We start from the raw sequence: 55581 nt of genomic DNA, 5'->3' as shown, positions 1-55581 counted from the left end.
GGATGATCCACTCGCGACCGCAGGGCGACGCGCGGCACCACCCCACGCGAGCAGCATGAACACATGCCGAAGACGAAGTCCCTTCCGAACGTCCCCCGTTGGGCCCGCCACGCCGCGACGGCCGTCGCCTGGACCAACGCCCCCTCCGGGCTGTGGCGCCTCGCCATCGCGGCGGGCATACCCGTCGGGCTGGCGCGGTCGGAGTACGAGCAGATGCACGCGCCCGGCTGGGGGTCGCTCTACCTCGTCGCGCTGAGCCTGGTCTCCGAGGCTCTCGCGCTGCTCGCGCTGGGGCTGGTGCGGGAGTGGGGCGAGGTCTGGCCGCGCTGGGTCCCAGTGCTGCGCGGCCGGCCCGTCCCGGTCGTCCTGGCCACCGCCCTGGCGGGGTTCGGCGCGCTGGGCACGACGGTCTACGGCGTACTGTTCGTGGTGACGGCGGCCAACGCGGACCTGGAGGCCACGGTCTGGGGCTGGTGGCTGCTCAACGTCGTCTACGCGCCGCTCCTCCTCTGGGGCCCGCTGCTGGCCGCGGTCACCGTGCACTACTACCGGCGCCGGACGGCCGGCCCGGCCCCCGTACCGGCGTGACGGCCGCTCCCGGCGGGGCTGTCGGAGGCACTGCGTAGGATCGCCGGGAAGCCGCCGTCCCACCGCACGGGGAACCGCGACACGACGGACCGACGGACGGGCGGACGGACAGGCGGGCGCACAGCCGACGAGACACGACGGGGGAACGGACGATGTGGACGCAGACGGCGACGGCCGCCGGGGTGCTGGCCCTGCTGACCGTGGTGCCGGGACCCGATATGGCCGTCGTCACCAAACGGGCCGTCGCCGCCGGCCGGGCGGAGGGCCTGCGCACCGCCGCCGGCATAACCGTCGGCCTGCTCGCCTGGGGCGTGTTCACGGTGGTGGGGCTGGCGGCGGTGCTCGCCGCGTCGGCGGAGGCGTACCTCGCCGTCAAGCTGCTCGGCGCCGGCTACCTGGCCTTCCTCGGCTTCCAGGCGCTCTGGCAGAGCCGGCGCGGAGCGCCCGCCCCCACGGCGGAGGCGGCACCGAGGAAGTCCCGGGGCGCGTTCGTCAGCGGCCTGATATCGAACCTGCTCAACCCGAAGATCGCCGTCTTCTACACCGGCGTCCTGCCCACCCTGGCCCCGGACGGCCTCTCCCCGACGGCCGGCATGAGCCTGCTGGTCCTGCTGCACGCGGTGCTGACCCTGTCCTGGCTGGGCACCTACGTGTATGTCGTCTCCCGCGCCCGGTCGGTCTTCGAACGGCCCCGGGTGCGGCGCGCGTTGGACCGCGTGACGGGCGTCGTCCTGCTCGGCTTCGGCCTCCGCATCGCGGCCGAGACCGGCTGACCGGGGCGGGGCGAGGCGGGGAGAAGGCGGCCTCATCCCCGACCGACGATCTCTCGGCGGAGAGCCTGGCCGATGCGCGCCTGGAGCCGGTGGGCTTCGGACTGCCGCGTGGGGTCCGTCCGTGGCCCGACGGGCGGTCGAGCTCCACTCCTGTCGTGGCGCCGTTGGGGTTGGGTGGACGGCTTTCGGGCGTGGATTCGGCCATCCTCGGCGAGAGGCAGGCGCGGGGCGGCTACCGGCCGATACGTTCACAACGCGTGTGCACTCGCGGGTGCGGCGCCCACCGAGAGGGTCCGCGTTGACCGAGCCGGCCATCACCGCCGAAGAACGGCTGTCCCGGCTGCGCGCGCGGATGCCGGGTGAGCGTGCCGATACCCGTGCCGGGCGTCGGATGCGCCTCAGCCGCGCGGGCAACACCCTCGTCGGCGCCGGACCGCACGCCGCGGCGCGGCAGGACGCCGGGCACGAACTCACGGACCTGGAGCGGGCGCTGCTTGAGATCAGGGCCGCTTGAGGTGACTGGGCGCGCGCAACGGGTGTCGCGTTGGAGTTGTCGGACGGCCGACGAAGCAGAAGGGCGCGGGCAACCCGGCGGCGGACCCGGTGTGAGGGGTCGGGGCCGTGTCAAGACTGGGCCGGGGTCCCGTCCCCTGCCTCAGGCATCGCCGCGCCGGCTCCGAGGGCGGCCGGGCCCCAAGGGCGTTCGAGGGTCTGGCGCAGGGTGGTGAGTGAGGGCGGGCCGAGGCGTCTGCCGAGTTCGTCCTCGAGCCGGGCGATCAGGGTGCGGGCGAGGTGGTGCACGCGCCGGCCTTCGGCGGTCATGACGATGATGCGGCGGCGGGCGGACGCGGGGTCGGGGGTTTGTTCGAGCAGGCCCATGCCGATGAGGGCGTGGACGGCCTGGTGGGCGCTTTGGCGTGCGACGTTCATCCAGCGGGCCAAGTCGGAGACGGTGGCGCCGTCGGGTGGCAGGTGAGAGAAGACGTTTTGCTGGCCGAGGGTGATGGGCCGCTCTCCGGCGTCCGCCATGGCGTCGGCGAGCGCGGTGTCGAACCAGTTCCTTGCGTCGGCGAGGAGCTGGGGGAGGTTGCGGTCGGAGCTCATGAGGAATCCTTGGGGGAGTCGCCGGCTGCGGGCTGAGAGCCGCCGAGGTGCCGGGTGGCGAGGGTGGTGCCGGCGGCCCAGGCCCGGAAGGCGGTGGGCTGGGTGCCGGTGCGGCGGCGGAAGAAAACGCTGAAGGCGGTGGCGCGGTGGAAGCCGACGCGTTCGCTGATGACGGCGGGGGACAGGTGCGTGTGGGCCGGGAGGCGTTCGGCCTCCAGCGGGACACGGTCGTCGTTGAAGCGTTTGGCTCCGCGGCCGGCGGCTGTCCGGGTCCGCGAACTGCCGACCGTCGCCACCGGGGCCCTGCGCTGTTCCGTCGACTTCAGCACCTTCGACCTCACTCCCGGCTGCCGGCTGTGGGTGCGTCCGGGGCGCACGCGAGAAGAAGCCGTATGCCTGAGCAGACTATGTGTCCCCGCTGCGCCCACCCCATGATCGCGCAGGTGTCCGCCCCTCCCGTCCCCGGGGCGTGAGGCGTCTCGCAGTGCGAGCAGTGCCTGTACTGCCGGCGCACCAGCGAACCGGTACGCCGCACGACGGGTGGCGCCTGTCCCGACACATCTCACGCAACCGGAGACTGCCCACCCCTTGTGTCAGGTAGCCTGACATCAAGCTCGTGAAGGAGACACAGCCATGACCGCCGAGTTCGCGACTCGCTACCGCACCCGCTCACACATTCCCGCTGAGCCGGGTGTCCCCTACTTCATCGAGAAGGGCATGGGCGACCGCGCCCACCTCTTCGGTGACCTGGTCACCATCTACGCGGGCGGTGAGCAGACGGAGAACACGTTCAACTTTTTCACCGTCGAGGGCCCCAAGGGCGACATCATCCCGGCCCACACCCACCCCGACACCCATGAGGTCTTCTACATCACCGACGGAGCCGTGCGGCTGTTCGTCGAGGACCTCAAGGGCAACCAGTACGAGAAGCTGCTGACGCCGGGCGACTTCGGCTTCGTCCCCAAGAACTGCCCGCACGCCTACCGCATCGAGCGTCACCACAGTCGCGTCGTCGGCGTCGCGGCCGGGCCGGGCGGGACGTTCGAGCGGTTCTTCGAGAACTTCGGCGCCCCCACCGACGACCTCACCCTGCCCCAGGCGCCCGTCGTGCCGGGCCGGGAGAAGTTCGCCACGGTGCCGCAGGAGTACGACGTGCGCTTCATGCCCGACCACCAGTGGCGCACCGGAAGGTGAAACGGGGCCACGGCCCCTTACCTTGCGTACAAGCCCTGCCCGCAAGGGATTTGGCAGTGGTGGTGCGGGGGGGGAGTCCCCCCGCACCAACGCCGGTCGCCGGGCAGGCCGGGGTCGCGATCGCGGCCGGACCACTCATGAAAGCCCTCGACCGGGCCCCGGGCATCGCCACACCGCCCCGCCACACCGGGCTGCGCGCCGACCTCGCCCCTCCCCGCTTCGGCGGTGCTCAGCCGGTCGGGGTCGGATGACCGCCCGTCCCGGTCGGCCTCTCAGCCCCGCCGTGCTCCGCTGCCGCCCTGGCGGCGGCAAGGCCGCGCTCCATGGCCTCGGCCAGACGCTCCAGCGCCTGGAGCACCTCCTCGCGGTGCTCGCCAAGCGCCTCCAACAGCCGCGCCTCGACCTCCAGTTGGCGGGGGAACAACGCGTCCATCGCGGCCTTGCCCGCTTCCGTGACGCTCACCAGAGTGGCGCGCCGGTCGGCGGGGTGGGACGTGCGCTCGACGAAGCCGCGCTTCTCCAGCTTCGCCAGCGCCTTGCTGACGCCCGCCCGGGACATCCCCCGGTGCTCGGCGATGCGGCGTGCGATGACCGGCTCGTCCAAGTGCCGCAGCGGCACCAGCAGGTCGACCTCGGGCGCGGTCAGTGGCGCCCCTTCGTACAGCGGCTCCACGACGCCGTCACGCAGCGCCATGATCCGCTTCAGGAGACCGACGACCTCCATGGGCGAGGTGTCGAGCCCCGAGCCGTGAGCGGCCCACCGGGCGCGGGCGGAGGATTCGGAAGGGAGCACAGGAACCACCTTTGTAAACCGGTGAACCACTAGTTATCGTTGTTCTCATGATATCGAGCTCCACCTCCACGACGGACAACCGGAAGCCGGTCGGCGCCGCCGGTCCGCCCGCCCCGTCCGCGCGCACCGGCGGGCTGCTGGTCGTGCTCGGCGCGCTGACGGCGGTCGCCCCGCTGGCCACCGACATGTACGTACCGGGCTTCCCGACGATGGGTTCCGCCCTGCACACCGGCAGTTCCGCGATTCAGCTGACCATGACGGCCTTCCTGGTGGGCCTCGTCGTCGGCCAGCTCCTCCTGGGCCCGCTCAGCGACAGCCTGGGACGACGCAGGCCGCTGCTGGCCGGCGCCACCGCGTTCGTCGTGTTCTCCCTGCTCTGCGCGGTCGCACCGAACGTGTACCTGCTGGTCGCCGCGCGCTTCCTGCAGGGCGTGGCAGGTGCGGTCGGCATGGTGCTCGCCCGGGCCGTGATCACCGACCGCTTCGCCGGGCCGGACATCCCCCGTTACTTCGCGGTGCTCTCCCAGATCCTCGGCGTGGCCCCGGTCGCCGCCCCCGTCCTCGGCGGAGCGATCCTGGCCGTCTCCACCTGGCGGGCTGTCTTCGGGGTGCTGGCCTTGATCGGTGTCCTGCTGCTGCTCGGAGTGCTCATCAAGGTCCCCGAGTCGCTGCCGCCGGAGCGCCGCCACAGCGGCGGGCTCTCCGGCACGTTCCGGGCCATGGGGCGCCTGATGGGCAACCGCCCCTTCATGGGCTACGTCCTCGTCCTGGGCACGGCCTCGGCGGCCCTGTTCGCCTACATCAGCGGATCCAGCTTCGTCTTCGAGCACGTCCACGGCGTCTCCGCCGGCACCTACTCGCTCATCTTCGCCCTCAACGCCGTCGGCATGCTGCTCGCCGGCACCGTCTTCGCCCGGCTCGCCCGGCGGGTCCGGCTGAACACGCTGCTCGCCGCCGGCGTCGCCACGGCGGCCGCCGGAGCGCTGGCCCAGGTGATCACCACACTCGCCATCGGCGAGTCCTTCGCCGGGACCTGGATCACCCTCTGCGTCGTCCTGTGCGGCATCGGCATGATCTTCCCGGCGGCCATGAGCCTCGGCCAGAACCTGGGCCGCGCCACCCCCGGGGCAGCCTCTGCCCTCCTCGGCGGCCTGCAATTCCTCTGCGGCGCCATCGCCTCCCCGCTCGTCGGCGTCTTCGGCGAGGACAGCTCCCTGCCGATGGCCGCCATCATGCTCGCCTCCCTCGCACTGGCCGTCCTGGCGCTGCTCCTCCTGGTCCGCCCCCGGCAGGCCCATGGCGAAGTGGCCGCACAAGCCCGCTGACGCGGCCGCAGACCCGACGGGAGTCCGGCCGCGCGGCCAAGGCGTGATACGCCGCTCACTCCGGGACGCCGGGCCCGGAGTGGGGTGACGCCCCGCGGCGAGGGGTGTGAGGTATCGCGTTGCCTGGAAGCCTGAGCGGCCTTTACCCTGTTTGAGTTCCGCTTGGTGCCCACTCCGGGGCCCGGCGCTGTGTTTCGAGGTGACGACTTATCTCCCAGGCCAAGTAGCCGTCCGCGGATCCCCCACGTTCTGATCATTCGAACGTGTCCGGGGGCGGACGTCGCGCTGGCCTGAGTTGCGTCACCCACCCCCGTATTTCCCTGTCATTTTCCGGGTGCAGCTCTGCCGTCTGCCCCGGGTTTCGTCTTTTCCGGCCCCGGTGCGGCTGACGGCATGGCTCCCCGACTCCGTGAATCAGGAGCCCCCACAGTGCCTTCCCCCGCGCTCGACAACGAGCCGCAGCACACCACCGAGCCTCCACGCCACCCCACACCCGGACTGTCGAGGATGGGCCTGGCCGCCTGGATCGCCCTCCTGGTGCTGCTGGGCGCGGAGCTGATGGACATGATCGACCAGTCGGTCGTCCTGACCGCCCTGCCCGCCATCCAGGAGTCGACCGGCGCCGGACCGGACGCGGTGCAGTGGCTGACCACCGGCTACTCCCTGCCCGTCGCCGTCGGGCTGATCACCGGCGGACGCCTCGGCGACCTCTACGGCCGGCGAAAGATCCTCCTCATCGGCACCGTCGTGTTCACCACGGCCTCGCTGCTGTGCGGCCTCGCTGCCGGGCCGGGCGTGCTGATCGGCGCCCGCGCCCTCCAGGGCGTGGGCGTGGCCATCATGATCCCGCAGATCCTGGCCACCCTCCACGTCACCTTCGACGGGCAGGACCGCGGCAAGGTGTTCGGCCTGTACGGGGCCGTCATGTCGCTCGCCAACGTCCTGGGCCCCGTGATGGGCGGCCTCCTCACCGAGGCCGACCTGTTCGGACTGTCCTGGCGGCCGATCTTCCTGGTCAACGTGCCCGTCGGCCTCGCCGTGCTCCTCCTGGGACGCCGGTTTATCCCCGAGTCGACCGTGAAGAAGGCCGCGCGGCCGGACCTGACCGGCATGCTGCTGTCCGCCCTGGCCATCGTCCTGATCGTCTTCCCGCTCACCGAGGGGCACCTCCATCACTGGCCGCTGTGGTGCTTCGCCCTGCTCGCCGCCGGCCTCCTCGCCCTCGGCGCCTTCCTGCGCCAGCAGCGGCGCAAGCAGAACAACGCACCCCTGGTAGCACTGCCCCTCTTCCGGGGCAGGCAGTTCTCCGGCGGCATGGCCGCGCAACTGATGCACGGCCTGCTGTGCGGGCTGTTCTTCATGACCTGGACCCTCTACCTCCAGCGCGGGCTGGGCATGAGCCCCTTCCACGCGGCCCTGGCGTTCGTGCTGCTCTCCGTGGGCGAGCTGGCCGGTGCGACCGTCACGGCGAAGAGCGGCGGGCGCTTCGCCCGCCGGTTGCCGCAGGCCGGTGTCCTCATCACGCTCGCCGCGATGGCTGCCTACGGGCTCCAGATCGACGCGGGCCAAGGGAGCCTGGCCCTGCCGGCGATGACCGCTCCGGTGGTACTGATCGGGTTCGGTCTCGGCATGGTCAGCGGCCCGCTCGCCGACATGTCGCTGGCCAGGGTGCCGCACGAGGACGCCGGGTCCGCTTCGGGCCTGTTCAACACCGTCATGCATCTGGGCATCGCCCTCGGTACCGCGCTGACCGCGCTGGTGTTCTTCGCCACCACCGGCGGCTCGCCCGACGCCGCACTCAACCGCGACGCGTTCGTCACCGTGCTGTGGTGGGTCGGCGGCCTCCTCACGCTGATGTGGGCCCTGATGTTCTTCCTGCCCAAGCCCAAGCGCACGAGCGACCGGGCCGGCTGAGCCGGTCCCGAGGCGGCGGCACCTCCCGGTGCCGCCGCCTCGCCCCGTACCCACGAGGGCGCGGAGGGGAACGGGTGTGCCGTGTTCGCCAGGTGTGGGCTGACTGAGGCATACCCGCAGGTCACGGCGGTGTGGTTGCAGGGGCGCGACAGCGGTCCCGGCAGGTGGAGTCGCACGGCTGCCGACCGGGGCGGCAAGGACGGCGGCCCTCTTGGGGCCGTCGAGACCGGGGCGCGGGTGATCGCGTGAAACCCGTCCTGGGGCGCTGGGTGTTCAGTTCAACAGCCTCAGGCTGGGTCTTGCGGTGTGTCGGCGGCGGTGATGTGGACCTTGGTCGCACCGAGGATGCGTCCGTTGGCCTGGACCTCGATGCGGTGCGGGCCGGGGTGGATCGTGCGCACCGACAGGCTCGCGAACCGGTGCCGGCGTGAGAAGTGGACCGCTTCGCCCGCGGGGAGGTCCCGGACGGTCAGCTTGAACACCTTGCCCGCCTTGGGGCCGCGGACGCCTTGGTAGTGGACCAGGTAATCGATCGCCGCTTTCGCCGCCTCGGTGGCGTGCAGCGTGAAGGTGACGGTGGTCGCCTCCCCGATGGAGATGGTGGACGGTGAGCAGGCGAGGTCCGTGATGCCGATCGGGGCCTGGTGATCGAACCCGAGAACCGCGAGGGCTTCCGGGTGTCCTCGTTTGACGAGCGTCCGCAGACCGTGGCGCACGACGAAATCGCCCTGCGTACTGTTGCGGGCCCATCGCCGTGCGGTGTCGAGGGCGAGGTCGGGGTGGTCCTTGCTGATGTCGTTGAGGTGGTTCGCCACGGAACGGCGCACGTAGAGGGACTCGTCATCGAAGAGAGCCTCCAGGAGCGCCAGCGCGGGAGCGGGATCGGTGACGAACCGCGAGAGTTGCCGCGCCCAGGGCAGGCGCGGGCGCGTGCCCTCCGAGACGAGCCGCCGAACATGTTCGTCCGGGTCGGTGGTCCATGCCCTGAGCTGGTCCATCGTCACCTCGTAGTGGGCGTCGACGAACGGGCGGATCGCGAACTCGGCGGTGTGGCGGGGAGTGAGTGCGGCCAGCAGCGGCAGCGCGACATCGGGCCGGTCCAGCAGCGCCGAGGCGACGTAGGCGTTGACGGGCATGGAAGCCCACCCCGAGAGGCCCCCGCCGTCGAGGGCACCACGGATCACCTGGTCGGCCTCTTCGGGGGACGCCGGCATCGTCGCCGCGAGGGCACGGGCGATCTGGTCGATACGGGCCTTCAACTCCAGTTCACCGATACCGGTGCCCGCGAGCCGCTCGAACGCCGTCCGGTCGAACGAGGCCGACGCACCCGCGAAGTCACCCGCGAGACGCCCGATGAGCTCCGGCGACAGTTCATCCTTGAAATCCGCCATCTCAACGCCCGCCAACGGTCACGTCGAGACCCCCGGCCGCCCGCCCTGCACGGCCCTTGGCCGACGGAGGAACGGGCTCGGTGCTCTCCCTCTGTTCGTTCGGGAGTGGCGGGAATTCCGGCCTGGACGTCATGCCTTGAGTCTGCCACGGACCACTGACACACGGCCCGGGCCTCAACACTCTGAGCTGCGACGACACCCCGCCTCGAGCAGCTTCGGGGCATGGACGGCCCTGCATCGGACCTGGAAGACGAGGTCGTCGCCGTCGAGCCGCAGCAGGCGGTGGTGCGGCGCCCGAACCGGGCGAGCGGACGTTGTGTCTCCCCTCACCCCGACCCCTGTCTATACGGCTCCGTATATCCCGGCTAATCTGCTCGCTATACGGCACCGTATGGACCGAGGGGGCCACCCATGCGTCTTCCGAACACCGCCCACACCGCACACCCCTGGCGGATCCACGAGATCGCCGGCGACTTCCGGATCGACGACGTCTGGGCCCTGCCGACGCCCGGCGGACCCGACGACCTCGACCGCCTGGTCCGCCAACTCACGGAGGACGCGCGGCCGTACGAGTCCTCGCCCGTCGCCCGGGCCCTCTTCGCGGTGCGGTGGAAGCTCGGGGCGCTGCTGGGCTGGGACCGCTCCGGCGCCGGGACGGGCACCCGGGTGCCGACCCTGCTCGGCCGGCTGCCCGCCGGCCTCCGCGACGGCCCGAGGGGACCGGAAGCGCCCGGCGGCCCGTTCCGCTCCCTCTACCTGACCCACGACGAGTGGGCCTCCGAAATCGCCAACCGGACCGTGCACGCCGTGCGGCACATCGGCTGGGTGCCGGACGGCAAGGGAGGCTACCGCGGCCAACTGGCCGTCCTCGTGAAGCCGAACGGCCTGCTCGGCAGGGCCTACATGGCGGCGATCAAGCCGTTCCGGTACCTCGGCGTCTACCCGGCGATGCTCCGGGGCATCGGCCGCGCGTGGCGGGCGGAGACGGCCCGCGCGGGGTGCGCTCACGCGGACTGACGGGGAGGCGACGGGCACGGACGGCCGGTACGGGGGTCCGGCCGACCCACGGTCCCGCCCCCTCCCCCGCTCCCACCGAGCTTTGGCCACCAGGTCCGTATTGCGGATAATGGGCCGAACGTGGGGGGCGCACTCCGTTCGGTGTCGCGCGCGACGCCGCGCGCCGCCGCCCGGCCCGGCACCGTCCGGTGCGGGGGTGCCGGCGACGAAAGGCGACGAAAGCAGCACCGTGACGACGACCTCGCCCCAACCCGCCCTGCCCCGCGCCATCCCGTCCGACGCGCCCGACGCGTCCTGCACGCCCGACGCGTCCTGCACGTCCGCCGGCCGCTCCCGCTGGGCGCGCGTGGCCGGCTGGGCGACACCCGTCGTCGCGTTCGTCCTCGGCGTGTGGGGGAACACGCGGCCCTCCGCCTGGACCGACGAGATCGTCACCATCGACGTGGCGCGGCGGTCCTGGCCGGAACTGATCGACCTCCTCGGGCGGGTCGACGCGGTACACGGCCTGCACTACATCCTGATGTACCTGGTAGGGCAGGCGAACGGCAGCCTCAACGAGTTCACGGCGCGGGTGCCCTCCGCGCTGGCGGTGGCCGTGGCGGTGGCCGGTCTCGTGTGGCTGGGGCGGCTGCTGGGCGGTCCGCGGCTCGGGCTGGGCGCGGGACTGCTGCTCGCCGTCCTGCCGACCGCGTCGCGGTACGCGCAGGAGGCCCGCTCGTTCGCCTTCGTCATGGCGGTGGCGGTCCTGGCCACGGGCGCCCTGGTGAAAGCGCTGGCCGGACGGGACGGACCGGCCGGACGCCCCCGGAAGCGGTGGCTCGCCGGTTACGCCGTACTGGTCGCCCTGCTGGGCTGGTTCAACGTGCTGGGGCTGCTGCTGGTGCCCGCCCACGCGGTCACCGTGCTCCTCCTGCGCCCCGGCCGTCCCGCCGTCGTACGCCTGCTCGCGGCCCAGGCCGCGGGCGTCGCCGCCGTCGTCCCGCTGCTGGTCCTCGGCTCGGCACAGAGCTCCGCCGTGGGCGAGGCCGCGCCGGTCACGGCCGGGACCCCGGTCAACTACTTCACCTGGCTCCTCACCCCCGGCCAGGACACCCTGCCGACCGTGCTGCGGCTCCTGCTGACCCTCACCGCCCTCGCCGCGCTGGCCGTCCTCGTGGCGCGCCGGCGCACGGCCCCGTCGTCGGCCCTCGCCGTCGGCGTGCCCTGGCTGGCCGTCCCCCCGCTGCTGTTGATGGCCGTCTCCCTCGGCCACCCCCTCTTCGCCTACCGTTACCTGCTGTTCTGCCTGCCGGCCCTGGCCCTGTTGCTCGCGACGGCCGTCACCGTCGTCCCCCCGCGCCGGCGGCTGGTGCTGCCGCTCCTGGCGGCCGTGCCCCTCGCCGCGTCCCACGTCGCCATCCGCCAGGAGGACAGCCGCCAGTGGGACACCCGCGCCGTGATCAGGACCCTGCGCATCCACGACGCGCCCGGTGACGCCGTCCTCTTCAGCGGCGCCCGGTGCGGCCTGATCGCCACCGCGTTCAAAGAGGCGTTCACGAACCGCCCGGACCTGGGCCGGGCACGGACCGCCGCCGGGCTCGGCGCCCTGGACAACCTGCCCGCCGACCCGGCCCTGCTCCGCGACCGCCTGGACCGGACGTCCCGCGTCTGGCACGTCACCTGCACCCACCTCTCGCCGGGCGCCCGTGAGGCCGCCGCCCGTACCACCGAGGCCCAGGAACGGGTCCTCACCCACGCCGGCTTCTCCCCCGCCTTCCACCACAGCGCCCGCGGGGTGGACATCACCCTCGAACAGCGGGCCGGCGCGGGACCGTCGGTCCGGGCCGCCGGGGAGCGGCGGGATCCGGCGCGGGACGACGGCTGAGTCCCGCCCGGACCAGGGCCGGATCAGGGCCGGATCAGGGCCGGATCAGGACCGGATCAGCCTCGCGAAGCGGTCCACCGCGCGGTCGGCGCGGTCGCGGTCGCCGGTGACGGCGAGGTCGAGCAGGAGACCTCGGACGAACGCCATGACCACGGTGGGCGTGACCGTGTCGTCAGCGCCCTCGGTGACGTCGCGGAAAGTGGCGCCCAGGGTGCCGAACCAGTCGGTGACCACGGTGGCGAGGTCCGGATAGTTCTCCGGATGGGCCACCGCGTCGGCATGGACCTCGAAGAACAGCCGGACGAAAGGCACCCGTTCGGGAGCGCTGATCCAGGCCCAGAGCGCGCGCAGCCGCTCCTCCGGGGTGCCCGTCTCCGGCACCAGCTCCCCGGCGACGCGCGCCGCACCGCGACGGCGGGCCTCGGCGAGGATCGCGGAGACGAGCCGCTGCTTGCTGCCGAAGTCGTAGAGCAGCATGCGAGGGCTGGTGTCCAGGGCCGCCGCCAGCGGGCGCAGGCTCAGACCGGCCAGGCCGTGCTCCAGGACGTGGTCGGCCGCCCGGGCGAGGACGCGGTCCCGCCGGGCGGGGTCCGTGGGTCGTGCCACGCGGTATCACCGTGTTCCTTGGTCGTCGGGTGCGCACCAGTTTATGGTACGACTGTTTCACTAACCGGCGGGGGTGGAGGCCCTACGGAGATCCTTGTAGGGATCCCACAGGGGAACGACATCGGAATGCTTTGATCACGGCATCCACGGCAGTCCACCTCCCTTGACAGGGTGGGCGTATGAGCCGAATCCCGCACCGCTTCCGCGATGCGGGATCTTGCTTGCCTGTTCTCCTACCACAAAACTCGCGACTACAGAGGGGGTCAGCCAGTGAGCGCTGGTAATACCGACGCCGTACTGGTCACCGGACTGGGAGCCACGACGCCGCTGGGCGGGGACGCCGCGTCCACCTGGGCGGCGATGCTGGCCGGGGAGTCGGGGATCGGGCCGATCGAGGAGGAGTGGGCGGCCGCGCTGCCCGTCCGGATAGCGGGCCGGCTGAAGGTGGAGCCCACCGAGGTGCTGGACCGGGTGAAGGCCCGCCGGATGGACCGCTGCGAGCAGATCGCCTTGATCGCCGCCCGTGAGGCCTGGGCCGACGCGGGCCGGCCCGAGGTCGACCCCGAGCGGCTCGCCGTCGTCATCGGTACGGGAACGGGAGGCGCCCTGACCCTGCTGGGCCAGGACGACATCCTGGAGACCTCCGGTGTCCGGAAGGTCTCCCCGCACACCGTTCCCATGCTGATGGCCAACGGCCCCGCCGCCTGGGTCAGCATCGAACTGGGCGCCCGGGGCGGCGCCCACACCCCCGTCAGCGCCTGCGCCTCGGGGGCCGAGGCCATCGCCCAGGGCCTGGACCTGATCCGGCTGGGCCGCGCCGACGTGGTCGTGGCGGGCGGCACCGAGGCGTGCGTCTGCGCCCTGCCGATGGCCGGGTTCGCCCAGGCCAAGGCGCACTCGACGCGCAACGACGAGCCCGGGCGGGCGTCCCGGCCGTTCGACGTCGACCGCGACGGCTTCGTCATCGGCGAGGGGGCCGCCGTGGTCGTCCTGGAGCGCGCCGGCTTCGCGACGGCGCGGGCGGCCCGCGCCCACGCGGCGCTGGCCGGGGCCGCCGTCACCTCCGACGCGCACCACATCACCGCCGCCCACCAGGACGGACAGGTACGCGCCATGCGCCGGGCCCTCACCGACGCCGGGCTGTCCCCGCGCGACATCGCCCTCGTCCACGCCCACGCGACGTCCACCCAGCTCGGCGACCTCACCGAGGCCCGCTCGGTCACCGAGGCCCTCGGCACCCACCCCGCCGTGACGGCCACCAAGTCCATGACCGGTCACCTCTTCGGCGCGGCGGGCGCGCTCGGCGCGATCGCCACGATCCTCGCCCTCCGCGACGGCGTCGTCCCGCCCACCCGGAACCTTGAGGTCCAGGACCCGGAGATCCCCCTCGACGTCGTCGCCGACAAGCCGCGCCACGGCGCCCTGACGGCGGGCCTGGCGAACGCGTTCGGCTTCGGCGGGCACAACGCGTCGCTGGTCTTCACGCCGGCGCCGTGAGGCACACAGCCGGCTCGGGCCGGCCCGACTCCCGGCGGGGAGGCGGGCGTTCGCCTTCCGGGCCGTGCCGGGCCGGGCCCGGGCCGGTGCGGCCCGGCCCCCCCACCGGGACGTGGACTTCGCGCCGCGCTTGATGCGCCGGGCGCCCGCCCCCGCGCGGCGAGCGCGGTCCGTCACCGGTGGCGTGGACGTCCGGCCGGCGCCCCCGCTCAGGCGTCGGCCGTTTCCGCCCGCACCTCCTCGCCCGTCGTGTCCCGCAGGCCGCCGTCGAGCCGGAGCCAGCGGGTGACGCCGATGGACTCCAGGAAGCGGAGGTCGTGGGAGGCCACGATCAGCGCGCCCTCGTAGGACTCCAGGGCCGTCGTCAGCTGCCGGACGCTCGCCATGTCGAGGTTGTTCGTCGGTTCGTCGAGGAGGAGGAGCTGCGGGGCCGGCTCGGCGAGCATGAGGGCCGCCAGGGCGGCGCGGAAGCGTTCGCCGCCGGAGAGGGTGGCGGTCCGCTGCGCGGCCCGGGCGCCCCGGAACAGGAAGCGGGCCAGGCGGGCCCGGATCTCGTTCGGGGTCGCCTCGGGGGCGAACCGCGCCACGTTCTCGACGACGGTCAGCCCGTCGTCGAGGACGTCGAGCCGCTGGGGCAGGAACCGCAGCGGGACGTGGGCGGTCGCCTCGCCGGAGACGGCGTCGAGCTCGCCGGCGATCGTCCGCAGGAGCGTCGTCTTGCCGGAGCCGTTGCGGCCGACGAGCGCGATCCGCTCGGGCCCGCGCAGCTCCAACTCGCCGTCCACGCGCGCCCCATGGGGCAGCCGGAGTTCGCGCAGCGTCAGCACCGAGCGGCCCGGCGGTACGGCCGTATGCGGGAGGTCGACGCGGATCTCGTCGTCGTCGCGCACGGCCTCCGCCGCCTTGTCGAGCCGTTCCCGCGCCTCGGCGACCCGCTCCTCGTGCAGGATGCGGTGCTTGCCGGCGGAGACCTCGGCCTGCCGCTTGCGCGCCCCCATGACGATCTTCGGCTCGCGTTTGCTGTCCCACATCTTCTGGCCGTACCGCTTGCGGCGTGCCAGCACCACGTGTGCGTCGGCCAGTTCGCGCCGCTGCTTGCGCAGGTCGGACTCGGCCGCCCGGACCATGCGCTCGGCGGCCTCCTGTTCGGCGGCCACCGCCTCCTCGTACGCGGAGTAGCCGCCTCCGTACCAGGCGACCCCGCCCGCGCGGAGATCGGCGATCCGGTCGACGCGTTCGAGGAGTTCGCGGTCGTGGCTGACGACGATCAGGACGCCGGACCACGCCTCGACGGCCGCGTAGAGGCGGCGGCGCGCGTAGAGGTCGAGGTTGTTGGTGGGTTCGTCGAGGAGGAGGACGTCCGGCCGGCGCAGCAGCAGCGCGGCCAGGCGTAGCAGGACCGACTCGCCGCCCGACAGCTCGCCGGTGGTGCGGTCCAGGCCGACGTGGCCCAGCCCGAGGCCGGCGAGCGTCGCCGTGGCGCGCTCCTCGACGTCCCAGTCGTCGCCGACCGCGGCGAAGTGCTCCTCGCGGGCGTCGCCCGCCTCGATGGCGTGCAGGGCGGCGCGGGTGGCGGCGATACCGAGGACGTCCTCGACGCGGAGCGCGGTGTCCAGCGTGACGTTCTGCGGAAGGTGGCCGACCTCGCCGGTCACCCGGACGCTGCCGCCGGACGGCCGGATCTCCCCGGCGATCATCTTCAACAGGGTCGACTTTCCCGATCCGTTGACGCCGATGAGGCCGGTCCGGCCGGGCCCGAAGGAGACGTCGAGACCGTCGAAGACTGTGGTGCCGTCCGGCCATTCATGGGCGAGGGCCGAGCAGGCGACGGAGACGGACGACGAAGAAGAAGAGGAAGAAGAGGGATGTGACATACGGGCCTCGCAAGGTCGTGTGAGGTGGGCACGTGGGCGGCAGCGCACGAGAACACCGCGGGGCGACCTTGCGAAGCGGGAGAACCACGAAAGCACGACGAGGATCCCCGCACCGGCGGGAGGACGGCTGAAGCGTCGAGGTCGCACACGGAACGCGGGCAGCGGACGCGGGAACGGCGTGGCTGCGCGGCGCGCGGTGTCTCAGGACCTCAGACGAGCAACGTCCTTCTCCGATCGACGGCAACAGGGGCGGGATACACGGTAGGAAGCGCGGCGGAGGCGCGTCAACGCATTTTTCCCGCGGCCGCGTACCGCCGGAGACGTACGCCCCCGATCCCCCGCCCCGCCCCCGCCAGAGGCTCAGCCGCCGGTGGCCCGCGTCCGCTTCGCCGTCGAGGTCGTCACGGCGGCGGCGACCAGGGGTACACCGACTACCCCGCCCTGCCCGCCTGAACGGCTCCCCCATGCCCGTCGTCCCGGCTCCCGCCCCCACGCCCGTCGTCCCGGCAGAACCGGCGGTCCCGCCCGGACAGCCGCTCGCGGGGGCCCGCCGCGCGGAGGACGACGTCCAGGGCCCGGTCCGGGTCGGCCGCGTAACAGTTGCTGAACCAGGCCATGTTGGCCTCTACCACCGCCCACTCCGCGTCCGGCGCCCGCTCGGTGCGCAGCAGCCCGACGTCGACGACGACCGCGCTGGGCAGTGTGTCGCCGCAGGCGTCCAGGAGGCGGCGGGCGAAGGAGAGGACGGCGGCGCGGTGCCGGTGCCCGTCGAGCGGGGCGGACTCCAGGCGCCCGTGGACGGCGTACTGGCTGCCGGTGCGCACCTCGCCGTCCAGGACGAACAGCCGGAACTCGACGGCCCACTCCACCACGTCGGCGATCTGCACCGGCGTCCCGTCCGGCAGGTCCGCCGCGGCCGGCAGCCCGCCGCCGTCGGCGTGGACGGCGGCCCGGAAGCTCTTGTCGGACGGCGGTTTCACGAAGGCGGGCCGGTCCAGCCGGCGGGCGGCGCCCAGGGTGGTGAGGACCGTGTTCCGGCGGCGGAAGGCGAACGGCAGCCGGGGCAGCCAGTCGTCGGCCGGTTCCAGGAGGGCCACCCCGAGGCCGGCGCCGAACCGGGCGGCGTAGTGGGGGCCGCCGTAGTAGTGGCCGCCGGGGCCCGTGCCGTCGCCCGTCGGCCGGGCGGGCAGCGTCACGACGTCCATGCCCCGGCTCCGGGCGGCGCGCGCCAGCAGCTCGCGGGTCGACGTGTACTGCGGGGCGAGGCAGAGGGGCCCGTCGGTGCCTGACGGCATGTCAGAGCTCCCCGGCGTCGTTCGCCAGGAGCGCGATCTGCACCCGGTTGTTCAGGCCGAGCTTGGTGAGGATGCGGGAGACGTGCGTCTTGACCGTGGGGACGCTCAGGTAGAGGTGCGCGGCGATCTCCGCGTTGGACTGCCCGCGGCCGACCGCGACGGCCACCTCCCGCTCGCGCTCGCCGAGCAGCGCGAGCCGCCGCCGGGCCAGGGCCGCCCGGTCGCCGGGCCCGGTGCCGTCCGCCACCTGGGCGATGAGCTGCCGGACGACGGCCGGGGAGAGCACCGGCTCCCCCGCGGCCACCTTCCGTACGGCCTCCACGATCTGCGGCGGCGGGGTGTGCTTGAGGACGAAACCGGCGGCGCCGGCCCGCAGGGCGCGCAGGACGTGGTCGTCGGTGTTGAACGTGGTCAGGATGACGACCTCGGGCGGACGCGGGCGGCGGCGCAGCGCCTCGGTGGCCGCGAGCCCGTCGACCGTCGGCATCCGGATGTCCATCAGGACGACGTCCGGGGCGTGCGCGTCGACCAGCGGCTCCACCTCGGCGCCGTCCGCCGCCTCCGCCACGATCTCCAGGCCGGAGTCGCCGCCCAGCATCAGCCGCAGCCCCGACCGGACCAGCGGGTCGTCGTCGACCAGGAGGACGCGGACGGTCGCGGACTCGGTCGCGGAGTCAGACGCGGGCTCGGTCACCGGGGTTCCTCGGGCTTCTCGGGCTCCCTCGGGGGGTGGAGGGCGGCTGCGGGTGGGCGGGTGTCGGCTCGCTCACCTTATCCGCCGGCCGGGGCCGGCGCCGGGGGAGAACCGGGCCGCGGCGAGAGCCCTGGGCCGGGCCGCCGGCCCCCTCGGTCCGAGGCCCCTGCGGTCCCAGGCCGCAGCGGCGGGCGGGCTCACGGCACCCGCGCGCCGGCGCCCCCGCCACCCCCACGGCCCCCGACCGCCTCGCGCGGCGGGGACGACGGCGTGCGCCGCCCGTCCCAGGGCAGCCACGCGCGCAGCCGGAACTCCCCGTCCGTAGAGCCGTGTTCCAGTCGGCCGTCCGCCAGCCGGGCGCGTTCGGCGAGGCCGGTGAGGCCCTGCCCGGCGCCCGGGACACCGCCGCCCGGGACACCGCCGCGCGAGGCTCCGTCGCCCGGGTCACCGCCGTGCGAAGCACCCCCGCCCGGGAGGCCGGCGCGGAGGGTGCCGCCGCCCCGACGGACGCCTCCGGGGAGCACGCCCTCCGGCAGGGCGGCGGCCGGCACCGGCGCGGGCACCGCGTTGCGCACCTCCACCACCAGCCCGGTGCCGGGGCCGCCCTCGACGGTGACGGTGACGTCCGCGCCGGGCGCGTGCTTACGGGCGTTGGTGAGCCCCTCCTGGACGATCCGGTACGCGGTACGCCCGGTGACGTCGGCCGGCGGACCACCCACGGGCGCACCGGCGGCGGCCCGCATGGCGACCTCCACCCGCATCCCCGCCTCCCGCGACTCCTCCACGAGCCGCGGGATGTCGTCGAGCGTCGGCTGCGGCCGGTCCGGGGCGTCCCCGGCGGGCAGCCGCAGGATGCCGATGATCTCGCGCAGGTCCTCCAGGGCCTGGTACGCCGCGTCACGGATGATCCCGGAGGCCCGCCGGACGTCCTCGGCGGGCGCGTCCGGCCGGAACTCCAGCGCACCCGCGTGCACGCTGAGCAGCGAGAGGCGGTGCGCGAGCACGTCGTGCATCTCGCGCGCGATCTCCTCGCGCACCTGCCGCCGCGCCTCCTCCGCCGCCCGGTCGGCGCGCTCCCGCAGCCCGGCGACGAGCCGGCCGCGGGAGCGGACGTACAGGCCCCAGCCGAAGGCGCCCGCGACCAGGGCGAAGTAGGTGAACGCGGAGGCGGTCCCGGGCTCGTCGAGCGCCGGCCGGCCGAGCAGGAAGACGGGCAGCGGCAGCGCCGTGAACGCGGCCACCCACCCGGTGACGCGCGGCGGCCGGCGGGCCGCGACGGTGAACAGGGCGACCATGATCGGCCCGGCGGCGAAGTGCGAGAACGACCCGGTCACCACGAGCGCCACCGCGACCTGGACGGGCCACCGCCGCCGCAGGAACAGCGCCGCGCACGCGAGCCCGCCCGCCAACTGGTCGGCGAACAGTACCGCTTCGGACAGCCGGCGGCCGTCCAGCGCGTCCTCGGCGGTGGCCACCGAGAAGGCGGCGGCGAGCAGGAAGCACCCGAGGTCGGCGAGCCGGTCGCGGGTGGTGGGACGGAGGCGGGTCATGACCGGACGGTACGCGCCCGGGCGGCGGGCGTACCGTCCCGCCGACCGGCCCGATACCTTCGCCCGACAGCTTCGGCGCGTCCCGATACCTTCGGACGACACCGCACCCTCCGGACGCCTCCTCCGGTCGGCGCACCGCCTCCCGACGGCCGACGCCGCGCCCGCACGCCGCCTCCTACCTTCGCCGCATGAAGAGTGCGCTGAGTTTTCTGAGTTTCGTCCTGACGGCCGGCGGGATCACCGGTCTGCTGCACGAATGGCTGGGCTGGTTCCGGCTCTTCGGCTTCCTCCGGTATCTCGCCCCCGACGGTTACGCGGTCTACGCGAACACCGTCTTCGTGGTGCTGGGCATCGCCCTGGGTCTCCTCGGCGGTTCCCTGGGCCGCCGCGGCACCCCCTCCTGACCTCGGCCTCGCGGCACCCCCTCCCGACCGGCGGGGACGCGTACCCGCCGGTCAGGAGGGACGCCGCCGAAAAGTTATGGCGCTCCACCCCTCCCCCGTGGAGGATCTCGGCCATGCAGATCCGAGAGGCCACCGGGCACGACTGGCCCGCCATCTGGCCGTTCCTCCGCGAGATCACCGCCGCCGGCGAGACGTTCGTCTACCCGCTCGACCTCGACGAGGAGGCGGCCCGCGCCCTGTGGCTGCTCCCGGCCCCGAACCGTACGGTCGTCGCCGTCGACGGCGCCGGTACGGTCCTGGGCACCGCCGCCATGACGGTCAACCGGCCGGGCAACGGCGACCACATCGCCAGTGCCAGTTACATGGTGGACCCGGTGCACGCCGGCCGGGGCGTGGGCCGGGCCCTGTGCGAGTACACGCTGGAGTGGGCGCGGGCGGCGGGCTTCCGGGGGATGCAGTTCAACGCGGTCGTGGAGTGCAACGAGCCGGCCGTGCGGCTGTACCGGTCACTGGGCTTCGAGGTGGTGGGCACCGTGCCGGGCGCGTTCCGGCATCCGCGGGAGGGCTACGTCGGGCTGCATGTGATGTACCGGGAGCTGTGAGCGGGCGGCCCGGCGACGGCCGTCGCCGGGCGCCCCGCGCCCGTCACCCGCGCGCCGCGCACAACTCCTTCTCCACTTCCCTCACTTCTTGCTTCACGGCAGCCCCACCGCTCCCCCGCCGCCGCAGATCGGGGACGAGGGTGAGCAGGCCCAGGACGGCCAGACCGGCGCCGAGCCACACCGGCCCGCGCAGGCCGTAGCCGGACACGGTCAGTCCGCCGACCGAGGACCCGATGATGATGCCGAGGGTGATGAAGGAGGAGTGGATGGTGTTGACCAGGGGACGGGCGTTGGCGGTGCGGTGGACGCGGGTGATCATCGCCGGGTTCATGGTCACGCCGACCAGTCCGATGCCCATCATGCAGATCACCGCGGGTACGGCGAGGTGGGCGAGCAGGGCGAGGCCGGTGAGGAAGAGGGCGTTCAGCGTCAGACCGGTAAGCAGCACCGGGAGGGTGTGACGGTCGGCGAGCCGGGCGACGACGGAGTTGCCGAGCACGGTGGCGGCGCCGTAGGCGATCAGCAGCAGCGGCACGGTGCCGGTGCCGAAGCCCGTGACCTCGGTGAGCAGCGGGTTGAAATAGCTGAACGCGGCGAAGGTGGCCCCGATGATCAGGGTGCTGGTGGACAGGACCAGCCACAGCCGGGGGTTGCGGAAGGTCTCCAGCTCCTGCCGGAAGCTCTCGCCGCCCTGCGGCCGGCCGGGACGGGGGACGCCGACGGCGGTGCACAGCGCGGCGAGGGCGGTGAGCAGGCTGATCGCCCAGAACGCGGCCCGCCAGCCGAGGTGTTCGCCGACGAGGGTGGCGAGCGGCAGGCCCAGCAGCGTCCCGAGCATCAGCCCGTTCATGGCCGTGCCGAGCGCCCGGCCGCGCGCCTCGGGGCTCGCGAGCTGGGCCGCGAGGGAGACGCCGATGCCGAAGAACGCCTGGGAGGCGACGCCGGTGACGATCCGGGCGATCAGCATCACCGGGTAGTCGGTGGCGGTGGCGGCCAGCACGTTCCCGGCCAGGAAGACGGCGAACAGGACGTACAGGGCGCTTTTCTGGCACATCCTCATCAGCGCGACGGTGAGGAAGGGGCCGCCGAGGGCCATGGCGGCGGCGTAGGCCGTGATCAGGTACCCGACCTCGGGCACGGTGGCGTCCAGCCCCTCCGCGAGCTGCGGCATCAGCCCGGCGACCACGAACTCGCTGGTGACCATGGCGAAGATGCCCAGCGCGAGCACATAGACGGGCCGGGGAACGGTGGTGGCTCGGCTCATGCGGCAACACCTTTCCTAACCGATCGTTCCAATAACAGGGCGAAGGAAAACCCCCTGGGACACAGGGGGTTCCGGACGCCGGGGGCAGCGGGGCAGGTCCGGCGGAGGACGCTCAGCGGAGCACGCTCAGCGCCCCGTCGACCGCGTCCTCCAGCCGCCGGCGCCCGTCGGCGGTCTTGCCGACGACGCGCAGGCCCTGGAGGAAGGTGACGAAGAACCGGGCGAGGGCGCGCGGGTCGGCGCCCTCCGCCAGCTCGCCCTGGTGCCGGGCCCGGACGAGGGCGCCGGCGACGGCCGTCTCCAGTTCGTCCAGGGCCGACGCGACCCGCCGCTCGGCCTGCTCGTCGCCGGGCAGCACCTCGACGGCGGTGTTGGTGACCAGGCAGCCCTTGCGGTCCGGGTCGTCCATGCTCTCGGCGGCGTAGCGCAGCAGCAGTTCACGGACGGCGGGCAGAGCGGGACCCGGCCGGCCGAGCAGCTCCAGGGTGGCCTCGCCCTTGAGTTCGCAGTACCGGTCGAGGGCGCGCAGATAGAGGGCGTGCTTGCTGCCGAAGGTCGCGTAGAGGCTCCCCCGGTTGACGCCGAGGTGGTCCACCAGGTCCTGCATCGAGGTGGCTTCGTACCCCTTGCGCCAGAACAGGTCCAGCGCTGACCGCAGCGCGGCGTCGGGGTCGAACTCCTTGTTCCTGCCCATGGACGGGACGCTATACGAATTGAACCGAACGTTCAAGAATTGACGGCGACGGATCGCGGCTCCCCGAACCACCGGCGGAGCGCGGAGTCCAACCCCTCCGTGCCGCCCTCCGCGTCGGCCGCCCAGGCGACGACGCCGTCCGGCCGGACGAGCAGGCCGGCGAGCCCCGGCCGGTCCGGGCACGCGGCGGTGATCACCTCGACCCGGCCCCCGTATCCGCCGGCGGACGCCCGGAGTTCCGGGTCGTCGCGGAGGTCGACGAGCAGGGCGCGGCCGTGGTGCAGGTGGTCACCCAGCCTGCCGCCGTCCGCGAAGGCGAGGTCGGGGGCGCTGCGGCCGGTCAGCGGGTGACCGCCGGGGAGGTCGTACCGCTGCCACACGCCGGAGATCCGCTTGACGAGGTGGGTGGTGCCCCCGACGGTCCCGGCCAGGTCGCGGACGACCGCCCGCAGCGCGCGGGCGTGCGGATCGGGCCGCATCATGGCCACTTGGGCCCGCGTCCAGTCCAGCACCCAGGCGCCGATGGGGTGCCGTTCGGCGGTGTAGGTGTCGAGCAGGCCGTCGGGCGCCCATCCCCGGACGGTGGCGGCGAGCTTCCAGCCGAGGTTCACGGCGTCGCCGATGCCGAGGTTGAGGCCCTGGCCGCCGAACGGCGAGTGCACGTGGGCGGCGTCGCCGGCGAGCAGGACGCGGCCCTTGCGGTAGGTGGACGCCTGGCGGGCGTTGTCGGTGAACCGGGTGGCGGTGTGCACGGCGGTGACGGTCACGTCGACGCCGGTGACCCGGCGCAGGCTGTCCTCGATCTCTCGTGCGGTGACCGGGGATTCGCGGTCGGCGGGCGGTCCGTCGAACTCCACGGTGAGGACGCGGCCGGGCATCGGCCCGTGGGCGTAGTGCCCGGTGGGGGTGGTCTGCCAGCCGGAACCGAGCCCTTCCGCGCCGGTCATCTCGACGAGCGCCTGCCGGCCGGTGATCTCGGGGTCGGTGCCGGGGAAGGCGAAGCCGGCGAGCTTGCGGACGGTGCTCCGGCCGCCGTCGCAGCCGACGAGCCAGCCGGTACGGACCGGGCCCGCGTCGGTGTGGACGGTCACGCCGGTGTCGTCGGCGTCGAAGCCGGTGAGGGTCACGCCGCGGCGGATGCCGACGCCGAGCCCGGCCGCCCGCTCGGCGAGCAGCCGCTCCAGCGGCTCCTGGGGGACGAGGCCGACGTCCGCCGCCGGTCCGGCGTTCCCGAAGTTGGGGTCGGACGCGTCGAAGAGGTCGGCCCGGAGCGGTATCGCCGCGAAGTGCCCGGCGAACCGGGGCGGCGGCGTGGGGGTGGACGCCCCGGCGGCCCGGCGGCCGGCGAGGAAGGAGCTGAAGCGGCCCATCGCCTCCCGCTGGATCCCGGCGAGGGCCGGCAGCATGCCCCGGCGGTAGAACGCCTCCGCGCTGGGGGTGTTGATGGCGCCGGCCTTGATGGTCCGGTCCACCTCGGTGCGGCGTTCGAGGACCAGGACGCGGGTGTCGGCCAGGGCGAGTTCGCAGGCGAGGGTGAGGCCGACGGGGCCGCCGCCCGCCACGATGACGTCGTGTTCCGTGGAATCCAGAGGCTTCATGGACTTCACTGTAGCCACTAAAACATTTGATTGGATATAGCCTTCTGTTCATGAGTGGACCAGAGGCAGCGGAACCGGCGGGAATGTCGCTCCGGGAGCGCAAGAAGATGCGGACGCGGCAGCGGATCTCGGACGTGGCCACGCGGCTGTTCTTCGAGCGCGGCTTCGAGGAGGTCACGGTGGCGGAGGTGGCCGAGGCGGCCGAGGTCTCCGCCATGACCGTCTTCAACCACTTCCCGCGCAAGGAGGACCTGTTCCTCGACCGCATCCCCCAGGGCATCGAACTCGCCGTCACGGCCGTCCGGGACCGCGCCCCCGGGGAGAGCCCGGTCGCCGCGCTCCGCGACCTCGCGCTGCGGCTCGTCGACGAGGGCCATCCCCTGTCGGCCGTCGGGCACCCGCCGTTCTGGCGGGTCGTGTACGGGTCGCCCGCGCTGCGGGCTCGCTTGCGCGAGGGGGTGGACGAGCTGGAGGCCGCCCTGACGGCAGAGATCGCGGCCCGCCCCGGGCCCGGCGATCCGCAGCCCCGGATGACCGCGGCTCTGGCGGTCGCCGCTTATCGGGGGGCTTGCGCGACGTCGTTGCGGCGGATGTTCGCGGGGGATGCGGCGGGGGAGGTTCTGTCTGCGCATCGGGCCTTGTTGGTGCGGGTGTTCGGGGAGTTGGAGCGGGTGTTGCCGCTCGGGGGGTGAGGTGCCCCGGTCCCGCCCTTTCACCGTTTCTTGCGGGGCCAAGCCCCCGCACCCCCAAAACCGCGCTCCGCGCGCTTGTCCTCAAACGCCGGACAGGCTGAAAAATCAGCCTGTCCGGCGTTTGAGGACAAGCGCGCGGAGCCGCGGCAAGCGGGGTCTGGGGCGTCAGCCCCAGGAAACTGGGGGCACCTCCCAGCGGTAGCTGGGGGAGAAAGGGCGGGCCAGGGGCACCCCCAACCGCCGCACCCCCTCCACCAGCTCCGCCTCCCCCGCAACCGCCGCCACACACACCCGCACATGAGCCGCCGGCGGCTCCGCCGCGTAGTACAGCCGGCCGGGCGCGACGGCGACCCCCGCGCGCAGCGCCGCCGAGACGAAAGCGGCCTCCTCCGTGCCGTCGGGCAGGCGCAGCCACAGGTGGAAGCCGCCCGGCGGCACATGATCGACCACCACGGAGGGCAATTCCCTCCGCACCGCGGCGAGGAACACCCGCTGCCGAGCCCGGAGTTCGGCCGCGACCGTCCGCGCGTGCCGCGCCCAGGCAGGCGAACCCACCAGTTCCAGGGCCGCCTCCTGAAGGGGCCGTGGCACGAAGAAACTGTCGATCAACTGGACCGCGCGCAGCCGCTCGACCACCGGTCCCCGGGCCGCGAGCGCGCCGACCCGCAGGCTGGGCGAGACGAACTTCGTCAGGGACGTCACGTGCACCACGACGCCGTCCGGGTCCTCGGACGCCAGGGTGGGCGGCTGCGCGGGAGCGTCCGCGTGGACCAGGCTGCGGGCGAAGTCGTCCTCGACGACGAACGCCCCGGCGGCCCGGGCGATGCGCAGGACCTCGCGGCGGCGCTCGGCGGAGAGGACGGCGCCGGTCGGGTTCTGGAAGAGGGGCTGGCAGAAGAAGACCCGCGCGCCGGTGGCCCGGAACGCGTCGGCCAGCAGGTCGGTGCGGACCCCGTCGGCGTCCACCGGGACGGGCACGGGGCGCAGCCCGGAGGCGTGCGCGGCGGCGAGTACGCCGGGGTATGTGGGCGACTCGACGAGCACGGGAGCGCCCGGGGGCGCCAGGGCGCGCAGCGCGGTGGTGAGGGCGCTCTGGCCGCCGGCGGTGATCAGGACGTCGGAGGCGGCGACCGTGCCGTCCGGTCCGCCGATCGCCCTCGCGAACCAGGCGCGGAGCGCGTCGACGCCCTCGACCGGCGGCCGGTCCCAGGCGCCGGGGCGGCGGCCCGCCCGGCCGAGGGCCGCGGCGAGGGCGCGTTCCGGTTGCAGCGAGGTGTGGAGGTAGCCGCCGGCGAGGTCGATGGTCCCGGACGGTGTCGGGGTGAACGTCGCACAGATCCGGGCCGCCTCGACGGAACGCGGCACCGTGCGGTCGCCCGGTTCGGCGCTCAGCGCCACCTGCTGCCAGGAGGTGTCCCCCAGCGGCGCGCGGCCGGCGGCCGTCCGCGCCTCGGCGCGGTACGCGCCCGCCCCCGGCCGGGTGACCACCAGCCCCTCCGCCGCGAGGACGGCGAGGGCCCGGGAGACGGTGACGGGGCTGACCCGGAAGCGGTCGATCAGGGCCCGGCTGGACGGCAGCTTCTCACCCGGTGAGTAGCGGTTGACCTCCTGCCGCAGGAGACCGGCCAGTTCGGAGACGCTGCTACGCTCGTGCATGACAGCACAAGATAGCGCTACTCGCCCGATGTCGATAGCGGTCAACGGCGGCTTGGCGAACGGCGGCACGCTCCTCGCCCTACTCGCCGTGGGCATGTTCTCGCTGACCTTCCCGGCGACCGTCTGGGCCCTGGACGGGCTCGGCCCCTGGTCGGTGGTCGCCTGCCGCGCCGTCCTCGCCGCCCTGCTCGCGGCGGGCTTCCTGCTCGCCGGCCGGGTGCCGCCACCGGACCGCCGGCACTGGGGCGGGCTGTTCGCGGTGGCGGCCGGCTGCGTCGTCGGCTTCCCCCTGCTGACCACGCTGGCCCTGGAGTCGTCGACGACCTCGCACGCGGCCGTGGTCGTGGGCCTGCTGCCGGTGACCACCGCCGTCTACGCCACGCTGCGCACCGGCACCCGGCACTCCCGCGCCTTCTGGGCCGCCGCCGTGGCCGGAGCGGTGGTCGTCATCGCGTTCGCCCTCTACCAGAGCGGCGGCCGGCCGGGCACCGGCGACCTGTACCTGTTCGCCGCGCTGCTGGTGTGCGCCTCCGGCTACGCCGAGGGGGGCCGGCTGGCCCGGGAACTGCCCGGCTGGCAGGTCATCGCCTGGGCCCTCGTCCTCTGCCTGCCGGCGGGTGCCGCCGGGGCAGCGGCCGCGCTCGCCCTGGAGCCCGTCCACGTCACGGCCAAGGCGACCGCCGGTCTCGGCTGGCTGGCGTTCTCCCAGTTCGTGAGCATGTGGCTCTGGTACCGCGCGATGGCGGCGACCGGGGTGGCCCGTGCGGGCCAGTTGCAGCTCGCGCAGCCGCTGCTGACTCTGGTGTGGTCTGTGGCGCTGCTCGGCGAGCGGCTTTCGCCTGCGGCGCCGCTGGCCGCCGGCGCGGTGCTGGTGTGTATCGCGGTGACGCAGCGGACGTGAGGGGGCGCGTTGGGGGTGCCCCGGCCCCGCCCCTTCGCCGCTTCCTGGGGCTGCGCCCCAGACCCCGCTTTTCGCGGCTTCGCCGCTCGTCCTCAAACGCCGGACGGGCTTGATTGCGCGCCCGGGCGCAACCACTCAGCCCGTCCGGCGTTTGAGGACCTCGCGGCGAAGCCGCGATGCCGGGGCACCCCCCAATCGGGCCGCACCCCGGGCCGAACCGCCCCCGCGCCCCTAAACTTGGCCGCGGAAGCCACGACCGACCCCGATGGAAGGAGCCGCGTCGATGCATGCGAGCAAGGGCGACCGTCTGGTCGTGCACGGCAGGATCGTCGGCCAGCAGGACCACGTCGTGGAGATCGTCGAGGTCCTGGGGCACAACGGCGCACCCCCGTACCGCGTCCGCTCCGAGAACGGCCACGAGACCATCATGTCGCCGGGTCCGGACTCGGTGGTGGATCACCGGAAGGCGACCGGCGAGCAGTAGCGCCGCCGGTCAGCGCGGCGGGCGCGCGCGGCGAGGGTAGTGGTCCCGGACCACGCGCGCCATCGCCCCGATCGGATCCTCCCGCACCTGCCGGGCGGAGAAGTAGACGTTCCCGCCCACCTCGCGGTGGCGCCGGCAGAGCGTGAGGTGGCGGGAGAGTTCGGCCGGGTCCTGCCAGGGTGCCGGCTGCGAGGGGTCGCCCTGCCGGTAGAGCGCCTCGCCGATGTACAGGCCGACGTGTGTGCCGTGCACGGTCCGGGCCCACCACGGCACGAGGGTCGCGTAGTCGGCGGCGGTGTTGCCGATGTGCCAGTACACCTGGGGGACGATGTAGTCGATCCACCCTTCGCGCACCCACTTACGCGTGTCCGCGTACAGGTCGTCGTACGTCTGCACCCCGGCCCGGGTGTCCGAACCCCGGGAATCCGTCGTCTTGTTGCGCCACACGGCGAACGGGCTCACCCCGAACCGCACATGTTTCTTGCGCCGCTTGATGCGCTCGCCCGTCTCGCGCACCAGCCGGTCGATGTTGTCGCGCCGCCAGGCGGCCCGGTCCGGGAACTTCCCGCCGTACCGCCGGTAGGCCGCCGCGTCGTCGAACTCCTGGCCCGCCACCGGGTACGGGTAGAAGTAGTCGTCGAAGTGCACCCCGTCGAGGTCGTAGCGGAACACCGCGTCGAGCATGGCGTCCTGGACGAACCGGCGGACGTCCGGCAGACCGGGGTTGTAGTAGAGCTTCCCGCCGTAGGGCACCGCCCACCCCGGGTGTTTTCGCGCCGGATGGGACGGGACGAGCCGCCCGGGGTCGGTGTGGTTGGCGATGCGGTACGGGTTGAACCAGCCGTGCAGGTGCAGGCTCCGCCGGTGCGCCTCACGGACGGCGAAGGCCAGCGGGTCCCAGCCCGGGTCCTTGCCCTGGGTGCCGGTCAGGAACTCGGACCACGGTTCGTACCGCGACGGCCAGAACGCGTCGGCGGTCGGCCGGATCTGGAGGAGGACGACGTTGAGCCGCCGGGTCACGGCGGAGTCGAGGAGGGCGAGGAGTTCCTCGCGCTGCCGGTCCGGGGTGAGCCCCGGGCGGGACGGCCAGTCGATGTTGGCGACGGTCGCGGCCCATACGCCCCGGAACTCCGTCGGGGTCCCCCCTGCCTCGGCGGCCACCGCTCGTCCCGCCTCCAGACCCAGGGCCGTCACCGCCCCCACCCCGACCGCCGTGAACCGTCTTCGCGTCATACGCACCATATGTTGCTCACTCCTTGTCGGATGTGTCACACCGTGCGCGCTGAGCATGCCCTCCCCGGGCCCCCCGCTACCGGACCGCGCGGAGTAACGTCTGACCGAGGCGGGAGCGACCCCGGCACCCGCCGGTCGACGAAGAGCACCGAAAGGCAACGTCTTGAGCGACATCGAACGCGTGGGAGTGGTCGGCTGCGGCCAGATGGGCGCGGGCATCGCGGAGGTGTGTGCCCGGGCGGGCCTGGACGTCAAGGTCGCCGAGACCACGGGCGAGGCCCTGGAGATCGGCCGCACCCGGCTGACCAACTCCCTCGGCAAGGCCGCCGAACGCGGCAAGATCACCGAGGAGGAGCGGGACGCGGCCCTGGGCCGGCTGAGCTTCACCACCGACCTCGGCGAATTCGCCGACCGCGACCTGGTCATCGAGGCCGTCGTGGAGAACGAGCAGGTCAAGACCGAGATCTTCCAGGTGCTCGACCAGGTCGTCACCCGCCCGGACGCCATCCTCGCGTCCAACACCTCGTCGATCCCGCTGGTCAAGCTCGCGGTCGCCACCTCGCGCCCGGACCAGGTCATCGGCATCCACTTCTTCAACCCCGCCCCGGTGCAGAAGCTGGTCGAGATCATCCCGGCGCTCACCACCTCCGACGAGACGGTCAAGCGCGCCGAGGCGCTGGTGGCCGGCGTCCTGGACAAGCACCCCATCCGCGCCCAGGACCGCTCCGGCTTCATCGTCAACGCCCTGCTGATCCCGTACCTGCTCTCGGCCATCCGGATGTTCGAGTCCGGCATCGCCAGCCGCGAGGACATCGACAACGGCATGGAGATGGGCTGCGCCCACCCCATGGGCCCCCTCAAGCTCTCCGACCTCATCGGCCTCGACACCGTCGCCTCGGTCGCGGACAGCATGTACGCCGAGTACAAGGAGCCGCTCTACGCGGCGCCCCCGCTGCTCCAGCGCATGGTGGACGCGGGCCGGCTCGGCCGGAAGTCGGGCGCGGGCTTCTACACCTACGGCTGATCCGGCCACCCCACCACGCCAGGGCCCATCGAGGCGGCCGGTACGGGCGGCCGGTGCGTCCGCCCGACTCGCCCTCCCCGGGCCGTCGTTCGGCACGGAAAACCGCTGTCCGGGGGCGCGGCCCCGGTGCTTCAATGCACCGTGACCTCCACCGGTTCCGCCGCGCCCGCCGACCGCTCGCTCCTCGCCCGGCTGGAGCGCTCTTACGACGCGGTCCCGCGTGGCAGCGCCCGCGGCGAGCGGTTCGGCCCGCTGACCCTGTTCGTCCGGGAGGGCGCGGGCTGGCCGTTCTACGCCCGTCCGTCCCTCGCCGGCCGCGACGGCGTCACCGCCGCCGATGTGCGGCGCGTCCGGGCCCGGCAGCGGGAGCTCGGCGTACCCGAGGCGTTCGAGTGGGTCGCCGAGACCTCCCCCGCCCTGCGGCCGGCCGTCGAGGCGGCGGGGCTCGTGGTGCGCGAGCACCCCTTGATGGTCCTCGATCCCACCGGCCCCGCCATCCCCGACGGTTCTGTTGTCCCCACCACGACCACCACGCCCGCCGCACCCGACGGGGTCACCGTCCGGATCGTCGCCCCCGACGATCCGGCGCTGCCCGGGCGCGGTGGCCGTCCCGTACCTGTCGTTCGCCGAGCCCGGGACCCGCAGGGGCCGGGCCGGTCTCGCCGACCTGGACGCGATGGTGCGGAAGCTGACCGCCGACGGGGCCGTGGAGCGCCTCGCCGGCCGGATCCGGGCCGGGCTGACCTCGGTCGCCGCCGCGCTGGAGGGCGGCACGGTCCTGAGTGCCGGACAGCACCAGCCGGTCGGCCCGGTCAGCGAGGTCGTGGGCGTCGGTACGCTGCCGGTGGCCCGCCGGCGCGGTCTGGGGCTCGCCGTCACCGCCGCGCTGGTGGCCGACGCCCGGGCGCGGGGCGTGGAGACCGTCTTCCTGTCGGCCGGTGACGACGACGTGGCCCGGCTGTACGGCCGGGTCGGCTTCCGCCGCGTCGGCACGGCGCTCATCGCCGGACCGGCCGCTCCGTAGCCCCCGCGCCCGCGAGCACCCACCCGGCGGCCGGGTGCCCCGCCCGCCCCGAAGCTCCCCCCACCACCACTGCGCACCCACCACCACAGCGCACCCGCCGCGACGCGCCCCGTCGCCCGCCCGGCCGCCGGGAGCCGGACGGCCGCCCCCGGGACCGCCGGGCGCTCCCGGGGCTTCAGCGCGCCCCGCCACAGCGCTCCGACGCGCCGGGCACCCCGGCCGATATCCGGGAAAACGCCCGGCCCACGTCCGGCCCACGTCCGGCCCGCGAATCGCGAGGAGCGCCCCATGCTGACGCGCCGTCCCGTCACCATCTCATCGGTCGAACCCTCCGAAGGCCGCGAGGGAACCCTCGTGACCATCCGGGGCACGGGCTTCGCCCCGCACGTGCGGAACAACTGCGTCGTGATCGGGGGCATGGGCGCCTGCGCCCGGCCCGAACCCGGGTCGACGGACACCGAGTTGAAGGTCAGGATCGGCCCGGTGGCCCGGGCGACCGAGGGTGACCTGCTCATGTGGCCGGGCACCGGCACGGACGTCCACACCGAGCGCATCGCCCACGGGGACACGACGCTGACGTTCTCGGAGGTGTCGGTGTTCCGCAACGGCGCCCCGGTCGCCTCGGCGGGCATCGGCTTCCGGCTGACGGAGCCCTCGCCGCACACCTACGCCGGGTTCGTCGGACGGTCCCCGGCCCGGGTGGACCTCGGCGGCCTGGAGGGCGGCCCGGCGCTGTGCGTCCGTTTCCCCCACGACCCCGGTGCCCCGTCCGATGCCGGGTGGACCTCGGTGGACATCTGTCTGGTGCTGAAGGAACCGACGCTCGCCATCGACTTCTCCGCCGAGTTCTCCGGCGACCGGAGCCCGGCGCACTGCCTGGGTGCCGTGGCCAAGGCCGTCACCGCCAACGCCGCGCTGCTCGGGGAGCGGGTGTACGCGGACGTCGTCGACGGCGGGGACACCGGGGAGTGCGAGCTGTACGTCACCAAGCCGTACCTGACGAACGGGATGTTCGTGCTCCGCTTCGGCGCCGCCGCCCGCTAGCGCCGCGTCCGGCGGCGTCCGCCCTGTCGGCGACGGCGGGTGGGCCCGGGCCGTCGGCCGGGCGGTTCCATGAGCCGGGCCCGTCAACCGAGTTCGTCAGCCGGACTCGTCGATCCCGTGCCGCCGGACCGAGCGGGCCGCGGCCGCCGCCAAAACGAGCGCGCCCGTTCCGAAGACGGCGTTGCCGGTCAGGGCGACGGCGGTCGGGGTGCCGGAGTCCGCCGCCTGAGGGAAGCCCGCCCAGACGTACGTCAGCAGAGCGCCGACGGCGACGGCGACGCGATGGCCGTCGCCCCAGCCGCGGCCGCGGGACCAGCGCAGGCCCACGACCAGTGCCGTCGCGGCGAGCAGCAGCCAGAAGAAGACCACGATCCAGTCCGGTACGTGGTCCCGCAGCAGCAGTTGACCGGCCCAGTAGGCGCTGGTGAGGGCGAGGGCGGCGCACCCGGCGCGCCATGGGGCGGGCGCGGCGGCCAGGCTCCGCGGGCCCGTGCTCCGGCCGGCGAGGAAGGCCGCGACGACCAGGCCGGCGATCAGGACGGCACCGACGGTCCACTGCCACGCCGAGGCCATGAACCGGTCGTTGTAGGCGTACTGCAGGGCGGCCAGCCCCAGCGAGCCCGCCGCGAACACCACGCCCGTGACGCTCAGGCCGAGCCGTCCCAGCCAGGGCCGCTGCGGTGCGCGGCCGAACGCCTCGACCAGGGCGATGGGTACGCAGATGCTCCAGATCATGTGCATCGACACGACGTCCTGGAGCAGGGCCACGCTGGTGCCGAGCAGCGGTACGTGGGTTCCCGCGTAGACGAGGCCGAAGGGGACGCCGCCGTAGTGGGGGTTCCAGAGCATCTGGTCGACCGGCCCCTCCTCGAACAGCCCGTAGGCCGCCCCGAGCAGCAGCATCGTCGGCCGGCCCCGCCCGGTGCGCCGCGCGGTCTCCCGGATGAGCAGGGCCCCGCACCCGTAGAGGGGGATGAAGAGGATCAGCGCCCCCAGGTCGCTGATCGGGGTGTTGCCCAGCAGGAACTCACCCACCAGGGGAGCCAGCAGGATCAGGCCGAAGACCGACCGCCATCGGTGAGGAGTGCCGCGGGCATCGTTCATTCATCCGAGCTTAGTGCCGCATTGGTGGGCGTTTGCCCGCCCTCATCAGCGAATCCCATGATCCGCGGCATTCCTGCCCCACCCCGTGGCCGGGCGGCCGGCTCCGCGCCCGCAGGCCCTCCGTCAGGCCGCCGCCAGCCGCTCCACCAGCAGGAACGCGCCGATGCCCACCATCGCGACGCCCGACAGCCGGCTGACCCCGCGTGCTACGGACGGCCGGGCCCGGAGCACCCGGCGGGCCAGCGTTCCGACGCCGAAGTAGACCACGCCGCAGGCCGCCACGTGCAGCACGCCGAGCGTTCCGGTCTGCACCGCCACCGGCCAGGTGCCGTGCCGGTCGACGAACTGCGGCAGCAGCGAGACGTACAGCAGCAGTCCCTTGGGGTTCAGGCCGCTGGTGCCCGCGCCCTGGAGCAGGACGCGGGCCGGCGGCAGCCCGGCCCGGGTCTCCGCCGCCGCGCCGGGGACGGAGGGCCGGCGCAGCGTCGCCACCCCGAGCCAGAGGAGGTATGCCGCGCCGAGCACGGTGAGGGCGGTCAGCAGGCTCGGCGTCCCGGCGACGATCGCGGCGACCCCGGCCACCACGACCACCGTGAGCCCGGCGTAGCCGAGCATCAGCCCGCCGACCGCCGGTATGACGGAGCGGTCGCGCAGCCCGGCGGCTATCGCGTAGGCCCAGTCGGCGCCGGGGACGAGGAGGAGCAGGACGGAGACGGTGAGAAACGCGGTCATGGAGCCGACGGCCATGCGCTGGGCACCCCTTCCGGACGGTGTCCGATTCCGATGAATTGCCGTTGCGGTGAGGAAGGTTATGCGCGATCCGGCGGGAAGTGTTGTCGGCTTTTGTCCTGTACCAGCTAGTCGGAGGGAGAATATGTCCCATGGACAGCCTCGACCGGAAAATCCTTGCCGAGCTCCAGCAGGACGGCCGCCTCACCGTCACAGAGCTGGCCGCCCGGGTGCGGCTCAGCGTCTCCCCCTGCCACCGCCGGCTGCGCGAGCTGGAGCGCTCGGGGGCGATACGCGGCTACCGGGCCGTGGTGGATCCCCGCGCCCTCGGGCTGGCCTTCGAGGCCCTGGTGTTCATCACCATGCACCAGGAGGACCGCGAGACGGTCAGCGACTTCGAGCGGGCCGTCGCCGCCGTCCCGCAGGTGGTGCGGGCCGAGCGGCTGTTCGGCGACCCGGACTACATGCTGCGCGTGGTCACCGCCGACCTCGACGCCTACCAGCGGCTCTACGACGAGCACCTGGCCACGCTCCCCGGGGTGCTGCGGCTGGACTCCACCCTGGTGATGAAACGCGTGGTCGAGGAACGCCCGCTCCCCGAACGCTGAGGCGCCGCACGCCCGTTCACACGGGGTGTGCACATCTGACCCGTACTCACCCTCCGCACACGCTCCCGCCCCGCCGCGCCCCGCGCTTTCCTTGTCGTACAGCGCATTCGCCACGGAAAGAGCCGTGGGGCCTTCCGGAAGGAGTACGGACCGTGACCATGCATCCCGAGCACGCCGCGAAGACGGCAGAGCTCGCGGAGCTCCGGCGCAGACTCGACGTGGGCGTCGTCCGCATCGACGGGCGTCTCGCCCTGCTCACCCAGCGCAGCGACCAGGCGCAACGCGAGATCACCGAAGTGGAGGAGCGCGTCAAGGCGCTGGAGAGCGGCCGTTGGCCGGTGTCCTCCCTTGCCGCGCTCACCGGCCTGGCCGGGCTCGGCCTCGCCGTCTGGCAGGTGGTCGGCCGGTGAGCACGGGGGTCCCCCGCCGCCCGCGGCGATCAAGCGATCATATGATCAGGTGATCAGCCGAGGCGCGTGTGGTGCAGCAGGAGCAGGGCGGCGGCCATGTTGGCGGCCGGCACCTCACCCCGGGCGATCAGGTCCGGCACCAGCTTGAGCGGGACCCATTCGCGGCGGTCCGACTCGAAGCCGTCCTCCGGTTCGCCGGTGTACTCGGCCTCGTCCGTCCAGTAGACGTGGTGCCGGGCGTCGGTGAGGCCGTTGGACGGCTCGACGGTCATCAGGTGCCGCAGCGGACCGGGCCGCCAGCCGGTCTCCTCCTCCATCTCCCGGGCCGCGGCCCGGGCGACGTCCTCGCCGTCCTCGACGACCCCGGCGGCCAGCTCCCAGCCCCAGGTGTCGGTGATGAACCGGTGCCGCCAGAGCAGCAGGACCTCGTTGGCCTCGTTGACCACCGTGGCGACGGCCACGGGCCGCATCCGGATGAGGAAGTGGTCGAGGTGCCGGCCGTCGGGGAGTTCGACGTCCGCGAGATTGACCCGGAACCAGCGGTTCTCATAGACGTTCCGCTCCGCGAGATTCTTCCAACGCACGTGTTGCCACCTTCCGCCGAGGTGGCCACCTACCCGGGCGTCGCCCGCACAAGGGTCGTCACAAGGGCACGCGCAGCGCCCCTTCGATCATTTCGGCGGCCTCGGCGGTGGCCGCGCACCCGCTTTCGACCAGGTGCTCGCGCACCGCCCGGAGCCGGTCCCGTAAGCGCCGCGATTCCATGCCCCTCGCCTGCTCGGTCATCTCCTGAGCGGTGGCCACCGCCTTGTCCGCGTCTCCCTGACGCAGCTCGATGTGCGTGAGCATGGCGAGCCGGTGGACACGGCCCCGGTCGTGGGCGGGGGTGTCGACGGCCCGGTCGGCGTGCTCACGGGCGGGTCGGAGATCACCGAGGCTGAGCAGGGCCTCGGCCACCTGGACGTTGACCAGTCCCGGCTGGACGTAGCCGGTCTCGGCGGGCTCCTGGCCGCGGTGGATGCGCTCGGCGGCCGACTCGGCGCGGCGGATGCAGCCCAGCGCCCCGGCGCCGTCGCCCAGCCGCGCGTACGCCTTGGCCTGCATGGCGTAGAGGTCGGCGGCGAGCGCGGGCGTCAGGTGCGGGCCGCCGGAGCGCAGCGCGGACTCGGCGAAGGCGACGGCCTGCCGGTACTCCCCCAGGAACAGCGACTGGTTGACGAGCAGGGCGATGACGTAGGCGCCCAGCCCCCGGTCCCCGCTGGCCTTCGCCAGCCGCAGCGCCTGGTGGAAGTAGCGCTGGGCGAGGCCGTGCGCGTCGGAGTCGTAGGCGCAGATGCCGGCGACGGCGACGAGTCCGCCGGTGGCGCGGTGGAGGTGGCGGCCGGTGGCGTCGGAGTAACTGCCGCGCAGCAGCGGGGCGGTCTCGGCGTTGAGGAAGCCGACGATCCGGGCGCGGGTCGCGACCCCTCCGGCCTTGCGGTACATCTGCTCGTAGTGCGTCCGGGCGGCGCGCAGCATGGCGATGTCGTCCATCGAGACGCGGGTGAGTCCGCGCCGGGAGACGTCGGCGTCGTCGGGCGGGTTCTCCCACTCCCAGACGGGCATGACGGCGTGGGTGCCGGTGACGGCGGGGGCGGTGACGACGTGCTCGCGCTGCTGTTCGTCGGAGCGCCACAGGGCGGTGGCCCGCTCGACGAAGCCGGAGAGCGGGGTGCCGGGGACCCGGGGCGCGCCGGGGGTGCCCAGGCCGATGTCGTCGAGGGTCAGCGGCCGGTGCAGCCGCTCGCCCAGCACCTCGCAGATGAGGTCGGGCACCTGTCCGCGCGGCCGCTGGCCCTTCAACCAGCGGGCCACTGCGGTGTGTTCGTAACGCAACGCCAGACCCCGTGCCCGGCCCGCCGCGTTGACGTGGGCGGCCAGGCCGGCGTGGGACATCCCCGCCTCGTCGAGTATGGCGTCGAGCAGAGTGTTGGGCTCCATGCCGCCCCTCCGTGAGCGCTCGGTCGACCCAGCGTAACGGAAACGGATTCGCACGGGGTGTGAACGGGCCTGCACTGCAAGGGAGTTCAGCCGTGCGGGCAGCTTCGGGCCAGCGGTCCGTGCGGAGTGCGGTCCGGAACGCGGTGCCGGTCGTTGCGCAGGGCGAGCAGGGCGAAGTCGTCGGTGAGGACGCCGCCGGTGTGCCGGAGGACGGCGGCGCGGACGCGGTCGACGACGGCGGCGGGGACGACGGGCGCGTGCGCGGCGGCCTCGGTGAGGGCGCGGGTGAGCGGGAAGAAGCGGCCGGCCGCGTCCCGGGCGTCCTCGACGCCGTCGGTGTGCAGCACCAGGGCTTCGCCGGGCAGCAGCCGGGTGAGCCGGCGGACGGGCGGTTCGGCGGGGAGCGGGAACATGCCCAGCGGGGGCAGCGGGTCGCCGGACGAGAGGACCTCGGCCCGGACGCCGTGGGGCGGGCCGGCGTCGCCGCCGGCCAGCCGGTGCGGCCAGGGGTGGCCGCAGTTGAGAGCCGTGACCTCGCCCTCCGCGCCGATCTCCAGCATCAGGACGGTCGCGAAGTCTTCACCGGCAGGCAGCGACTCGCCGGAGGGCGGCGACTGGCCGGACGCGCGGTCGCCGAGGTGCCGGTGGAAGGCGCGCTCCATGCGGCGCAGTACGCCGGGGAGACCGTCCTCGTCGTGGGCGGCCTCGCGGAAGCTGCCGAGCAGCGCGGCGACGGTCCCCAGGGCGGGCAGGCCGTGGCCCCGCACGTCCCCGATGACCAGCCGGACGCCGTGCCGCGTGGCCAGCGCCTCGTAGAGGTCGCCGCCGAGGAGGGCGCCCTCGCTGGCGGAGCGGTGGCCGCCGGCCAGGGTGAGCCCGGCCAGGCGCGGCGGCAGCGGGCGCAGGACCGCGTGCTGGGCGGTGGCGGCGATCTCCCGGAGCCGTTCGAGCTCGCGGGTCAGCCTCAGGCGGCGGTGGCTGGTGAGCCAGGCCGCGGCGACGACGGCGACGACGGCGCAGCAGGTGCCCAGCCGCATGGCCGGATCGGCGCGGCCGGCGGAGCCCAGCGGGACGAGCGCGAACAGCGCGCAGGCGCCGCCGAGCAGGACGCACTGGCGGCGGCCGCTGCCGGCGCAGGCGATGGCGGGGGCGGCGGCGAGGAGTTGGACGAAGTGGACGCCGAGCGGGCTGAGCAGCTCCCAGACCACCACTCCGGCGACCCAGAGGCCGGGCAGCGCGAGCACCGCACCCTGTCGGCAGCGCGCCGCCGCCCTGGTACGGATCATGCCGTCGGCCCCCCTTGCGCAATGACGCGCTCGATTCTCGCGAGCACGGGCGCGGAAGTAACGACCTGAACCCCGTTTTCCACCCCATCGGGTGAAGCCCGGTGGGTGCGAGGCTGACGGTGCGCGACGTACGCAAGGGGCGCCCCGGCAAACCGGAGCGCCCCTCACAGCCGAGATCGCCTTACGCGCCGCGCAGCACCGCGCCGGTGCGCTCGACGGCCACCTGGACGGCCGCGTCACGGGCCGCGGACGCCTCGTCGGCGGTCAGCGTGCGGTCCGTGGCGCGGAACCGCAGTGCGTACGCCAGCGACTTCCGGCCCTCGCCCAGCTGCTCGCCGGTGAAGACGTCGAACAGCCGCAGCGACTCCAGCAGTTCACCGGCACCGGACCGCAGCGCGGCCTCGACCTCGCCGGCCGGCACGCCCGCGTCCACGACGAGCGCGACGTCCTGCGTGGCCACCGGGAACGAGGAGACGCGCGGCGCCTCCAGCGCGCCCGCGCCGGCCTGCTCCAGGCGGTCCAGCTCGATCTCCATCGCGCAGGTGCGCTCCGGCAGGCCGAACGCCTTGATGACGCGCGGGTGGAGCTCACCGGCGTTGCCGACCAGCACCTCCTGCCCGTCGACCACGGCGAGCAGCGCGGCGCAGCGGCCCGGGTGGAACGGCGCCACCTGGTCCTGCCGGACGATCAGCTCGACGCCGGCCTCGCGGGCCACCGTGCGGCCCGCCTCGACGGCGTCCGCCCAGGTCGACGGACGGGCCTGGCCCCACCAGCCGGCGCGCTCGCGAGCGCCGGCGAGGACCACGGCCGCCCGGCGCGGCTGCCGGGGCAGCGCGGCGTCGAGCGAGGCGATCTCCTCGTCGGTGGGCCGGCGGTCCACCGGCAGCCGGCCGGCCGGGAGCTCCTCGCCGGTGGGGCGGAAGACCAGGCCGGTCTCGAAGAGGGCCAGATCGTGCTCGCCCCGGCTGTCGTTGCGGCGCAGCGCGGCGAACAGCCCCGGCAGCAGGGTGGTGCGCAGCGCGGGCTCCGCCTCGGAGAGCGGGTTGACCAGGCGCACGGTCAGCCGGCGGGCGTCGTCCGCGTCCAGGCCGAGGTGGTCCAGGGCCCAGTCGCCGACGAACGGGTAGGTGGGCGCCTCGACGTACCCGGCACCGGCCAGGGCGCGGCCGACCCGGCGGTGCAGCCGCTGCCGCGCGGTCAGGCCGCGGCCGGCGGGCGGCTTGGGCAGCGTGGAGGGCAGGTTCTCGTAGCCCTCCAGCCGGATGACCTCCTCGGCGAGGTCGTTGGGGTCGGTGAGGTCGGGCCGCCAGCTCGGGACGGTGACGATCAGCTCGTCCTGCCCGTAGACGTCGCAGCCGACCTCCTGGAGGCGGCGGACGACGGTCTCCCGGCCGTACTCCACGCCCGCCACCCGGTCCGGGTGGTTCGCGTGCAGCGCGATGGTGCGCGGGGCGCTGGGGGTGATGAACTCGGTGACCCCGGCCTCCGGGGTGCCGCCGGCGAGCAGCACCAGCAGGTCGACGGTCCGCTGCGCGGCGGCCGAGGCCGCCTGCGGGTCGACGCCGCGCTCGAAGCGCTTGGCCGCCTCGGAGGACAGCTTGTGCCGGCGCGCGGTGCGGGCGATGGAGACGGCGTCGAAGTGCGCGGCCTCGATGACGACCTCGGTCGTGCCGCCCTCGGCCGCCCCGGCGATCTCGGTGCCGGCGCCGCCCATGACACCGGCGAGCCCGATCGGGCCGTTGTCGTCGGTGATGACCAGGTCCTCGGCGTCCAGGACGCGCTTGGTGCCGTCGAGGGTGGTCAGCTTCTCGCCCGGCTCGGCGCGGCGGACGCCGATCGTCCCGGCGATCCGGGAGCGGTCGTAGGCGTGCAGCGGCTGCCCGAGCTCCAGCATCACGTAGTTGGTGATGTCGACGGTCAGCGAGACCGGGCGCATGCCGGCCTTCTGCAGCCGGCGCTGGAGCCAGATCGGCGACCGGGCCTCGGGGTCGAGACCGGTGACCGTACGGGCGGTGAAGCGGTCGCAGCCGGCCGGGTCGGCGACGCGCACCGGGTGGCCGTACGAGTTGGGCGCGGGCACGTCCAGCAGCGCCGGGTCGCGCAGCGGCAGGCCGTACGCGGTGGCGGTCTCGCGGGCGATGCCGCGCAGGGACAGGCAGTAGCCGCGGTCCGGGGTGACGGCGATGTCCAGGACGTCGTCGCGCAGCTCCAGCAGCTCGATCGCGTCGGTGCCGACCTCGTGCTCCGGCGGCAGCACGATGATGCCGTGCGTGCCGTCGTCGCCCATGCCGAGCTCGTCGCCCGAGCAGATCATGCCGCGCGACACCCGGCCGTACGTCTTGCGCTCGGCGATGGCGAAGTCACCGGGCAGGACGGCGCCGGGGAGCGCCACGACGACCTTGTCGCCGACGGTGAAGTTGCGGGCGCCGCAGACGATCTCCTGCGGTTCACCGGTGCCGTTGGCCATGCCGACGTCGACGGTGCAGAAGCGGATCGGCTTGCGGAAGCCCTCCAGCTCCTCGATGGTCGCGACCCTGCCGACGACCAGCGGGCCGGTGAGGTCGGAGCCGAGGTGCTCGACCCGCTCGACCTCCAGGCCGGCGGCGATGAGCTTGGCCTGCACGTCGCGGCCGGTGGTGCCGGCCGGCAGGTCGACGTATTCCCGCAGCCAGGAAAGCGGGGCGCGCATCAGATCTCCATCCCGAACGGCCGGGTGAAGCGCACGTCACCCTCGACCATGTCTCGCATGTCCTCGACGTTGTGGCGGAACATCAGCATCCGCTCGATGCCGAACCCGAAGGCGAATCCGCTGTACTTCTCCGGGTCGATGCCCGCGGCGACGAGCACCCGGGGGTTGACCATGCCGCAGCCGCCCAGCTCGATCCAGCCCTCGCTGGAGCAGGTGCGGCAGGGGCGCTCGGGGTTGCCCACCGACGCGCCGCGGCAGACGTAGCACTGCATGTCCAGCTCGGCGGACGGCTCGGTGAACGGGAAGTACGCCGGCCGCAGCCGCGTCTCCAGCCCCTCGCCGAACAGCGCCCGGGCCATGTGCTCGATGGTGCCCTTGAGGTCCGTCATGGTGAGGCCCTCGTCGATGGCGAGGAGCTCGATCTGGTGGAACACCGGGGTGTGCGTGGCGTCCAGCTCGTCCGTGCGGTACACGCGGCCGGGGCAGACGACGTACAGCGGGGGCTGGCGGTCGAGCATCGAGCGGACCTGCACCGGGGAGGTGTGGGTGCGCAGCACGACGCCGGTCTCGGCGTTCTTGGGACCGGCCACGAAGAAGGTGTCCTGCATGGCGCGGGCCGGGTGGTCCGGCGTGAAGTTGAGCGCGTCGAAGTTGAACCACTCCGCCTCGACCTCGGGGCCCTCGGCCACCTCGTAGCCCATGGACACGAAGATGTCCTCGACGCGCTCCATGAACGTGGTCAGCGGGTGGCGGGCACCGGCCGGCACGCGGTCGTACGGCAGCGTGACGTCCACCGCCTCCTCGACCAGCACACGGGCGTCGCGCTCCGCCTCCAGCTCGGCCTGGCGGGCGGCCAGGGCCTTGTTCACGGCACCGCGGGCCATGCCGACGCGCTTGCCCGCCTCGGCCTTGGCCTGCGGCGGCAGGGCGCCGATCTCGCGGTTGGCGAGGGCGAGCGGCGAGCGGTCGCCCATGTGGGCGGTCTTCGCCTCCCGCAGGGCGTCGAGGTCGGCGGCGGCGGCGAAGGCGGCGAGCGCCTCGTCCCGCATGCGCTCGATCTCTTCCGGTTTCAGTGCCTCGACCTCGACAGGGTCGTACGACTTATTGGGTGCCGACATCTCTTCCCGTACTTCCGAAGTGGCTGGCTCCGCTGGCTGCGCGGCTTCGCCCGACTGTATTGGCCAAAGTGGCCCCAGAAACGTGCCAAAGGTCGAGTCTAAGGGGCGCGGGGGTCCGGAGAGCCCGCGGGCCCGCCGCCTCGGTCCCGGGACTGTGCCGTCTTCGGGAAAACGCGAGGCTCAGCCCTGGGACAGGAACGCGGGCGCGCCCACGGGCAGGGTAAATCGGAACCGGGCGCCGCCGTGGGCCGAGCGCCCGACGGTGATCGTCCCGCCGTGCGCCTCGACGATGCCCTTGACGATGTAGAGGCCCAGGCCCGTGCCGCCGCGCTTGCTGCCCCGCCAGAAGCGGGTGAAGACGCGCGTCATGGCGTCCTCGGGGATGCCGGGTCCCTCATCGCTCACGGTGACCGCCGTTCCCTCCGTACGCGCGCTCGTCAAGGCGGGTGCCACCTCTATGGTGACGGTTCCGCCGCCGTGGCGCACCGCGTTTTCCAAGAGGTTGCCGAGCACCTGGTCGATCTTGTCGGGGTCGGCCCAGAGCGGCGGCAGCGGCTCGACGACCCGGACCACGAAGCGGTCGGCGTGCTGGCCGCGGGCGGTGTGCGCGGCGACGTGCCGGCGGACGGCGGCGGCCATGTCCACGGGCTGGCGGCGCACCTCCAGCCGCCCCGAGTCGATCCGCGAGATGTCCAGCAGCTCGGCGATCAGCCGGGTGACGCGATCGGCGTCCGCGTCCACGGTCTCCAGCATCAGCCGCTTCTGGTCGTCGGTGAACCGCTCCCACTTGGCGAGCAGCGTCGCCGTGAACCCCTTGACGGAGGTCAGCGGGGAGCGCAGCTCGTGGGCGACGGTGGCGATCAGCTCCGCGTGGCTGCGCTCGGTGCGCCGCCGGGCCTCCGTACCGCGCAGCTGGACGACGAGCCGCACCAGCGGGCCGAGCGGGCGCTCGCGCACGTAGCGGGCGGAGACCAGCACCTCGCGGCCGCCGGGCAGCAGCAGGTTGCGCTCCGGCTGGCCGGTGCGGGTGGCGAGGCCGCCGTACGGGTCGCAGAGCGGCCACCAGCGGCGGCCGTCCAGGTCCTCCAGCGGCAGGGCGCGGTCCAGCGGCCGGCCGAGCGCGTCGGCCGGGCGCAGCGCGGTGATCCGGGCCGCCGCGGCGTTGAACGCGACGACGCGGCCCGCGGCGTCGGCGACGACGAGGCCGTCCGGCAGGTCGTCCGGGTGCAGCACGCATCCGGCCCCGGCGACGCCGTCATCGATGACGGCGGTCCCGCCCACGGCAGCTTCCCCACTCACACCCGACGCCCCCTCCCGAGCCCCAGGTGCGTCACCCTACTAGCTGGAGGTAACAGAGCGGCACCCTCCGGACGCGCGCTGCGCACGGGCGGAGGCGTAGAGGCACACGGCGGCGGCCGTGGCGAGGTTGAGACTCTCGGCCTTGCCGTGGATCGGAACGCGCACCACGGAGTCGGCCAGCGCGCGGGTCTCCTCCGGCAGGCCCCACGCCTCGTTGCCGAAGACCCAGGCGGTGGGACCGCCCATGGTGCCCCCGTCCAGCTCGGCGTCGAGGTCGCGGTCGCCCGCGCCGTCGGCGGCGAGGATCCGCACGCCCGCGCCCCGCAGGCCGCGCACGGCGTCCTCGACGGGGACGCCCACGGCGACCGGCAGGTGGAAGATGCTGCCCACGGAGGCCCGGACGGACTTGGGGTTGTACAGGTCGACGGAGGCGTCGGTGAGCACCACGGCGTCGGCGCCGGCGGCGTCCGCGCAGCGCAGGACCGTACCGGCGTTGCCGGGGTCGCGGACGTGGGCGAGGACGGCGACCAGCCGCGGCCTGGCGGCGAGGATCTCCTCGAAGGGCGTGTCCAGGAAGCGGCACAGCCCGACGAGGCCCTGCGGGGTCACGGTCTCGGACATCTCCGCGATCACTTCGTCCGTCGCGGTGAGGACCGGCACTCCGGCGGCGCGCACGGAGGCGACGATGTCGGCGTGGCGCTCGGCGGCGTCCGGGGTCACGTACAGCTCGACGAGGTGGTCGACGGCCTCGCGGACGGACTGCGGGCCCTCGGCGAGGAAGCGGCGCTCCTTGCCGCGGAAGCTGCGCTTGGCGAGGCGGCGGGCCGCGACGACGCGGGGCGATCGCAGGGAGGTCAGCTCGGGGGCCGCCATGGGCTCACTTTCGTCGCTTCGGTTACTTCGGTATGCGGGGGCCGGAACGCGACCGGACCCGCAGACCGGGGAGGGCCTGCGGGTCCGGACCGTGCCAGAGGATGCCTTACGGCACCGGTCAGGCGGCAGCCTTCGGCGCGTTGACGTCGGCCGGCAGCGCCTTCTGGGCGACCTCGACGAGCGCGGCGAACGCGTTCATGTCGTTGACCGCGAGCTCGGCCAGGATCTTGCGGTCCACCTCGATGTTGGCGGCCTTCAGGCCCTGGATGAGGCGGTTGTAGGTCATGCCGTTCTGGCGGGCGGCGGCGTTGATGCGCTGGATCCACAGCTGACGGAAGTCGCCCTTGCGCTTCTTCCGGTCGTTGTAGTTGTAGACCAGGGAGTGGGTGACCTGCTCCTTGGCCTTGCGGTACAGGCGCGAGCGCTGACCGCGGTAGCCGCTGGCCTGCTCCAGGATCGCCCGGCGCTTCTTGTGCGCGTTGACTGCGCGCTTGACGCGTGCCACTTGTTAACTCCTTGTAGCGGGGCCGCGGTTGACTCTCACGCGGCCCGGAAACGATTGGGTCCCGGTCCTTCGACGCGCGCCCTGCCGGGGAGGCGGGGCGCAGGGCGTCACTTGCCGAGAAGCTTCTTGATCTTCTTGGCGTCGCCCGGGGCCATCTCGGCGTTGCCGGTGAGGCGACGCGTCAGACGGGACGACTTGTGCTCGAGCAGGTGGCGCTTGCCGGCACGCTCGCGCAGGACCTTGCCGGAGCCAGTGACCTTGAAGCGCTTGCTGGCACCGCTGTGCGTCTTGTTCTTCGGCATCGCGCCGTATCTCCTCGTCGGTGGCGCTCCCCGCCCGTGGTGCGGGCGTGTGGGAGCGTCAGCTCTGTTCGTTTGCTGTCCGGGGCCTGGCGGCACCGGCGGTGAACCGGGGCTGACGGGCATCAGCCCCCGGTGTTCACGCCTCTGCGGGCTCCTCGGCGGCGTCCGCACCCGAACCGCCCTGGCGCTCGGCCTTGCGGGCGGCCTGGGCCTCGCGGGCTTCGGCCATCGCCTCGGTCTTCTTCTTGTGCGGACCGAGAACCATGATCATGTTCCGGCCGTCCTGCTTGGGGTTCGACTCGACGAAGCCCAGGTCCTGGACGTCCTCCGCGAGCCGCTGCAGCAGCCGGAAGCCCAGCTCGGGCCGGGACTGCTCGCGACCACGGAACATGATCGTGATCTTGACCTTGTCGCCCTGCTTGAGGAACCGTACGACGTGACCCTTTTTGGTGTCGTAGTCGTGCGGGTCGATCTTCGGCCGGAGCTTCATCTCCTTGATGACCGTGTGCGCCTGGTTCTTGCGCGCCTCACGGGCCTTCATGGCCGACTCGTACTTGAACTTCCCGTAGTCCATGAGCTTGCAGACCGGCGGGCGGGCGTTGGCCGCCACCTCGACCAGGTCGAGGTCGTACTCCTGCGCAAGCTCCAGGGCCTTGGCAAGCGGCACGATGCCGACCTGCTCGCCGCTGGGACCGACAAGTCGCACCTCGGGAACGCGAATCCGGTCGTTGATGCGGGGCTCGGCGCTGATGGATCCTCCTCGGTAGCACCACACGGCCGCCTGGCGGGCTGCCGCGTAACGTCTTTTCCTAAGACCAACCGCGCCGGTACATCAAAAAATGCCCCGGACGGGACACAGGCGGGGCTCCATGCAACCGGAACACCGCCACGGTGTACCCGTGGGGCTATCGGACGGCTCCATCGTCCGTACGGAACGATGGGGACCGTCTGACCGGAGACCTGCCGGCCAGGAGCCGGCGAGGTGGGAGTGCGGAGCCTCCACTTGTGGGTCGGGCACGCAGATGTCCGACCGGTCGATCCCCCACTCTACCAGCAGGGGTGCGGGGGTGCTAACCCCGGACAAAACCCGCGGCGAACCCGTGTTCCCCCGGGACGTATCGTGTCCGCCATGAGCGACGCAACCCCCTCCCCCGCTTCGTCCGAGGCCGGCCCCGACTTCGACAGCATGACCCGCGACATCGCCGACGTCCCGGCGGTCGAGGTGATCACCACCGTGGCGGTGCACCTGATGTCCTCGGCGGCCGTCAACCTCGGCCTGGCCGAGGAGGGCGACCAGCACAAGGACCTGGACGAGGCCCGGAAGCTGATCACCGCCCTGGCCGGCCTGGTGACCGCCAGCGCCACGGAGATCAGCAACTTCCACGCGGGACCGCTGCGCGACGGCCTGAAGTCGCTCCAGCTGGCGTTCCGCGAGGCGTCGGTGGTGCCGGACGAGCCGGGGCAGGGGCCGGGCGAGAAGTACACGGGCCCGGTCTTCGGCTGAGCCGCGTCGGTCCTCCAGAGCCCGGCTAGAGCCCGACCGGCGGGTTGGGCCCGTCCGTGGATCCGCCCCGGGGACCGCTCCCCGGGCCGCCGGTCCCCGGGCCGGCGGTCCCCGGGCCGGCGGTGCCCTCCCGGCCCGCCGGGGGCTCGGGCGGCCGCCGCCGCGTGGCCCCCGCCTGCCGCTCCGCCTCGACCTCCGCGGTGTCGGGCGGCAGCTCGTACGCCCGGTGGCCGCCGATGGCCCGCTCGTCCGCGATCAGCACGGGCGCGCCGCGCGGCTGGATGACCTGGTGGACGAAGGCGGCCAGGGCGGCGCCGATCAGCGGCGCCACGAAGAACAGCCAGTAGTTCGCCATCGCTTCGCCACCGGCGAAGAGGGCCGGGCCGAGGCTGCGCGCCGGGTTCACGGAGGCACCGGTCAGCGGGACGCCGACCAGGTGGATCAGCCCCAGGGTGAAGCCCAGGGCCAGCGGCCCGAAGCCGACCACCGCGACCTTGTGGGTCACCGCGAGCCAGACGAAGACCAGCAGGAAGGTCAGCAGGACCTCGGCGAGGAACGCGCCGCCGGTGTCGATGTGGACCGCCGACCGGGCGCCGTACCCGTTGCTCCCGAACGTCCCGTCGGTGCTGAGCCCGGGAACCTGCTTGGCCAGCAGGAGCAGCAGCGCCGCGCCGACGATGGCCCCGACGAACTGCGCGATCCAGTACTCGATGGCGGTGCGCAGCGCGATGCGCCCCTGCAGCAGCATGGCGAGGGTGACCGCGGGGTTGAGGTGGGAGCCGGAGACGGGCCCCAGCGCGTAGGCCAGGGCCATCAGGGTGAACCCGAACGCCAGCGCGATGCCGAGGGCGCCGATGTAGTCCGCCGCGAGGACGGCGGACCCCACGGCGAAGAAGACCAGCAGCAGAGTGCCGATGAACTCGGCCGCGACCGTCCGTGTCTCCACGGGGTCCAGCTTCATGGGGTCCAGCTTCGCGTCCATGGCGTCCTCCCGGGGATCTCGTGGACTGTCCTCGCATTGTCGGACGGTCCACTCCGGGGCGCCTGTCGAAAGATCGCCGCTCAGCGGCTGAACAGCGGCTCCCCGGGCACCTGGGCCCCCACCGGCAGCAGCGCCAGGTCCAGACCGCGGACCAGCCGGGCGCGCAGCACCTCGTCGCCGGCCAGGGCCCCGGCGATGCGCCGGGCCACGTCGGCGGGCGCGGCCCCGTCGGCCAGCGCCAGCGCGAGCGTCCCGTCCGCGTCGCCGGAGGGGACGAGGTGCGCCTTGAGGACGCCGTCCTCGGCGGCCAGCAGCCCGCGCAGGGCGTCGGCGACGGCGGGGTCGGCGAGCGGGTCGGTACTGGTCCGCCCCTCGGCGAGAGCGAGCAGCGCCCGCCCGGTGAGGGGATAGGTGACGGGGCCCGCCATGTCCACGACGATCGTGTCGGCCTTCTCGTGCGCCGCCGCCTGGAGCGCCTGGTGCAGGGGGACGGCCACGGGCCGCGCGTCGGCGCGCCAGCGGTGGAGCGTCTCCATCGACGTGAACGCGGGCAGCGCCCGCCGCCCGTCCGGCGCCTGGAGGGTGGGCACGGCCATGTCGCTGGTCTTCTCCCGCTTCAGCCCGTCCGGTCCCGTCTCCACCTCCCCCAGCACGGCCACCACCGGCACCAGCAGCCGCGCGTCCTTGAGCGCGGCCAGCACCCGCCCCTCCGCCGCCCGATCGGCGGCCCAGGCGGCGAGCGCCTCGGCGAGTACGGGGTCGGCGGAGCCGTCGTCGTCGGAGAAACCGGGGTCCGGGATGTTCTTGAGGGCCACGGGGTGAGGGTATCGGGAGGGGGGGTGGGGCGCCTGCGGCGGGCTGTGCCCCGGTCCCGCCCCTTCGCCGATTCCTGGGGGCGAGCCCCCAGACCCCCGAAACCGCGCTGCGCGCGGTTGTCCTCAAACGCCGGACGGGCTATATCAGCCCGTCCGGCGTTTGAGGACGAGCGGCGAAGCCGCGACAAGCGGGGTCTGGGGCGCAGCCCCAGGAAACGGTGAAATGGGGGTGCCCCCTCTGGGGGAGGGTCAGGGGCACCCCACGCGCCCCCGGCGCCACCAAAGCACCCCCGCGACCGCCAGCAGAACCGACCCCACCGCCCCGACGCCCAGAACGGAAGCCCCCGGCCCGGAATCGGGCGCCCCCCGCCCGCCGAGCCCCCGGCCCCGCTCCGAAATACCGCGGGGCCACCCCGACCGGCCCCGGAGGCCCCGGCAAAGGCCGAGCCGCGAGGGCAAGGGCCGCCGCCGGATCCACCACCCCGGCCCCGAGCTCGTCACTGCGCCCACCCGGCGGCACGTCCCGCGCGGACGACACCAGAAGCCGCCGCACCTCAGCCGGCGACAGCCCAGGATGAGCGGAGCGCAGAAGCGCCGCGGCCCCGGAGACGAAAGCGGCCGCGGCGCTCGTCCCCCACCCCTCGTAGTACCGCCGGTCGGGATCGGCGATGACGACCCCGACACCGGGCGCACTGAGCGTCGCGTACCACCGCCGAGTGGAGAAGGCGGCCCGGCCGCCGTTCCGGTCGACGGCGGTCACGGCGATGACGCCCGGGTACGCGGCCGGGTAGGAGGCGTGGTCGCCGTCCCGGCCGCCGTTTCCGGCGGAGGCGACGACGACGGCGCCCTTGGCGAGGGCGTAGCGGACGGCGGCGTCCTCGCCGGCGTCGGGGTGGGCGGTGGCGCTGTCGTCGCCGAGGGAGAGGTTGATGACGTCGGCGCCGTGGTCGGCGGCCCAGCGGACGCCGTCGGCGAGGGCGCCGCCGCGCGCGCCGCGCGCTTGGGCGCGGGCCGGGTCGCCCTCTTCGAGGATCACGCGCACGGGCAGGATCCGGGCCTCGGGGGCGACGCCCAGCACCCCGTCCCCGTCGCCGTCGCCGTGTCCGCGGCCGGCGACGATGCCGGCCATGGCGGTGCCGTGCCGCGCCCAGGTCCGGTCCCCCTGCCGGGCGCCGAAGCCGACGAGGTCCTTGCCGGGCAGCACCCGGCCGCGCAGGTCGGGGTGGCCGGCGTCGACGCCGGTGTCGAGGACGGCGACGGTCACGCCGGCCCCGCGCGTGGTCCGCCACGCCTCCTGGAGGTGCAGCGCGTCGAGCGCCCACTCCTGCACCCGGATGGCGTCGGCCCGCGCGGGGGCGGCACCGGCGAGCACGGCCGAGAGGACGGTGGCCAGGACGACGGCGACGACGGCCGGCGCGCGGCGGATGCCGTCCCCCGCGACGCCGCGGGGGCGCGGGCCCGTCTCTGTCCCGCGCGGGACCGCGCGGAAGGACGGCGCGGCGGGAACCGGTCCCGGCCGCGCGGCCGTGCGGCGGAGCTTCCGGCCCGCCCGCGCCCCGCTCACCGCGCGCCTCCCGCCGGCCATGTCGTGGACACCGTGCCGTTCCCGGGCGCCGCTTCCGGAGTTCGCCGCCTCCGCTCGCCCGGACCCACCGCCGTCGCCTTCGTGCTCGCGCTTCCGCCGAGCCTCGTACCGGAGGCCGTCCGGTCCGTACCGCCCGGACGTCCCGGCCGCGCATCCGCCCGGCCCCGTCCCACTCCGACCGCGCCCACCGCGCCCACGGCGTTCACGGCGCTCACCGCGCGCCTCCCGCCGCCGACCCCCCGCGCGCCGCCACCCGATAGGCGCGTTCGACGTGCGCGGCCAGGGCCGTCGCGTCGTGGCCGAGGCCCGCCTCGGCCGGGGCCGTGGTCGCCGTGGGGGCGACGGCGCGGGCGGCCGGCTCGGGGCGCGGGGTGGGGCGGCCGTCGGCGAAGGCGGTGACCGACCAGACGACGACCGGCAGGTCGGTGAGCACGCCGACGCGCCAACTGGCGCGCTGCGCCGCGCCGAACCGCTCGGCGGGGGTGCCGGGCGGGGCGTACGGGCGGGGCAGCATGTCCGGCCGCTCGTCGAGCCGTTCGGCGGCGAACCGGTCGCGGAGCGCCCGCATCCCGTCCGCGTCGGCCTCGGTGACGAGCAGTCCGACGGTGGTGATGCTCGACGACGTGGCGTCGGCGTACGTCGCGCGCAGCAGCCGCTTGCAGCCGGCCGGGCGCAGGGCGAGCGCGAGGGCGGGGTCGAAGGCGTCGGCGCAGCCGGTGTCGGGGGCCACGCCCAGCCGGACCCAGTCGCGGGACGCGCCGCCGGGGCCGGCGGTCGCGTCGTGCACGGCGGGCGGGAAGAGGCGGTCGACCGGCTCGGTCTCCCAGACCGTTCCGGCGCGGGCGTACACCGCCTCGGCGGCGGTCCGTTCCGGCGGCCGGGCGGTGAGCCAGCCGCCCGCCGCCGCGCCGCCGACGAGCCCCGCGCCGAGGATCGCGCAGACGGCCGCGGCGGCCCCGCGCCCGGCGCGCCCGGGGGCGGTACGGGGTGCGGGGGCCGCCGGCGGATGAGCGGGGCGCGGCGGCCAGGCCACGGGGACAGGGGCAGGGACGGGCTGAGGCGCGGGCATCCAGAGCCGTTCCGCTTCGGTGCCCACCCTGCGCTCCCCCGCCCGACGGCTGCCGCCGGCCTCTCGACTGCCCTGCGGGGCGGGCCGGTTGCCGCCGGGTCCGGCCTCCCCGCGCTGTACACGGCCGTGGTGATCCACGGCGCGCGTCACTCTACGGGGCATGCCGCACCGGAGGCCATCCGCGGGCGTTCCCACTCCGCCGCGCACACCCCTACCCAGCGGTAATCCGCTCTGGCAAGCTGCCCGCCATGACGCCCGCCTTCGCCCACGCCACCGGCTCCTTCGCCGACCGGGCCCGCTACGACTGGGCCACCGCGCACCTCGACGCGCCGCTCGCCGTCGTCGACCTGCGGGCGTTCGACGCCAACGCGGCGGATCTGGCGCGCCGGGCGCGGGGCAAGCCGATCCGGGTGGCCACCAAGTCGGTGCGCTGCCGGGCCCTGTTGGAGCGGGTGCTGGAGCGCGACGGCTTCGCGGGGGTGATGAGCCATACGCTCGCCGAGTCGCTGTGGCTGGCCCGTTCGGGCGTGGACGACGTGCTGCTCGCCTACCCGTCCGCGGACCGGGCCGGGTTCGCGGAGCTGACGTCCGACGCCCGGCTGGCCCGCGCGGTCACGGTCACGGTGGACGACCCGGCGCAGCTGGCGCTGATCGACGCGGCGCGGGCGGGCCGCGAGGAGATACGGGTGTGCCTCGAACTGGACACCTCCCTCCGCCTGTTGGCCGGCCGGGTCCGGGTGGGTGCCCTGCGCTCGCCGCTGCACGACCCGGCCCGGCTGGCCGCGCTGGCCCGTGCCGTCGTCCGCCGCCCCGGCTTCCGGCTGGTGGGCCTGATGGCGTACGAGGCGCAGGTGGCGGGGGTGGGGGACGCGGTGGCGGGCCGGCCGCTGCGCTCCCGGGCGGTCCGGCTGCTCCAGGCGGTCTCCCGGCGGGAGCTGGCGGTACGCCGGGCGGAGGCCGTGCGGGCGGTCCGGGCCGTCGCGGACCTGGAGTTCGTCAACGGCGGCGGGACGGGCAGTGTCCACCACACGGCGGCCGAGGCGGCGGTGACGGAGGTGGCGGCGGGTTCGGGGCTGTACCAGCCGCGGCTGTTCGACCACTACACCGGTTTCACGGGCCGCCCGGCGGCTCTGTTCGCCCTGCCGGTGGTCCGCCGGCCGGGCCCCGGCGCCGTCACCGTCCTGGGCGGCGGCCTCCCGGCCTCCGGCCCGGCCGGCCGCGACCGGCTGCCCGTCCCCCACCTCCCGGCGGGCCTGCGCCTGACCCGCCAGGAGGGCGCCGGCGAGGTGCAGACCCCGTTGCTCGGCGCCCCCGCGGACGACCTGCCCGTCGGCGGCAAGGTGTGGTTCCGCCACGCCAAGGCCGGCGAACTCTGCGAACGCTTCGCCGGCCTGCACCTGATCGACGGGGACCGGGTGGTGGGCACGGTGCCGACGTACCGGGGCGAGGGCAAGACGTTCCTGTAAGGCCTTTCCGTAAGACGTTCCCGTAAAGGGGTGTTCGCCTCCGGTCAGAGGGCCGCGGTGTCCGTCTGGTCCGGGATCACCGTGCCGTCCGTGCGGCGGACGGGGGCGAGGGTGCCGTCGGGGCGGGTGTAGCCGGCCGTGGCGCAGGGGTAGGTGCCGGTCTTGCGCGGCATCGGGTCGATGAACATCGGGTTGGCGACCCAGCGGCCGTCCTCGTTGTCGTACGCCCGGCACATCAGCTCGGCCTTGTTGCGGTTGATGGCCAGGTGGGCGCCGGTGGCGTCGCCGACGAAGGTGACGTCCGTGTCGGCGTCGCCGGCGCCGAGGGCGATGCGGTGCCGGAAGTCCTGCTGCTTCCAGGCCTTGGCACCCTTGATGCCGAAGATGTGCTCGTTGATCATGCAGCGCTTGCCGTCCATGTACGGCAGGGCCTCGCCCATGCCGTCCTTGACGTCGCCGCAGCCCTTGATGCCCGCGGTGAGACGGCCGTTCTTGACGATGCTGCGGATGCCGATGGTGTGGGCGCGGTCCAGGCCGACGCCGCCGGACCAGGCCTCGGCGATGGGCTCGGAGGAGGCGGAGACGATGTAGACGTCGAAGCCGGCCGCCTTGAGCGTGCGGATCAGGTCCTTCTGCTGGTCGTAGTAGCGGACGTAGCCGGCGATGGTGTGGGTGCCGACCGTCTGCTTGCTGCCCACGGGCGCGGCGAGCTGTTCGGCGCGGGCCTTGCGGGCGAAGGAGGAGAGCGCGGCCGGGGTGTGGCCGGAGAAGAGCTGCGGGATCCAGGCGTACGCGGGGACGGTACGGCGGTGGTTCCAGTCGCCCGCGAACGCCGGCTCGCCGGCCATCGTCTTCGACTTCTCGCGGATCTCGAATATCTCGTCCGCGCAACGGACGTTCTTCGAGGTCGGCAGCGGCTTGCCGGCCGGCACGGAGGTGCCGCAGGCGGCGGTGAGGGCCCGGTCGGCGGCCGGGGTCAGCCACTTGCTGGTGTCCTTCCAGCTCTTCGGCCGGAGGATCTTGTCGTGCTGCAGCGACCAGGCGAGGGTGGCGTCGGTGATGTCGTTCTTGACGACGGTGTTGTCCCAGTCGAACGCGGCGACGGGACGGGCGCCGGTCCGGCCCGAGCAGGTGCCGCGCTCGTCGATCATGCGCTGGAGCTTGGCGCGGTTGGTGCCGAACCAGGTGATGTTCTTGTCCAGCTGGGGACAGTGGGCCGCGGTCCGGGCGCCGTGCGCCGCCGGGGCCGCGCCCGCTGTCGGTGCCGAGGTGGCGAGGGTTGCGGTGACCAGGAAGCCGGCGGCGATGGCGTACTTCGTGCGCATGCGTTCTCTTCGGTGCTCGGTGCTGAAAGGGCAGGACACACGCCCGAGCCGAACGGGAACGTCCGACTCCGGCGTCTGGTCATGGACCTTACAGGCGGAGCATCCGCTGTTACAGGGGGGTCACATACGCCCCGGAAATACCCCCGTCCACCAGGAATTCCGCCGCGTTCACAAACGACGCGTCGTCACTCGCCAGGAACGCCACGGCCGCCGCGATCTCCTCCGCCTCCGCGAACCGGCCCACCGGCACATGCACCAGGCGCCGCGCGGCCCGCTCCGGATCCTTGGCGAACAGCTCCTTGAGGAGCGGTGTGTTGACGGGCCCGGGGCACAGCGCGTTCACCCGGATCCCGTCCCGCGCGAACTGCACCCCCAGCTCCCGGGACATGGCGAGGACGCCGCCCTTGGACGCCGTGTAGCTGATCTGCGACGTCGCCGAGCCCAGCACCGCCACGAACGACGCGGTGTTGATGATCGACCCCTTGCCCTGGGCCCGCATGTACGGCAGCGCCGCCTTGCAGCAGAGGTAGACGGAGGTGAGGTTCACCTCCTGGACGCGCTTCCAGGCGTCGAGGCCGGTGGTCAGGATCGAGTCGTCGTCGGGCGGGGAGATGCCGGCGTTGTTGAACGCGATGTCGACCGAGCCGTAGGTGTCGTGGGCGGCCTTGAAGAGGGCTTCCACCTGGGCGGGGTCGGTGACGTCCGTGCGGACGAAGAGGCCGCCGACTTCGTCGGCCGCCGCCTGGCCCGCCTTCTCGTCGATGTCGGCGCAGACGATGTGCGCGCCTTCGGACGCGAGGCGGCGGGCGGTGGCGAGGCCGATGCCGCCGGCTGCGCCGGTGATGACCGCTGTGCGGCCGGGGAGGCGGCGGCAGGTGGGGGTTTCGGTCACGAGGTTCCCTTTCCGTGGGTGGTGGGTGGTGGGTGGCGCCTGCGGCGGGCGGTGCCCCGGTCCCGCCCCTTCGCCGATTCCTGGGGCAAGCCCCAGACCCCTGAAACCGCGCTCCGCGCGGTTGTCCTCAATCGCCGGACGGGCTGAGTGGTGCGCCCGGGCGCGCTATCAAGCCCGTCCGGCGATTGAGGACGAGCGGCGAAGCCGCGACAAGGGGGTCTGGGGGCTCGCCCCCAGGAAACGGCGAAAGGGCGGGTCCGGGGCACCTCACTCCACAGCAACAAACACGTTCTTCACCTCCGCGAACGCGGCAACCGCCTCCGGCCCCAGCTCCCGCCCCAGCCCCGACTGCTTGAACCCCCCGAAAGGCGTCCAATACCGCACGGAACTGTGCGAGTTCACGGACAGATTCCCGGCCGCGACGGCCCGCGACATCCGCAGTGCCCGCGAGACGTCCCGCGTCCAGATCGACCCGGACAGCCCGTAGTCCGTCGCGTTCGCGATCCGTACCGCCTCCGCCTCGTCCTCGAAGGGGATGACGACGGCGACGGGCCCGAACACCTCCTCGCGGGCGACCCGGTCGTCGGCGGAACCCTCCAGCACGGTGGCCGGATACCAGAACCCCTTCCCGACCGGGGCCTCGCCCCGGATCGCCGCGGGCGCGGACTCCGGGACGTACGAGCGCACCCGCTCCCGGTGAGCCGCCGAGATGAGCGGCCCCATCCCCGTCGCCGGATCGGCCGGGTCGCCGACGACGACGGACCGGACGGCCGGTTCCAGCAGCTCCATGAAGCGGTCGTACACACCCCGCTGAACGAGGATCCGGCTCCGCGCGCAGCAGTCCTGACCCGTGTTGTCGAGAAACGAGCCGGGAGCGGCCGCGGCGGCGCGTTCGACGTCCGCGTCCGCGAAGACGATGTTGGCGGACTTGCCGCCGAGTT

53 protein-coding genes and 1 pseudogene (1 of these 54 only partly in view) are annotated in these 55581 nt (G+C 73.8%); 21 read left to right on the top strand and 33 right to left on the bottom strand.

All coding sequences use genetic code 11. The features are described 5' to 3' along the window. The first annotated feature begins 63 nt into the window (after nt 1-63). From K7I03_RS27250 to K7I03_RS27240, 3 genes are all read left to right on the top strand, one after another. Nucleotides 64-588 (top strand): hypothetical protein, encoded by a 525-nt coding sequence (locus K7I03_RS27250; protein ID WP_185945661.1) that lies wholly within the window; start codon nt 64-66, stop codon nt 586-588. 152 nt (nt 589-740) lie between these two features. After that, nucleotides 741-1361: a LysE family translocator gene (locus K7I03_RS27245; protein WP_185945662.1), complete on the top strand. Its 621-nt coding sequence runs from the start codon at nt 741-743 to the stop codon at nt 1359-1361. Between the two features lie 298 nt (nt 1362-1659). Next, nucleotides 1660-1875 (top strand): hypothetical protein, encoded by a 216-nt coding sequence (locus tag K7I03_RS27240; RefSeq protein ID WP_185945663.1) that lies wholly within the window; start codon nt 1660-1662, stop codon nt 1873-1875. A gap of 110 nt (nt 1876-1985) precedes the next feature. Here the strand turns inward: K7I03_RS27240 and K7I03_RS27235 are convergent, their stop codons facing one another. Both K7I03_RS27235 and K7I03_RS27230 read right to left on the bottom strand, forming a co-directional pair. Next, nucleotides 1986-2465, bottom strand: a complete 480-nt coding sequence (locus K7I03_RS27235; protein WP_185945664.1) for a MarR family winged helix-turn-helix transcriptional regulator — start codon at nt 2463-2465, stop codon at nt 1986-1988. Next, nucleotides 2462-2794: a helix-turn-helix transcriptional regulator gene (locus tag K7I03_RS27230; protein WP_185945665.1), complete on the bottom strand. Its 333-nt coding sequence runs from the start codon at nt 2792-2794 to the stop codon at nt 2462-2464. Before K7I03_RS27230 ends, K7I03_RS27235 begins: the two co-directional genes overlap by 4 nt. Before the next feature lie 304 nt (nt 2795-3098). On the opposite strand from K7I03_RS27230, the gene K7I03_RS27225 reads away from it, so the two are divergent. Further along, complete coding sequence (locus K7I03_RS27225) at nt 3099-3659, top strand: quercetin 2,3-dioxygenase (RefSeq protein WP_185945666.1); 561 nt, start codon at nt 3099-3101, stop codon at nt 3657-3659. 229 nt (nt 3660-3888) lie between these two features. On the opposite strand, the gene K7I03_RS27220 is transcribed toward K7I03_RS27225, so the two are convergent. Further along, on the bottom strand, nt 3889-4452 hold the full coding sequence (locus tag K7I03_RS27220) for a MarR family winged helix-turn-helix transcriptional regulator (protein WP_224347236.1): 564 nt from the start codon (nt 4450-4452) through the stop codon (nt 3889-3891). A gap of 47 nt (nt 4453-4499) precedes the next feature. Here K7I03_RS27220 and K7I03_RS27215 point away from each other — a divergent pair, with 47 nt between their 5' ends. Both K7I03_RS27215 and K7I03_RS27210 read left to right on the top strand, forming a co-directional pair. Beyond that, a complete protein-coding gene (locus K7I03_RS27215) occupies nt 4500-5777 on the top strand; it encodes a multidrug effflux MFS transporter (protein ID WP_185945667.1) in 1278 nt (425 codons plus the stop codon). A gap of 429 nt (nt 5778-6206) precedes the next feature. After that, on the top strand, nt 6207-7691 hold the full coding sequence (locus tag K7I03_RS27210) for an MFS transporter (protein WP_185945668.1): 1485 nt from the start codon (nt 6207-6209) through the stop codon (nt 7689-7691). A gap of 287 nt (nt 7692-7978) precedes the next feature. Here K7I03_RS27210 and K7I03_RS27205 read toward each other — a convergent pair whose 3' ends face one another. After that, nucleotides 7979-9082: a DNA alkylation repair protein gene (locus K7I03_RS27205; protein WP_185945669.1), complete on the bottom strand. Its 1104-nt coding sequence runs from the start codon at nt 9080-9082 to the stop codon at nt 7979-7981. Between the two features lie 411 nt (nt 9083-9493). Here K7I03_RS27205 and K7I03_RS27200 point away from each other — a divergent pair, with 411 nt between their 5' ends. After that, on the top strand, nt 9494-10099 hold the full coding sequence (locus tag K7I03_RS27200) for a DUF2867 domain-containing protein (protein ID WP_185945670.1): 606 nt from the start codon (nt 9494-9496) through the stop codon (nt 10097-10099). Between the two features lie 229 nt (nt 10100-10328). Further along, on the top strand, nt 10329-11963 hold the full coding sequence (locus K7I03_RS33930) for a glycosyltransferase family 39 protein (RefSeq protein WP_185945671.1): 1635 nt from the start codon (nt 10329-10331) through the stop codon (nt 11961-11963). A 45-nt stretch (nt 11964-12008) separates the two neighbouring features. On the opposite strand, the gene K7I03_RS27190 is transcribed toward K7I03_RS33930, so the two are convergent. Continuing rightward, a complete protein-coding gene (locus K7I03_RS27190; RefSeq protein ID WP_185945672.1) occupies nt 12009-12569 on the bottom strand; it encodes a TetR/AcrR family transcriptional regulator in 561 nt (186 codons plus the stop codon). Between the two features lie 270 nt (nt 12570-12839). On the opposite strand from K7I03_RS27190, the gene K7I03_RS27185 reads away from it, so the two are divergent. Further along, the gene (locus tag K7I03_RS27185; protein ID WP_224347235.1) at nt 12840-14066 is read left to right on the top strand and encodes a beta-ketoacyl-[acyl-carrier-protein] synthase family protein; all 1227 of its coding nucleotides are present in this window, start codon (nt 12840-12842) and stop codon (nt 14064-14066) included. 209 nt (nt 14067-14275) lie between these two features. On the opposite strand, the gene K7I03_RS27180 is transcribed toward K7I03_RS27185, so the two are convergent. The 4 genes from K7I03_RS27180 to K7I03_RS27165 form a co-directional block, all read right to left on the bottom strand. Then, entirely contained in the window at nt 14276-15940 is a 1665-nt protein-coding gene (locus tag K7I03_RS27180) for an ABC-F family ATP-binding cassette domain-containing protein (RefSeq protein ID WP_185945674.1), read from the bottom strand. A 431-nt stretch (nt 15941-16371) separates the two neighbouring features. Further along, complete coding sequence (locus tag K7I03_RS27175; RefSeq protein ID WP_185945675.1) at nt 16372-17235, bottom strand: ATP-grasp domain-containing protein; 864 nt, start codon at nt 17233-17235, stop codon at nt 16372-16374. Between the two features lies 1 nt (nt 17236). Beyond that, nucleotides 17237-17929: a response regulator transcription factor gene (locus tag K7I03_RS27170; RefSeq protein ID WP_185945676.1), complete on the bottom strand. Its 693-nt coding sequence runs from the start codon at nt 17927-17929 to the stop codon at nt 17237-17239. A 197-nt stretch (nt 17930-18126) separates the two neighbouring features. Then, entirely contained in the window at nt 18127-19479 is a 1353-nt protein-coding gene (locus K7I03_RS27165; protein WP_185945677.1) for a sensor histidine kinase, read from the bottom strand. 188 nt (nt 19480-19667) lie between these two features. Here K7I03_RS27165 and K7I03_RS27160 point away from each other — a divergent pair, with 188 nt between their 5' ends. Both K7I03_RS27160 and K7I03_RS27155 read left to right on the top strand, forming a co-directional pair. After that, nucleotides 19668-19883, top strand: coding sequence for a hypothetical protein (locus tag K7I03_RS27160; protein WP_185945678.1), 216 nt, complete (start codon nt 19668-19670; stop codon nt 19881-19883). 113 nt (nt 19884-19996) lie between these two features. Then, complete coding sequence (locus K7I03_RS27155) at nt 19997-20485, top strand: GNAT family N-acetyltransferase (protein WP_185945679.1); 489 nt, start codon at nt 19997-19999, stop codon at nt 20483-20485. Between the two features lie 43 nt (nt 20486-20528). Here K7I03_RS27155 and K7I03_RS27150 read toward each other — a convergent pair whose 3' ends face one another. The 3 genes from K7I03_RS27150 to K7I03_RS27140 form a co-directional block, all read right to left on the bottom strand. Then, nucleotides 20529-21749, bottom strand: coding sequence for an MFS transporter (locus tag K7I03_RS27150; RefSeq protein ID WP_185945680.1), 1221 nt, complete (start codon nt 21747-21749; stop codon nt 20529-20531). Between the two features lie 112 nt (nt 21750-21861). After that, the gene (locus tag K7I03_RS27145; RefSeq protein WP_185945681.1) at nt 21862-22443 is read right to left on the bottom strand and encodes a TetR/AcrR family transcriptional regulator; all 582 of its coding nucleotides are present in this window, start codon (nt 22441-22443) and stop codon (nt 21862-21864) included. A 32-nt stretch (nt 22444-22475) separates the two neighbouring features. Next, nucleotides 22476-24041, bottom strand: a complete 1566-nt coding sequence (locus tag K7I03_RS27140; RefSeq protein ID WP_185945682.1) for an FAD-dependent monooxygenase — start codon at nt 24039-24041, stop codon at nt 22476-22478. 50 nt (nt 24042-24091) lie between these two features. Here K7I03_RS27140 and K7I03_RS27135 point away from each other — a divergent pair, with 50 nt between their 5' ends. Next, nucleotides 24092-24733: a TetR/AcrR family transcriptional regulator gene (locus tag K7I03_RS27135; protein WP_185945683.1), complete on the top strand. Its 642-nt coding sequence runs from the start codon at nt 24092-24094 to the stop codon at nt 24731-24733. A gap of 165 nt (nt 24734-24898) precedes the next feature. Here the strand turns inward: K7I03_RS27135 and K7I03_RS27130 are convergent, their stop codons facing one another. Beyond that, complete coding sequence (locus K7I03_RS27130; RefSeq protein ID WP_224347234.1) at nt 24899-26389, bottom strand: aminotransferase-like domain-containing protein; 1491 nt, start codon at nt 26387-26389, stop codon at nt 24899-24901. On the opposite strand from K7I03_RS27130, the gene K7I03_RS27125 reads away from it, so the two are divergent. Then, the gene (locus K7I03_RS27125) at nt 26388-27290 is read left to right on the top strand and encodes a DMT family transporter (RefSeq protein WP_185945684.1); all 903 of its coding nucleotides are present in this window, start codon (nt 26388-26390) and stop codon (nt 27288-27290) included. The two genes, K7I03_RS27130 and K7I03_RS27125, sit on opposite strands and share 2 nt — an antisense overlap. Nucleotides 27291-27573: 283 nt before the next feature. Next, on the top strand, nt 27574-27774 hold the full coding sequence (locus K7I03_RS27120; RefSeq protein WP_185945685.1) for a DUF1918 domain-containing protein: 201 nt from the start codon (nt 27574-27576) through the stop codon (nt 27772-27774). 9 nt (nt 27775-27783) lie between these two features. Here K7I03_RS27120 and K7I03_RS27115 read toward each other — a convergent pair whose 3' ends face one another. Further along, nucleotides 27784-29016: a glycoside hydrolase family 10 protein gene (locus tag K7I03_RS27115; RefSeq protein WP_185945686.1), complete on the bottom strand. Its 1233-nt coding sequence runs from the start codon at nt 29014-29016 to the stop codon at nt 27784-27786. 154 nt (nt 29017-29170) lie between these two features. Here K7I03_RS27115 and K7I03_RS27110 point away from each other — a divergent pair, with 154 nt between their 5' ends. From K7I03_RS27110 to K7I03_RS27100, 3 genes are all read left to right on the top strand, one after another. After that, on the top strand, nt 29171-30031 hold the full coding sequence (locus tag K7I03_RS27110) for a 3-hydroxybutyryl-CoA dehydrogenase (protein WP_185945687.1): 861 nt from the start codon (nt 29171-29173) through the stop codon (nt 30029-30031). A 601-nt stretch (nt 30032-30632) separates the two neighbouring features. Then, nucleotides 30633-31055 carry a GNAT family N-acetyltransferase gene (locus K7I03_RS34130; protein ID WP_313772177.1) on the top strand — a complete coding sequence of 141 codons (423 nt, stop codon included), beginning with the start codon at nt 30633-30635 and terminating at the stop codon, nt 31053-31055. A gap of 288 nt (nt 31056-31343) precedes the next feature. After that, the gene (locus tag K7I03_RS27100; RefSeq protein ID WP_185945688.1) at nt 31344-32099 is read left to right on the top strand and encodes an IPT/TIG domain-containing protein; all 756 of its coding nucleotides are present in this window, start codon (nt 31344-31346) and stop codon (nt 32097-32099) included. Nucleotides 32100-32195: 96 nt separating this feature from the next. Here the strand turns inward: K7I03_RS27100 and K7I03_RS27095 are convergent, their stop codons facing one another. Continuing rightward, nucleotides 32196-33203, bottom strand: coding sequence for a hypothetical protein (locus tag K7I03_RS27095; protein WP_185945689.1), 1008 nt, complete (start codon nt 33201-33203; stop codon nt 32196-32198). A gap of 123 nt (nt 33204-33326) precedes the next feature. Next, nucleotides 33327-33950 carry a LysE family translocator gene (locus K7I03_RS27090; RefSeq protein WP_185945690.1) on the bottom strand — a complete coding sequence of 208 codons (624 nt, stop codon included), beginning with the start codon at nt 33948-33950 and terminating at the stop codon, nt 33327-33329. A gap of 134 nt (nt 33951-34084) precedes the next feature. On the opposite strand from K7I03_RS27090, the gene K7I03_RS27085 reads away from it, so the two are divergent. Next, nucleotides 34085-34540, top strand: coding sequence for an Lrp/AsnC family transcriptional regulator (locus K7I03_RS27085; RefSeq protein ID WP_004944306.1), 456 nt, complete (start codon nt 34085-34087; stop codon nt 34538-34540). A 158-nt stretch (nt 34541-34698) separates the two neighbouring features. Then, complete coding sequence (locus K7I03_RS27080; protein ID WP_221903609.1) at nt 34699-34950, top strand: hypothetical protein; 252 nt, start codon at nt 34699-34701, stop codon at nt 34948-34950. Nucleotides 34951-35003: 53 nt separating this feature from the next. Here K7I03_RS27080 and K7I03_RS27075 read toward each other — a convergent pair whose 3' ends face one another. From K7I03_RS27075 to infC, 10 genes are all read right to left on the bottom strand, one after another. Next, the gene (locus tag K7I03_RS27075) at nt 35004-35534 is read right to left on the bottom strand and encodes an NUDIX hydrolase (protein ID WP_185945692.1); all 531 of its coding nucleotides are present in this window, start codon (nt 35532-35534) and stop codon (nt 35004-35006) included. Nucleotides 35535-35592: 58 nt separating this feature from the next. Further along, nucleotides 35593-36930, bottom strand: coding sequence for a tetratricopeptide repeat protein (locus K7I03_RS27070; protein ID WP_185945693.1), 1338 nt, complete (start codon nt 36928-36930; stop codon nt 35593-35595). An 86-nt stretch (nt 36931-37016) separates the two neighbouring features. Further along, complete coding sequence (locus K7I03_RS27065) at nt 37017-38216, bottom strand: PP2C family protein-serine/threonine phosphatase (RefSeq protein WP_185945694.1); 1200 nt, start codon at nt 38214-38216, stop codon at nt 37017-37019. Between the two features lie 181 nt (nt 38217-38397). After that, entirely contained in the window at nt 38398-40905 is a 2508-nt protein-coding gene (gene pheT / locus K7I03_RS27060; protein WP_185945695.1) for a phenylalanine--tRNA ligase subunit beta, read from the bottom strand. Then, a complete protein-coding gene (gene pheS / locus K7I03_RS27055; RefSeq protein WP_185945696.1) occupies nt 40905-42023 on the bottom strand; it encodes a phenylalanine--tRNA ligase subunit alpha in 1119 nt (372 codons plus the stop codon). Before pheS ends, pheT begins: the two co-directional genes overlap by 1 nt. A gap of 180 nt (nt 42024-42203) precedes the next feature. Continuing rightward, nucleotides 42204-43304: a sensor histidine kinase gene (locus tag K7I03_RS27050; protein ID WP_185945697.1), complete on the bottom strand. Its 1101-nt coding sequence runs from the start codon at nt 43302-43304 to the stop codon at nt 42204-42206. 57 nt (nt 43305-43361) lie between these two features. Beyond that, complete coding sequence (locus tag K7I03_RS27045; protein WP_185945698.1) at nt 43362-44195, bottom strand: TrmH family RNA methyltransferase; 834 nt, start codon at nt 44193-44195, stop codon at nt 43362-43364. A gap of 118 nt (nt 44196-44313) precedes the next feature. Beyond that, nucleotides 44314-44700 (bottom strand): 50S ribosomal protein L20, encoded by a 387-nt coding sequence (gene rplT, locus K7I03_RS27040; RefSeq protein WP_004944290.1) that lies wholly within the window; start codon nt 44698-44700, stop codon nt 44314-44316. A 107-nt stretch (nt 44701-44807) separates the two neighbouring features. Then, entirely contained in the window at nt 44808-45002 is a 195-nt protein-coding gene (gene rpmI / locus K7I03_RS27035) for a 50S ribosomal protein L35 (protein WP_004944288.1), read from the bottom strand. 136 nt (nt 45003-45138) lie between these two features. Further along, on the bottom strand, nt 45139-45777 hold the full coding sequence (gene infC / locus K7I03_RS27030; protein WP_185945699.1) for a translation initiation factor IF-3: 639 nt from the start codon (nt 45775-45777) through the stop codon (nt 45139-45141). A gap of 354 nt (nt 45778-46131) precedes the next feature. On the opposite strand from infC, the gene K7I03_RS27025 reads away from it, so the two are divergent. After that, the gene (locus K7I03_RS27025) at nt 46132-46506 is read left to right on the top strand and encodes a DUF1844 domain-containing protein (RefSeq protein WP_185945700.1); all 375 of its coding nucleotides are present in this window, start codon (nt 46132-46134) and stop codon (nt 46504-46506) included. A gap of 274 nt (nt 46507-46780) precedes the next feature. On the opposite strand, the pseudogene K7I03_RS27020 reads toward K7I03_RS27025, so the two are convergent. The 4 genes and pseudogenes from K7I03_RS27020 to K7I03_RS27005 form a co-directional block, all read right to left on the bottom strand. Beyond that, nucleotides 46781-47467 (bottom strand): annotated as a pseudogene (locus tag K7I03_RS27020) (MIP family channel protein); the annotation flags it as partial. A gap of 101 nt (nt 47468-47568) precedes the next feature. Then, nucleotides 47569-48303: an SseB family protein gene (locus K7I03_RS27015; protein WP_185945702.1), complete on the bottom strand. Its 735-nt coding sequence runs from the start codon at nt 48301-48303 to the stop codon at nt 47569-47571. A gap of 139 nt (nt 48304-48442) precedes the next feature. Continuing rightward, entirely contained in the window at nt 48443-49888 is a 1446-nt protein-coding gene (gene mycP, locus K7I03_RS27010; protein ID WP_224347233.1) for a type VII secretion-associated serine protease mycosin, read from the bottom strand. 211 nt (nt 49889-50099) lie between these two features. Next, nucleotides 50100-50984: a hypothetical protein gene (locus tag K7I03_RS27005; protein ID WP_185945703.1), complete on the bottom strand. Its 885-nt coding sequence runs from the start codon at nt 50982-50984 to the stop codon at nt 50100-50102. A 221-nt stretch (nt 50985-51205) separates the two neighbouring features. On the opposite strand from K7I03_RS27005, the gene K7I03_RS27000 reads away from it, so the two are divergent. Continuing rightward, nucleotides 51206-52423, top strand: a complete 1218-nt coding sequence (locus K7I03_RS27000; protein ID WP_185945704.1) for an amino acid deaminase/aldolase — start codon at nt 51206-51208, stop codon at nt 52421-52423. 44 nt (nt 52424-52467) lie between these two features. On the opposite strand, the gene K7I03_RS26995 is transcribed toward K7I03_RS27000, so the two are convergent. From K7I03_RS26995 to K7I03_RS26985, 3 genes are all read right to left on the bottom strand, one after another. Next, entirely contained in the window at nt 52468-53748 is a 1281-nt protein-coding gene (locus K7I03_RS26995) for an HAD family hydrolase (protein ID WP_185945705.1), read from the bottom strand. A 109-nt stretch (nt 53749-53857) separates the two neighbouring features. Next, nucleotides 53858-54640, bottom strand: a complete 783-nt coding sequence (locus K7I03_RS26990; RefSeq protein ID WP_185945706.1) for a 3-oxoacyl-ACP reductase — start codon at nt 54638-54640, stop codon at nt 53858-53860. Between the two features lie 267 nt (nt 54641-54907). Further along, nucleotides 54908-55581: the 3' portion of an aldehyde dehydrogenase family protein gene (locus K7I03_RS26985; RefSeq protein WP_185945707.1), read on the bottom strand. The gene runs 682 nt beyond the window's last position; only the last 674 of its 1356 coding nucleotides appear in the window; the start codon falls outside the window, past its right edge; its stop codon occupies nt 54908-54910.

Source organism: Streptomyces mobaraensis, from assembly GCF_020099395.1.
Taxonomy (GTDB): domain Bacteria; phylum Actinomycetota; class Actinomycetes; order Streptomycetales; family Streptomycetaceae; genus Streptomyces.
This window is presented reverse-complemented; position numbering and strand designations above follow the sequence as displayed.

Excerpts from the sequence above, each read along its gene's own strand:
- K7I03_RS27080 (WP_221903609.1), top strand. The coding sequence starts at position 34,699 with ATGCATCCCGAGCACGCCGCGAAGACGGCAGAGCTCGCGGAGCTCCGG.
- K7I03_RS27135 (WP_185945683.1), top strand. The coding sequence starts at position 24,092 with ATGAGTGGACCAGAGGCAGCGGAACCGGCGGGAATGTCGCTCCGGGAG.
- K7I03_RS26995 (WP_185945705.1), bottom strand. The coding sequence starts at position 53,748 with ATGCGCACGAAGTACGCCATCGCCGCCGGCTTCCTGGTCACCGCAACC.
- K7I03_RS27140 (WP_185945682.1), bottom strand. The coding sequence starts at position 24,041 with ATGAAGCCTCTGGATTCCACGGAACACGACGTCATCGTGGCGGGCGGC.
- K7I03_RS27215 (WP_185945667.1), top strand. The coding sequence starts at position 4,500 with ATGATATCGAGCTCCACCTCCACGACGGACAACCGGAAGCCGGTCGGC.
- K7I03_RS27245 (WP_185945662.1), top strand. The coding sequence starts at position 741 with ATGTGGACGCAGACGGCGACGGCCGCCGGGGTGCTGGCCCTGCTGACC.
- K7I03_RS27155 (WP_185945679.1), top strand. The coding sequence starts at position 19,997 with ATGCAGATCCGAGAGGCCACCGGGCACGACTGGCCCGCCATCTGGCCG.
- K7I03_RS27180 (WP_185945674.1), bottom strand. The coding sequence starts at position 15,940 with ATGTCACATCCCTCTTCTTCCTCTTCTTCTTCGTCGTCCGTCTCCGTC.
- K7I03_RS27130 (WP_224347234.1), bottom strand. The coding sequence starts at position 26,389 with ATGCACGAGCGTAGCAGCGTCTCCGAACTGGCCGGTCTCCTGCGGCAG.
- K7I03_RS27070 (WP_185945693.1), bottom strand. The coding sequence starts at position 36,930 with ATGGAGCCCAACACTCTGCTCGACGCCATACTCGACGAGGCGGGGATG.
- K7I03_RS27225 (WP_185945666.1), top strand. The coding sequence starts at position 3,099 with ATGACCGCCGAGTTCGCGACTCGCTACCGCACCCGCTCACACATTCCC.
- K7I03_RS27205 (WP_185945669.1), bottom strand. The coding sequence starts at position 9,082 with ATGGCGGATTTCAAGGATGAACTGTCGCCGGAGCTCATCGGGCGTCTC.
- rpmI (WP_004944288.1), bottom strand. The coding sequence starts at position 45,002 with ATGCCGAAGAACAAGACGCACAGCGGTGCCAGCAAGCGCTTCAAGGTC.
- K7I03_RS27145 (WP_185945681.1), bottom strand. The coding sequence starts at position 22,443 with ATGGGCAGGAACAAGGAGTTCGACCCCGACGCCGCGCTGCGGTCAGCG.
- K7I03_RS27100 (WP_185945688.1), top strand. The coding sequence starts at position 31,344 with ATGCTGACGCGCCGTCCCGTCACCATCTCATCGGTCGAACCCTCCGAA.
- pheS (WP_185945696.1), bottom strand. The coding sequence starts at position 42,023 with ATGTCGGCACCCAATAAGTCGTACGACCCTGTCGAGGTCGAGGCACTG.
- K7I03_RS27000 (WP_185945704.1), top strand. The coding sequence starts at position 51,206 with ATGACGCCCGCCTTCGCCCACGCCACCGGCTCCTTCGCCGACCGGGCC.
- K7I03_RS27235 (WP_185945664.1), bottom strand. The coding sequence starts at position 2,465 with ATGAGCTCCGACCGCAACCTCCCCCAGCTCCTCGCCGACGCAAGGAAC.
- K7I03_RS27065 (WP_185945694.1), bottom strand. The coding sequence starts at position 38,216 with ATGATCCGTACCAGGGCGGCGGCGCGCTGCCGACAGGGTGCGGTGCTC.
- pheT (WP_185945695.1), bottom strand. The coding sequence starts at position 40,905 with ATGCGCGCCCCGCTTTCCTGGCTGCGGGAATACGTCGACCTGCCGGCC.
- K7I03_RS27165 (WP_185945677.1), bottom strand. The coding sequence starts at position 19,479 with ATGACCCGCCTCCGTCCCACCACCCGCGACCGGCTCGCCGACCTCGGG.
- K7I03_RS27025 (WP_185945700.1), top strand. The coding sequence starts at position 46,132 with ATGAGCGACGCAACCCCCTCCCCCGCTTCGTCCGAGGCCGGCCCCGAC.
- mycP (WP_224347233.1), bottom strand. The coding sequence starts at position 49,888 with ATGGCCGGCGGGAGGCGCGCGGTGAGCGGGGCGCGGGCGGGCCGGAAG.
- K7I03_RS27200 (WP_185945670.1), top strand. The coding sequence starts at position 9,494 with ATGCGTCTTCCGAACACCGCCCACACCGCACACCCCTGGCGGATCCAC.
- K7I03_RS27090 (WP_185945690.1), bottom strand. The coding sequence starts at position 33,950 with ATGGCCGTCGGCTCCATGACCGCGTTTCTCACCGTCTCCGTCCTGCTC.
- K7I03_RS27125 (WP_185945684.1), top strand. The coding sequence starts at position 26,388 with ATGACAGCACAAGATAGCGCTACTCGCCCGATGTCGATAGCGGTCAAC.
- K7I03_RS27160 (WP_185945678.1), top strand. The coding sequence starts at position 19,668 with ATGAAGAGTGCGCTGAGTTTTCTGAGTTTCGTCCTGACGGCCGGCGGG.
- K7I03_RS27175 (WP_185945675.1), bottom strand. The coding sequence starts at position 17,235 with ATGCCGTCAGGCACCGACGGGCCCCTCTGCCTCGCCCCGCAGTACACG.
- K7I03_RS27085 (WP_004944306.1), top strand. The coding sequence starts at position 34,085 with ATGGACAGCCTCGACCGGAAAATCCTTGCCGAGCTCCAGCAGGACGGC.
- K7I03_RS27045 (WP_185945698.1), bottom strand. The coding sequence starts at position 44,195 with ATGGCGGCCCCCGAGCTGACCTCCCTGCGATCGCCCCGCGTCGTCGCG.
- K7I03_RS27095 (WP_185945689.1), bottom strand. The coding sequence starts at position 33,203 with ATGAACGATGCCCGCGGCACTCCTCACCGATGGCGGTCGGTCTTCGGC.
- K7I03_RS27120 (WP_185945685.1), top strand. The coding sequence starts at position 27,574 with ATGCATGCGAGCAAGGGCGACCGTCTGGTCGTGCACGGCAGGATCGTC.
- K7I03_RS27115 (WP_185945686.1), bottom strand. The coding sequence starts at position 29,016 with ATGGTGCGTATGACGCGAAGACGGTTCACGGCGGTCGGGGTGGGGGCG.
- K7I03_RS27150 (WP_185945680.1), bottom strand. The coding sequence starts at position 21,749 with ATGAGCCGAGCCACCACCGTTCCCCGGCCCGTCTATGTGCTCGCGCTG.
- K7I03_RS27250 (WP_185945661.1), top strand. The coding sequence starts at position 64 with ATGCCGAAGACGAAGTCCCTTCCGAACGTCCCCCGTTGGGCCCGCCAC.